The 56189-nt window shown below is 71.0% G+C and carries 54 protein-coding genes, 1 pseudogene and 1 riboswitch (2 of these 56 only partly in view); of the genes and pseudogenes, 22 read left to right on the forward strand and 33 right to left on the reverse strand.

What is annotated here, in order from left to right:
• From ABIA33_RS08125 to glnA, 3 genes are all read right to left on the reverse strand, one after another.
• Nucleotides 1–1206, reverse strand: the 5' portion of a protein-coding gene (locus ABIA33_RS08125; RefSeq protein WP_370078713.1) for an MFS transporter. 36 nt of this gene lie to the left of the window's left edge; 1206 of the gene's 1242 nt are visible here — the first part of the coding sequence; it begins with the start codon at nt 1204–1206; the stop codon falls past the left edge of the window.
• Nucleotides 1207–1350: 144 nt separating this feature from the next.
• Nucleotides 1351–1596 carry a DUF1214 domain-containing protein gene (locus tag ABIA33_RS08130; protein WP_370079056.1) on the reverse strand — a complete coding sequence of 82 codons (246 nt, stop codon included), beginning with the start codon at nt 1594–1596 and terminating at the stop codon, nt 1351–1353.
• Between the two features lie 145 nt (nt 1597–1741).
• Complete coding sequence (gene glnA, locus ABIA33_RS08135) at nt 1742–3157, reverse strand: type I glutamate--ammonia ligase (RefSeq protein WP_370078715.1); 1416 nt, start codon at nt 3155–3157, stop codon at nt 1742–1744.
• Between the two features lie 361 nt (nt 3158–3518).
• Here glnA and ABIA33_RS08140 point away from each other — a divergent pair, with 361 nt between their 5' ends.
• Nucleotides 3519–3932 carry an RDD family protein gene (locus ABIA33_RS08140; protein WP_370079058.1) on the forward strand — a complete coding sequence of 138 codons (414 nt, stop codon included), beginning with the start codon at nt 3519–3521 and terminating at the stop codon, nt 3930–3932.
• Nucleotides 3933–4061: 129 nt separating this feature from the next.
• Here the strand turns inward: ABIA33_RS08140 and ABIA33_RS08145 are convergent, their stop codons facing one another.
• From ABIA33_RS08145 to lipB, 4 genes are all read right to left on the reverse strand, one after another.
• Nucleotides 4062–4754 (reverse strand): DUF4191 domain-containing protein, encoded by a 693-nt coding sequence (locus tag ABIA33_RS08145; RefSeq protein WP_370078717.1) that lies wholly within the window; start codon nt 4752–4754, stop codon nt 4062–4064.
• An 83-nt stretch (nt 4755–4837) separates the two neighbouring features.
• Nucleotides 4838–4990 (reverse strand): hypothetical protein, encoded by a 153-nt coding sequence (locus tag ABIA33_RS08150; RefSeq protein WP_370078719.1) that lies wholly within the window; start codon nt 4988–4990, stop codon nt 4838–4840.
• A gap of 280 nt (nt 4991–5270) precedes the next feature.
• On the reverse strand, nt 5271–6221 hold the full coding sequence (lipA, locus tag ABIA33_RS08155) for a lipoyl synthase (protein WP_370078721.1): 951 nt from the start codon (nt 6219–6221) through the stop codon (nt 5271–5273).
• A gap of 117 nt (nt 6222–6338) precedes the next feature.
• Nucleotides 6339–7160: a lipoyl(octanoyl) transferase LipB gene (lipB, locus tag ABIA33_RS08160; protein WP_370078723.1), complete on the reverse strand. Its 822-nt coding sequence runs from the start codon at nt 7158–7160 to the stop codon at nt 6339–6341.
• 77 nt (nt 7161–7237) lie between these two features.
• On the opposite strand from lipB, the pseudogene ABIA33_RS08165 reads away from it, so the two are divergent.
• Nucleotides 7238–7294: pseudogene (locus ABIA33_RS08165) on the forward strand (TetR family transcriptional regulator); the annotation flags it as partial.
• Between the two features lie 51 nt (nt 7295–7345).
• The gene (locus ABIA33_RS08170) at nt 7346–7720 is read left to right on the forward strand and encodes a hypothetical protein (RefSeq protein ID WP_370078725.1); all 375 of its coding nucleotides are present in this window, start codon (nt 7346–7348) and stop codon (nt 7718–7720) included.
• A 41-nt stretch (nt 7721–7761) separates the two neighbouring features.
• On the opposite strand, the gene ABIA33_RS08175 is transcribed toward ABIA33_RS08170, so the two are convergent.
• The 3 genes from ABIA33_RS08175 to ABIA33_RS08185 all read right to left on the reverse strand — a co-directional run bounded on the left by ABIA33_RS08175 (nt 7762) and on the right by ABIA33_RS08185 (nt 12134).
• The gene (locus tag ABIA33_RS08175) at nt 7762–9684 is read right to left on the reverse strand and encodes a helix-turn-helix domain-containing protein (protein ID WP_370078727.1); all 1923 of its coding nucleotides are present in this window, start codon (nt 9682–9684) and stop codon (nt 7762–7764) included.
• A gap of 198 nt (nt 9685–9882) precedes the next feature.
• Nucleotides 9883–11286: an MFS transporter gene (locus ABIA33_RS08180; RefSeq protein WP_370078729.1), complete on the reverse strand. Its 1404-nt coding sequence runs from the start codon at nt 11284–11286 to the stop codon at nt 9883–9885.
• 74 nt (nt 11287–11360) lie between these two features.
• Nucleotides 11361–12134: a 3-hydroxybutyrate dehydrogenase gene (locus ABIA33_RS08185; RefSeq protein ID WP_370078731.1), complete on the reverse strand. Its 774-nt coding sequence runs from the start codon at nt 12132–12134 to the stop codon at nt 11361–11363.
• Between the two features lie 451 nt (nt 12135–12585).
• On the opposite strand from ABIA33_RS08185, the gene ABIA33_RS08190 reads away from it, so the two are divergent.
• On the forward strand, nt 12586–14403 hold the full coding sequence (locus ABIA33_RS08190; protein WP_370078733.1) for a regulator: 1818 nt from the start codon (nt 12586–12588) through the stop codon (nt 14401–14403).
• Nucleotides 14404–14475: 72 nt separating this feature from the next.
• Here the strand turns inward: ABIA33_RS08190 and ABIA33_RS08195 are convergent, their stop codons facing one another.
• The 10 genes from ABIA33_RS08195 to ABIA33_RS08240 form a co-directional block, all read right to left on the reverse strand.
• Entirely contained in the window at nt 14476–15816 is a 1341-nt protein-coding gene (locus ABIA33_RS08195) for an NAD(P)/FAD-dependent oxidoreductase (RefSeq protein ID WP_370078735.1), read from the reverse strand.
• A gap of 286 nt (nt 15817–16102) precedes the next feature.
• On the reverse strand, nt 16103–17020 hold the full coding sequence (locus ABIA33_RS08200) for a TIGR01777 family oxidoreductase (protein ID WP_370078737.1): 918 nt from the start codon (nt 17018–17020) through the stop codon (nt 16103–16105).
• 188 nt (nt 17021–17208) lie between these two features.
• A complete protein-coding gene (locus ABIA33_RS08205) occupies nt 17209–17727 on the reverse strand; it encodes a DUF4240 domain-containing protein (protein ID WP_370078739.1) in 519 nt (172 codons plus the stop codon).
• Between the two features lie 130 nt (nt 17728–17857).
• Nucleotides 17858–19636, reverse strand: a complete 1779-nt coding sequence (gene sucB / locus ABIA33_RS08210; RefSeq protein WP_370078741.1) for a 2-oxoglutarate dehydrogenase, E2 component, dihydrolipoamide succinyltransferase — start codon at nt 19634–19636, stop codon at nt 17858–17860.
• Between the two features lie 86 nt (nt 19637–19722).
• On the reverse strand, nt 19723–21111 hold the full coding sequence (gene lpdA, locus ABIA33_RS08215; protein ID WP_370078744.1) for a dihydrolipoyl dehydrogenase: 1389 nt from the start codon (nt 21109–21111) through the stop codon (nt 19723–19725).
• A gap of 348 nt (nt 21112–21459) precedes the next feature.
• A complete protein-coding gene (locus ABIA33_RS08220; protein ID WP_370078746.1) occupies nt 21460–22968 on the reverse strand; it encodes a leucyl aminopeptidase in 1509 nt (502 codons plus the stop codon).
• Nucleotides 22969–23140: 172 nt separating this feature from the next.
• Entirely contained in the window at nt 23141–23962 is an 822-nt protein-coding gene (locus ABIA33_RS08225; RefSeq protein WP_370078748.1) for an adenosylcobinamide-GDP ribazoletransferase, read from the reverse strand.
• Between the two features lie 3 nt (nt 23963–23965).
• Nucleotides 23966–25183, reverse strand: coding sequence for a nicotinate-nucleotide--dimethylbenzimidazole phosphoribosyltransferase (cobT, locus tag ABIA33_RS08230; RefSeq protein ID WP_370078750.1), 1218 nt, complete (start codon nt 25181–25183; stop codon nt 23966–23968).
• A gap of 10 nt (nt 25184–25193) precedes the next feature.
• Complete coding sequence (locus ABIA33_RS08235; RefSeq protein ID WP_370078752.1) at nt 25194–25916, reverse strand: response regulator; 723 nt, start codon at nt 25914–25916, stop codon at nt 25194–25196.
• On the reverse strand, nt 25913–27682 hold the full coding sequence (locus ABIA33_RS08240) for an ATP-binding protein (RefSeq protein WP_370078754.1): 1770 nt from the start codon (nt 27680–27682) through the stop codon (nt 25913–25915). The genes ABIA33_RS08235 and ABIA33_RS08240 overlap by 4 nt, the downstream gene beginning before the upstream one ends.
• A gap of 170 nt (nt 27683–27852) precedes the next feature.
• Between ABIA33_RS08240 and ABIA33_RS08245 the strand changes: the two genes are divergently transcribed.
• On the forward strand, nt 27853–29325 hold the full coding sequence (locus ABIA33_RS08245; protein ID WP_370078756.1) for a cation:dicarboxylate symporter family transporter: 1473 nt from the start codon (nt 27853–27855) through the stop codon (nt 29323–29325).
• Between the two features lie 19 nt (nt 29326–29344).
• On the opposite strand, the gene ABIA33_RS08250 is transcribed toward ABIA33_RS08245, so the two are convergent.
• Entirely contained in the window at nt 29345–29980 is a 636-nt protein-coding gene (locus ABIA33_RS08250) for a bifunctional adenosylcobinamide kinase/adenosylcobinamide-phosphate guanylyltransferase (protein WP_370078758.1), read from the reverse strand.
• Between the two features lie 105 nt (nt 29981–30085).
• Here ABIA33_RS08250 and ABIA33_RS08255 point away from each other — a divergent pair, with 105 nt between their 5' ends.
• A complete protein-coding gene (locus tag ABIA33_RS08255; RefSeq protein WP_370078760.1) occupies nt 30086–30520 on the forward strand; it encodes an Ig-like domain-containing protein in 435 nt (144 codons plus the stop codon).
• A gap of 52 nt (nt 30521–30572) precedes the next feature.
• A complete protein-coding gene (locus ABIA33_RS08260; RefSeq protein ID WP_370078762.1) occupies nt 30573–30782 on the forward strand; it encodes a hypothetical protein in 210 nt (69 codons plus the stop codon).
• A gap of 102 nt (nt 30783–30884) precedes the next feature.
• Here ABIA33_RS08260 and ABIA33_RS08265 read toward each other — a convergent pair whose 3' ends face one another.
• Nucleotides 30885–31889 carry an aldo/keto reductase family protein gene (locus tag ABIA33_RS08265; protein ID WP_370078764.1) on the reverse strand — a complete coding sequence of 335 codons (1005 nt, stop codon included), beginning with the start codon at nt 31887–31889 and terminating at the stop codon, nt 30885–30887.
• 39 nt (nt 31890–31928) lie between these two features.
• The gene (locus ABIA33_RS08270) at nt 31929–32741 is read right to left on the reverse strand and encodes a class I SAM-dependent methyltransferase (RefSeq protein ID WP_370079060.1); all 813 of its coding nucleotides are present in this window, start codon (nt 32739–32741) and stop codon (nt 31929–31931) included.
• On the opposite strand from ABIA33_RS08270, the gene ABIA33_RS08275 reads away from it, so the two are divergent.
• Nucleotides 32634–32912: a hypothetical protein gene (locus ABIA33_RS08275; protein ID WP_370078767.1), complete on the forward strand. Its 279-nt coding sequence runs from the start codon at nt 32634–32636 to the stop codon at nt 32910–32912. The two genes, ABIA33_RS08270 and ABIA33_RS08275, sit on opposite strands and share 108 nt — an antisense overlap.
• On the opposite strand, the gene ABIA33_RS08280 is transcribed toward ABIA33_RS08275, so the two are convergent.
• The gene (locus ABIA33_RS08280) at nt 32834–33430 is read right to left on the reverse strand and encodes a DUF3043 domain-containing protein (RefSeq protein WP_370078769.1); all 597 of its coding nucleotides are present in this window, start codon (nt 33428–33430) and stop codon (nt 32834–32836) included. The genes ABIA33_RS08275 and ABIA33_RS08280 overlap by 79 nt on opposite strands.
• A 277-nt stretch (nt 33431–33707) precedes the next feature.
• Here ABIA33_RS08280 and ABIA33_RS08285 point away from each other — a divergent pair, with 277 nt between their 5' ends.
• Together ABIA33_RS08285 and ABIA33_RS08290 are read left to right on the forward strand one after the other, a co-directional pair.
• The gene (locus ABIA33_RS08285) at nt 33708–34475 is read left to right on the forward strand and encodes a PspA/IM30 family protein (RefSeq protein ID WP_370079062.1); all 768 of its coding nucleotides are present in this window, start codon (nt 33708–33710) and stop codon (nt 34473–34475) included.
• Nucleotides 34476–34485: 10 nt separating this feature from the next.
• Nucleotides 34486–34764 carry a hypothetical protein gene (locus tag ABIA33_RS08290; protein ID WP_370078771.1) on the forward strand — a complete coding sequence of 93 codons (279 nt, stop codon included), beginning with the start codon at nt 34486–34488 and terminating at the stop codon, nt 34762–34764.
• 79 nt (nt 34765–34843) lie between these two features.
• Here the strand turns inward: ABIA33_RS08290 and nadA are convergent, their stop codons facing one another.
• On the reverse strand, nt 34844–36028 hold the full coding sequence (gene nadA, locus ABIA33_RS08295; protein ID WP_370078773.1) for a quinolinate synthase NadA: 1185 nt from the start codon (nt 36026–36028) through the stop codon (nt 34844–34846).
• 212 nt (nt 36029–36240) lie between these two features.
• Here nadA and ABIA33_RS08300 point away from each other — a divergent pair, with 212 nt between their 5' ends.
• The 3 genes from ABIA33_RS08300 to ABIA33_RS08310 all read left to right on the forward strand — a co-directional run bounded on the left by ABIA33_RS08300 (nt 36241) and on the right by ABIA33_RS08310 (nt 39464).
• Nucleotides 36241–37455, forward strand: a complete 1215-nt coding sequence (locus ABIA33_RS08300) for a low temperature requirement protein A (protein WP_370078775.1) — start codon at nt 36241–36243, stop codon at nt 37453–37455.
• Between the two features lie 28 nt (nt 37456–37483).
• On the forward strand, nt 37484–37957 hold the full coding sequence (locus ABIA33_RS08305) for an Lrp/AsnC family transcriptional regulator (RefSeq protein WP_370078777.1): 474 nt from the start codon (nt 37484–37486) through the stop codon (nt 37955–37957).
• Nucleotides 37958–38099: 142 nt separating this feature from the next.
• Complete coding sequence (locus ABIA33_RS08310; protein WP_370078779.1) at nt 38100–39464, forward strand: aspartate aminotransferase family protein; 1365 nt, start codon at nt 38100–38102, stop codon at nt 39462–39464.
• A 30-nt stretch (nt 39465–39494) separates the two neighbouring features.
• Here ABIA33_RS08310 and ABIA33_RS08315 read toward each other — a convergent pair whose 3' ends face one another.
• The gene (locus ABIA33_RS08315) at nt 39495–40376 is read right to left on the reverse strand and encodes a GNAT family N-acetyltransferase (RefSeq protein WP_370078781.1); all 882 of its coding nucleotides are present in this window, start codon (nt 40374–40376) and stop codon (nt 39495–39497) included.
• Between the two features lie 233 nt (nt 40377–40609).
• Between ABIA33_RS08315 and ABIA33_RS08320 the strand changes: the two genes are divergently transcribed.
• On the forward strand, nt 40610–40963 hold the full coding sequence (locus ABIA33_RS08320) for a HesB/IscA family protein (RefSeq protein ID WP_370078783.1): 354 nt from the start codon (nt 40610–40612) through the stop codon (nt 40961–40963).
• An 87-nt stretch (nt 40964–41050) separates the two neighbouring features.
• Here ABIA33_RS08320 and ABIA33_RS08325 read toward each other — a convergent pair whose 3' ends face one another.
• On the reverse strand, nt 41051–41632 hold the full coding sequence (locus ABIA33_RS08325; protein WP_370078785.1) for a hypothetical protein: 582 nt from the start codon (nt 41630–41632) through the stop codon (nt 41051–41053).
• A 93-nt stretch (nt 41633–41725) separates the two neighbouring features.
• Nucleotides 41726–41947: a hypothetical protein gene (locus ABIA33_RS08330; RefSeq protein ID WP_370078787.1), complete on the reverse strand. Its 222-nt coding sequence runs from the start codon at nt 41945–41947 to the stop codon at nt 41726–41728.
• A gap of 184 nt (nt 41948–42131) precedes the next feature.
• Between ABIA33_RS08330 and ABIA33_RS08335 the strand changes: the two genes are divergently transcribed.
• Nucleotides 42132–43106, forward strand: a complete 975-nt coding sequence (locus ABIA33_RS08335; protein WP_370078789.1) for a carbohydrate kinase family protein — start codon at nt 42132–42134, stop codon at nt 43104–43106.
• Between the two features lie 265 nt (nt 43107–43371).
• On the opposite strand, the gene ABIA33_RS08340 is transcribed toward ABIA33_RS08335, so the two are convergent.
• Nucleotides 43372–44769: an aminotransferase class V-fold PLP-dependent enzyme gene (locus ABIA33_RS08340; protein WP_370078791.1), complete on the reverse strand. Its 1398-nt coding sequence runs from the start codon at nt 44767–44769 to the stop codon at nt 43372–43374.
• A gap of 337 nt (nt 44770–45106) precedes the next feature.
• On the opposite strand from ABIA33_RS08340, the gene ABIA33_RS08345 reads away from it, so the two are divergent.
• The 4 genes from ABIA33_RS08345 to ABIA33_RS08360 all read left to right on the forward strand — a co-directional run bounded on the left by ABIA33_RS08345 (nt 45107) and on the right by ABIA33_RS08360 (nt 49522).
• Nucleotides 45107–45976 carry a cytochrome c oxidase subunit II gene (locus ABIA33_RS08345; RefSeq protein ID WP_370078793.1) on the forward strand — a complete coding sequence of 290 codons (870 nt, stop codon included), beginning with the start codon at nt 45107–45109 and terminating at the stop codon, nt 45974–45976.
• The gene (gene ctaD, locus ABIA33_RS08350) at nt 45973–47736 is read left to right on the forward strand and encodes a cytochrome c oxidase subunit I (protein WP_370078795.1); all 1764 of its coding nucleotides are present in this window, start codon (nt 45973–45975) and stop codon (nt 47734–47736) included. The genes ABIA33_RS08345 and ctaD overlap by 4 nt, the downstream gene beginning before the upstream one ends.
• The gene (locus ABIA33_RS08355; RefSeq protein ID WP_370078797.1) at nt 47733–48131 is read left to right on the forward strand and encodes a cytochrome c oxidase subunit 4; all 399 of its coding nucleotides are present in this window, start codon (nt 47733–47735) and stop codon (nt 48129–48131) included. Before ctaD ends, ABIA33_RS08355 begins: the two co-directional genes overlap by 4 nt.
• Nucleotides 48132–48301: 170 nt before the next feature.
• Nucleotides 48302–49522 (forward strand): Ig-like domain-containing protein, encoded by a 1221-nt coding sequence (locus ABIA33_RS08360; RefSeq protein WP_370078799.1) that lies wholly within the window; start codon nt 48302–48304, stop codon nt 49520–49522.
• A gap of 192 nt (nt 49523–49714) precedes the next feature.
• Here ABIA33_RS08360 and ABIA33_RS08365 read toward each other — a convergent pair whose 3' ends face one another.
• From ABIA33_RS08365 to ABIA33_RS08380, 4 genes are all read right to left on the reverse strand, one after another.
• Entirely contained in the window at nt 49715–51382 is a 1668-nt protein-coding gene (locus ABIA33_RS08365; RefSeq protein ID WP_370078801.1) for a cytochrome bc complex cytochrome b subunit, read from the reverse strand.
• Nucleotides 51382–52437 carry a Rieske 2Fe-2S domain-containing protein gene (locus tag ABIA33_RS08370; protein ID WP_370078803.1) on the reverse strand — a complete coding sequence of 352 codons (1056 nt, stop codon included), beginning with the start codon at nt 52435–52437 and terminating at the stop codon, nt 51382–51384. Before ABIA33_RS08370 ends, ABIA33_RS08365 begins: the two co-directional genes overlap by 1 nt.
• The gene (locus ABIA33_RS08375; RefSeq protein WP_370078805.1) at nt 52434–53237 is read right to left on the reverse strand and encodes a c-type cytochrome; all 804 of its coding nucleotides are present in this window, start codon (nt 53235–53237) and stop codon (nt 52434–52436) included. Before ABIA33_RS08375 ends, ABIA33_RS08370 begins: the two co-directional genes overlap by 4 nt.
• Nucleotides 53238–53342: 105 nt before the next feature.
• A complete protein-coding gene (locus ABIA33_RS08380) occupies nt 53343–53963 on the reverse strand; it encodes a heme-copper oxidase subunit III (RefSeq protein ID WP_370078807.1) in 621 nt (206 codons plus the stop codon).
• 340 nt (nt 53964–54303) lie between these two features.
• Here ABIA33_RS08380 and ABIA33_RS08385 point away from each other — a divergent pair, with 340 nt between their 5' ends.
• From ABIA33_RS08385 to ABIA33_RS08395, 3 genes are all read left to right on the forward strand, one after another.
• Complete coding sequence (locus ABIA33_RS08385) at nt 54304–54717, forward strand: hypothetical protein (protein ID WP_370078809.1); 414 nt, start codon at nt 54304–54306, stop codon at nt 54715–54717.
• Nucleotides 54718–54784: 67 nt separating this feature from the next.
• The gene (trpD, locus tag ABIA33_RS08390) at nt 54785–55876 is read left to right on the forward strand and encodes an anthranilate phosphoribosyltransferase (RefSeq protein WP_370078811.1); all 1092 of its coding nucleotides are present in this window, start codon (nt 54785–54787) and stop codon (nt 55874–55876) included.
• Nucleotides 55877–55960: 84 nt separating this feature from the next.
• Nucleotides 55961–56080, forward strand: a riboswitch (SAM riboswitch).
• 79 nt (nt 56081–56159) lie between these two features.
• Nucleotides 56160–56189, forward strand: partial view of an aminotransferase class V-fold PLP-dependent enzyme gene (locus ABIA33_RS08395; RefSeq protein WP_370078813.1) — the 5' end (the start) only. 1344 nt of this gene lie beyond the right edge of the window; 30 of the gene's 1374 nt are visible here — the first part of the coding sequence; its start codon is at nt 56160–56162; its stop codon lies beyond the right edge, outside the window.

Raw genomic sequence — 56189 nt, forward strand, 5'->3', positions numbered from 1 at the left:
GATGCCGGCGGTCGCCACCAGGCCGTACAAGGCTGGTGCGAGGAACACGTGCGGCAGTCCCAGCAGGCCCACGCCGAGGCTGCCGGTCAGCCCGCCCAGGGCACTGGCGATCGCGGTCGAGCTCATGAAGACGGCCGAGGCGGTCGCGACGGCCTCGGGCAGCAGCCGCTGGGCGACGATGATGCCCAGGCCGGCGAACACCCCCCACACCCCGCCCATCAGGATCTGCCCGGCGAACATGCCCGCCGCGCTGCCGGTCAGCGCGAAGCACAGGTTCGCGCCGACGCCGAACGCGGCGCCGAGGACCATCAGACGCATCATCCCGGTCCGGCGCGCGACGACCACCGCCACCGGCATCAGAACCAGCTCGATCAGGGGCTGGATGCCGATGACCGCGCCGCTCACCGCCGTCGGTAGGCGCAGGTCGTCGTGCATGTAGATCGTCAGGTAGCCGTACTTGATCGGCTCTCCCGCGTAGACGAACACGTACAGGCCGGTGAAGGCGAGCAGGGGCAGCATTCCCCGCACCCCCACGCGCCGCGCGGCCGGCGTCGCGGGTGTGTCCGTGGCAGGCGTTTCGGGTGCAGCCGAGCGGGCGCGCGCGAGGCCCATCGGGAGGATCTGCGCCAGGGTGCACACCCCGGTGGCCGCGAGCATCGCGCGCGGCCCGGCGGCGGTGGCGAGCAGCGAGCCCGCCACTGGGCCCACGATCCACCCGGCGGTCAGCGCCATGCGCACGACCGAGACGACCCCGTCGCCGACCGGGCTCGCGGTGGCCTGCAGGTCGTCGTGGACCGCGGCGAACAACTGCGACCCGGCGCCGCCGGCGAAGGCCAGGACCACGGCGCTGATCACGAACGGCATCCACACCCGGTCCGCCAGCGCCATGGCGCACCAGCCGAGGAACCCGGCCACGGCGCACAACCGGAACAGCCCGAGCCGTCTCCCGGTGCGGTCCGAGCGGGCGCCGATGAGGTACCCGGCGACCGGGGCGGTGACGCTCGTGAGGTAGTACAGGCCGGCCGTGGTCAGCGAGACGTGCAGGTCATCGACCAGGAACAGAGTGATCTGCGGGGCGGCGGCCGAGGCCCCGAGCCCGGACAGGAACAGCGCGACGCTCGCCCCGCGGTACAGCGGCGAACCCCAGACTGCGCGCATTGCGGAAGGGGCGGGCGCGATGTCGGCGGCGGCGAGTACAGGTGACACGACGGGACCCCCTGGAAGTCAGGCGCAAGAGGTCACACACGGTAGCCTTGAACAAAAGGAACATCAATAGTGTTCGTAAGGTTGCCTTTAGATCAGGATTGCTGTTTAGTTCGAGCAGGGTCGGCACCGATCGCTCGAGACGGATCATCGACTCCCCGGCCGAGCAGGGAGTCCTGGGGGCGAAGCCAAGCGCCGCATCGCCGCATAGGTCAGCACTCTGATCGCCGACGGCGAGTCCGTCGTGCTCGACAGCGGCACCAAGTACAGGTCGACGAAACCGTCCTGGTTATGCGGCAGCTTTGGGTCCCGCGAGCCGCGGTCGCCGCGCTGCTGCGGGTTGTCGATCAGGCACCGGGTGTCGGAGTCGTGGACGGTCACCGACCAGAACAGCTTGGCGCTCGGGCCACCAGCTCACACGACGTCGGGCTCCCGGGCTCCCGAGCCTTCCGTGAAAACCGTCGCTGCAGCTCAGAACTTGCTGAGCTGCAGCGACGGGATCGGGCATATTCGCGTTTGTGCAGGTCAAACGTGGTGTCTAGATGTCGAAGTACAGCTCGAACTCGTGCGGGTGCGGGCGCAGCGCGATCGGGGCGACCTCGTTGGTGCGCTTGTAGTCGACCCAGGTCTCGATCAGGTCGGGGGTAAAGACGCCGCCCGCGAGGAGGTAGTCGTGGTCGGCCTCGAGGGCCTCCAGGACGGCGGGGAGGGTGGCCGGGACCTGGGGGACGGAGGCGTGCTCGTCGGGGGCGAGCTCGTAGAGGTCCTTGTCGACCGGCTCCAGCGGCTCGATCTTGTTCTTGATGCCGTCGAGGCCGGCCATCAGCATGGCCGAGAAGGCGAGGTACGGGTTGGAGGACGGGTCCGGGGCGCGGAACTCGATGCGCTTGGCCTTGGCGTTCGCGCCGGTGATCGGGATGCGGATCGCCGCGGAGCGGTTGCGCTGCGAGTAGACCAGGTTGACCGGAGCCTCGAAGCCGGGGACCAGGCGGTGGTAGGAGTTCACCGTCGGGTTGGTGAAGGCCAGCAGTGACGGCGCGTGCTTGAGCAGGCCACCGATGTAGTAACGGGCCATGTCGGACAGGCCTGCGTAGCCCTGCTCGTCGTAGAACAGCGGGTTGCCGTCGGACCACAGCGACTGGTGGCAGTGCATGCCGGAGCCGTTGTCGCCGAAGATCGGCTTGGGCATGAACGTCGCGGTCTTGCCGTTCCGCCAAGCGACGTTCTTGATGACGTACTTGAACAGCATCAGGTCGTCGGCCGCGGCGAGCAGCGTGTTGAACTTGTAGTTGATCTCGGCCTGGCCTGCGGTGCCGACCTCGTGGTGCTGGCGCTCCACGGTCAGGCCGGAGGCGGCGAGCTCGAGCGACATCTCGGCCCGCAGGTCGGCGAAGTGGTCCAGCGGCGGGACCGGGAAGTAGCCGCCCTTGTAGCGGACCTTGTAGCCGCGGTTGCCGCCCTCTTCGACCCGCCCGGTGTTCCAGGCGCCGGCCACGGAGTCGATCTCGTAGAAGGACCTGTTCTGCTTGGTCTCGAAACGGACGTCGTCGAAGACGTAGAACTCCGCCTCGGGGCCGAAGTACGCGGTGTCGGCGATGCCCGAGGAGGCGAGGTACGCCTCGGCCTTCTTGGCCACGTTGCGCGGGTCGCGGCTGTACTGCTCGCCGGTGATCGGGTCGTGGATGAAGAAGTTGATGTTGAGGGTGGAGTCCTTGCGGAAGGCGTCGAGCCGCGCCGTGCCCAGGTCGGGGACCAGGGCCATGTCGGACTCGTGGATCGCCTGGAAGCCGCGGATCGACGAGCCGTCGAACATCAGGGTCTCGGCCGGATCGAAGGACGTGGCGGGCACCGTGAAGTGCTGCATGACGCCTGGAAGATCGCAGAACCGGACGTCGATGAACTTGACGTCGTTCTCCGAGATGTAGCGAGCCACCTCGTCGGCGTTGTTGAACATCCATCCTCCTCGGCCCGGCAAGCGCCAGGATTGCGGGTGCGGACCGCCGGTCCCGCCGGCGGCACCGGTGTGGCAACGATAGGAACTGGGCGTTTCTCGCCCGTGACCCATATGTTTCGTGGATGTTAACCACACCAGGTCAGCGTACCGAAAAGTGTTGCCGTTCCTGGCCTGCAGGGCCTTGGCGCGTCGGTCAAGGGTTCACTCCTAGGAGATTGGTCTATGCCAATCTGCCGAGCCGCCCGCAACCGGGGCCCCGGGCGCAAATCGGGAGACCTCGGGCGGATACTGTGGCGTCGTGGACGACAGCAGAAAAGTCATCGGATCGTGGATCGAAGGCCCGCGGGCCGGCGCCGAGCAGATGGGGGCCGACTTCGGATACCGGGGGCGGCGCCTCGGCCTGCCCGAGGAAGGCACCGGCTCGGTGGCCTCCACGGGGCGGCGCCTCGCGGCGGTGTTCATCGACTGGAGCCTGTGCTACCTCGTCTCCTACGGGCTGATCGCGCAGCGGGACGTCCTCAAGGTCGGCATCTGGCCCTCGGTGATCTTCTTCCTGCTCGGCCTGCTCACGGTCGGGACCGTCGGCCAGACGCCCGGGAAGCGGCTGCTGGGCCTGCGCGTGGTGCGCGTGGGCGGGGGCAGGGGCAGGGCGAGCCTGGGCCAGGTGGCACTGCGTACGTTCCTACTGGTGCTGTTCGTACCGGCGATCATCTGGGACCGGGACGGCCGCGGCCTGCACGACAAGGCCGTGGGCACGGTCGAGGTCCGCGCCTGAGCTTCAGCAGGAACGGCGGTGGAATGACGGCGGCCCCGGTCGCGCGCCTCGGGAGAGGCGGCGCGGCCGGGGCCGGGGAGTAGGTGGGTGGATCGTCGCTGGGTGGTGCGGGTGCGGGTGCGGGCGCGGTCAGCGCGTCTTGCCGCCCTTGGGCATCCGGGCGCCCTTCGGCAGCGGCCCCTTCGGGATCGGTGCGTTGGTCATCAGGTCGCCCATCGCCCGCAGTCGGTCGTTGATCTGGCTCACCTGGGATGCGGGAAGCGTCCGGGGCATCCGGGTCAGGTGCAGCTGAAGCTTCTTCAGCGGGATCTGGCCCTCGCCCTCCCCGACGATGATGTCGGTGACCGGGACATCGCCCACGACACGGCTCATCCTGCGCTTCTCGGACGCCATCAGCGGACGCAGCCGGTTGATGTTGCCCTCGCCGACCAGCACGATGCCGGGACGGCCGACCGCACGGTGCACCGCGTCCTGGTTGCGCGTCGCGGCGACCACGGGGGTCACCGTCCAGCCGCTCTTGAGGTTGTTCAGCACGGCCGCCGCAGCGCCCGGCTGCCCGTCCATCTGCCCGAACGCCGCCTTCTCGGCCCTGCGGCCGAAGATGACGACCGCGGCCAGCAGCCCCGCGAAGAGGCCCAGCACGCCCAGGTAGATCGGGTGTCCGATCAGAAAGCCGATCACGAGGAGCACCGCGAAGGTGCCGAGCCCGATACCGGCGATGATGAGACCGATTTTCGGGTCGACCCGCTTGGTCATGGTGTACGCCAGACGGATCTGCTTGAGCCGTCCGGGGTTTTCGTCGGTGGTTTCCTGCCTCGCCATGGGCCTCATCGTACGGTGCGACCACCCCCGATGCCCAAGCCCGGGGGTCTGCGTCCGTTGCGGATTGATCTCGACTGACGGGTTCAGCGCGCGGAGCGGACGAGTACCGTCCGGACGTCCTCGCGGTCCTGCGCCTGCTTGCGGTTTTCGCAGACGGCGTCCCAGGCGTTGCGGCGGGCGGTCTGCTGACCTCCGCCGAGCAGGACCGACTCCGCCATGCGCAGGGCGTCGCCCATCGAACGCAGCCCTCCGCTGAGAAGACCGGTGCTGAGGCGACCGCTGCTGAGACTTCCAGTGACGTGCGGCTGCCTACTGGGCTGTACTCGCGTTACGGACTGCATGGTGAACCACTCCCCTCGTGGTCGCGGTACCTACGGTGGAGCCGCCCCGGGAGCGCGATGCTCCTCGCGCGGCTCCACTCCATCATCACCACAACGTGTTACCGCTCGATGACCCCCGGGTCAAACGCTGATGAAGGCTTGAGGGTGGGCTTCGGACGGTGTCTCGGACCGTGCCTCAGACCGCCGCGCCGCGCCGTTCCAGTGCCTGCCGGTACAGCCGTCCGGCCCGGTAGGAGGAGCGGACCAGCGGCCCCGACATGACGCCGGCGAAGCCGATCTCCTCGGCCTCCTGCTGCAGCTCGACGAACTCCTGCGGCTTCACCCAGCGCTCGACGGGGTGGTGCCTGGGGGAGGGGCGCAGGTACTGGGTGATGGTGATCAGCTCGCAGCCGGCCTCGTGCAGGTCGCGCAGCGCCTCGCTGACCTCTTCGCGGGTCTCGCCCATGCCCAGGATCAGGTTCGACTTGGTGACCAGGCCCACCGCGCGGGCCTCGGTGACCACCGTGAGCGAGCGCTCGTAGCGGAAGCCGGGGCGGATCCGCTTGAAGATGCGCGGCACCGTCTCGATGTTGTGCGCCAGCACCTGCGGGCGGGAGGAGAAGACCTCGGCGAGCTGCTCGGGCACCGCGTTGAAGTCCGGGATGAGCAGCTCGACGCCGGTCTGCCCGGCCGCGCGCTCCGCCGTCACGGCGTGGATCTGGCGGACCGTCTCCGCGTAGAGCCAGGCGCCGCCGTCCTCCAGGTCGTCGCGGGCGACGCCGGTGATGGTGGCGTAGTTGAGGTCCATGGTGAGCACGGACTCGGCGACGCGGCGGGGCTCGTCGCGGTCGAAGTCGGCCGGCTTGCCGGTGTCGATCTGGCAGAAGTCACAGCGCCTGGTGCACTGGTCGCCGCCGATGAGGAAGGTCGCCTCGCGGTCCTCCCAGCACTCGAAGATGTTGGGACAGCCCGCCTCCTGGCACACGGTGTGCAGGCCCTCGCGCTTCACCAGCGACTGCAGCGCCGTGTACTCGGGGCCCATCTTCGCCCGGGTCTTGATCCACTCCGGCTTGCGCTCGATGGGGGTCTCGCTGTTGCGGACCTCCAGGCGCAGCATCTTCCGGCCGTCGGGTGCGACAGCGGACACGTGCGGCTCCCTCAATCTAGAATTTCAGGCGGTCCCCCAAGGGTACGCCTCTGCTTTAGCGGGTCGTGCCGGGCAGTTCGCCCCTTATCGAAGGGAAGATCCGCCATGGAGGGACCACTAGACGGCAACAGCGTCGACTGTCGACCCATTCCGAGTGCCCAGGGCAACGGCATCGAGTACGTCGGCGAGGTGGCGCTCGACGATCGGCAGGGCCTCGGCGACGGTGACGTCGCGGCCCAGTTCCGTGCTGAGCGAGCCCACGCCGGCGTCGCGGATCCCGCAGGGAATGATCTGGTCGAACCAGGTCATGTCGGGGTCGCAGTTGAGGGCGAAGCCGTGCATGGTCACGCCGCGCGCCACCCGGACGCCGATCGCGGTGAGCTTGCGGTCGTCGCCGCGCTGCCCGGCGTTGGACGCGGCGTACTCGGGGCCGGCCAGCCGGGGGTCGAGGCCGAGCTTGGCGCCCATCCGCAGGGTCAGCGCGCCGATGTTCATCACCCGGTCCTGGTCCACCACCGCGTCCGGGATGTCCGTGCCAAGCACCCAGACTCCGCTGCGGCCCTCGACCCGGCTGGTGCTCACGCCGAGGTCGGCGCAGGCTCGGATCAGGGCCTCCTCCAGGCGGCGCACGTAGGCGACGACGTCCATGGGCTCCGGGAGCTTGACGATCGGGTAGCCGATGAGCTGGCCGGGGCCGTGCCAGGTGATCTCGCCGCCGCGGGTGACCGCGACGACGGGGGTGCCGTCCAGGGGGTAGTCCTCGGGGCGGGTCCGGCGTCCCGCGGTGTATACGGGCGGGTGCTCCAGGAGGAGGACGGTGTCCGGGATCTCGTCGGCGACCCGCAGCGCGTGCAGCCGCTGCTGCTCGGCGAGGGCCTCCTCGTACGGGACCGCCCGCTCGCCTATGCCCAGGTGTACGAAGCGAAGGTCGCTGCTCACCCTTGCCACCCCTCTCGGTCTGCTGCCGCCAACTGTACGACCCCAGGGCTCGGTGACCGACGACAGTCCAGCGGGCACTCGGCGTCAGCCACGGCACGGTCTACCGCCACTTCCCCAGCAAGGCCGCCCTGCGGGGGGCGGTGACCCAGCGCTGGCTGGATCGTGCCCACAACGCGCTCCCGGCGGTGGCCACCGGATCACAGTCGCCGGAACTGCGCCTACGTCTGTGGCTGCGGACGCTGTTCGAGGCCAAGAGGAACAAGGCGCTGGACGACCCCGAGCTGTTCGCCACCTACTCGGTGCTCGTCGATGAGAGCAGTGCTCTCATCGACGAGCACCTGAAGGTCCTGGAAGCCCAGCTGGCCGTGATCATCGCGGAGGGCCAGGACGAGGGACTGTTCCGGCCGGAAGGCGACCCGAGGACGCTGGCCCACTCCGTCTTCCAGGCCACCGCCCACTACCACGACCCGGTCTACGCCCCCACCTGGTCCACTCCCGCCGCCGACCAGGACTTCGACGCCCTCGTCGACCTGCTGCTGCTCGGGCTGAGCGCCCGCTGAGGATCTGCTGCGGTGTTGTGAGAGCCTGCTGAGCGAGCCGGCTAGTCACCCGCCAGCAGGTGCAGGTGCAGCGCGAGTTGCAGCTCCAGGGCGCGTTCCGGGCCGTTCCAGTCCGGCCCGAGCAGCGCCTCCACCCGGTCCAGGCGCTGCACCACCGTGTTCACGTGAACGTGCAGCTCGTCCTTGGCCCGGGTCAGGCTGCCGCCGCAGGCGAAGTAGGCGTGCAGGGTGCGGACGAGCTCGGTGCCGCGGCGGGCGTCGTAGTCCAGTAGCGGCCCGAGCGCGCCTGCAACGAATCCGTTCACGTCATGACCGTCGCCCAGCAGCACGCCAAGGAACCCCAGGTCCGCCGAAGCCGCCCCGTCGCCGTCCCGGCCGAGCACTTTCAGCGCGCGCAGGCAGCGCATCGCCTCCTCGTACGCCGCCGCCAGGGCGACCGGGCCGACGGCGGGGCCGCCCGCGCCGACCGTCACGCTCAGCCCGGTGAGCTGCGCCAGCTGTGCCGCCACGGTGCGGGCTACCGCCCCCGGCGAGGACGACGGATCGTCAGGCAGCAGCAGCACCAGCGCGTTTCCGTGCTCGGCGCCCACCGGCTGTGTCGCGAGACCGCCGCGGCCGAAGAGCACCTGCGTCGCGGCGCCGGCCAGCTTGCTTCTGGAATCAACCGGGACCTGGGCGGCGAGCAGCAGGTGCGGTCGCCGCAGGTCCACGCCGAGCCTACGGCCGCGTTCGACCAGTCCGACCGGGTCGCGCCCGGGGGCGTTCAGCAGATCGGTGAGCAGCTCTCCGCGCACCCGGTTCTCGGTCTCGGCGACCGAGCGGCGCAGCAGCAGGAGCAGGGCCGTCACCACACTGGCCCGCTCGAACAGCCGCCGTTCGGCGTCGTCCAGCAGAGCACGGTCCGTCAGCACCAGGCTGCCGAGCAGCTCCTGGCCGGCCAGGACGGCGCAGATCCAGTGGCCCTCGTGCTCGACGGCCCGGCCGTGGGCGCGGGACTCCGCGACGGCGGCCGGCGCCGGTCCGGCGGCGGGTTCTCCGCTCTTGGCGGGCGGGGTGAGCGGCAGGCCCTGCGGGTCGTAGACGGCGATGCCGCCGTCCAGGAGCTGGGAGACGGCCTCGGCGACCGCGGGGACCTCGCCGCCGCGCAGGACCAGGTCGGTGAGCCGGTCGTGGGCCTCCTCGGCGCGCTGCATCGCGGCGGAGTGCTCGCGGATCACGGCGTTGGCCTCGGCGAGGTCGGCCAGCGCGGTGCGGGTGTCCTCCAGGGCGCGGGCGGTGTCGATGGCGATGGCGGCGTGCGCGGCGAGCGAGCAGAGCAGCGCGACCTCGTCGGGGGAGAACGGGCGCGGCGAGCGGTCGGCGGCGAAGAGCACGCCGATGACCTTGCCGCCCTCGCCACTCCTCCCGCCGCCGGAGCTGGAGCCCAGCAGCAGCGGTACGCCGAGGATGCCGACGAGTCCCTCGTCCACGACGCCGTCGTCGATGGTGCGGGTGTGGTGGAAGCGGGCATCGGTGCGGTAGTCCGGGGTCGCGTAGGGGCGGGCGGCCTGCGCGACCAGCCCGCCGAGGCCCTCGCCGAGTTCCAGCCGCAGTCTCTGGAACAAGGAGGAGACGGAGCCGTCGGTGACCCGCATGTAGGTGTCGCCCGCGGCCTCGTCGGGGAGGGTGAGATAGGCGGTGTCCGTGCCGAGCAGCATCCGGGCCCGGCGCACGATGGCCTGCAGCACGGCGTCCAGGTCCCGCGAGGCGGCCAGGTCGCCTGCGGTGTCGAAGAGCGCGCTGAGCTGGTTCTCGCGGCGGCGGTGCTGGCTGAGGGTGCGGTGCACCCGTAGGGCGAGCCGGCCCGACTCCTCGTCCGCGCCCGGCACCGTCGCGAGCTCGTCGGCGGACGCGCCGTCGGCGAGCAGGCGCAGCAGGCGCCGCGCGGCGGTGTCGGGCGCTTCGTCGTCACTGGGCTGTGGCATGGTGCGGGTCATCGTTCCAGGTCAGATGCTGCTTTGTCACTGGGTGCAGGGGTGCGGTGCCGCGGGGGTGCGGGGGCGCGGTGCCGCGGGGGTGCGGGGGCGCGGTGCCGCGGAGGCGCCGGGGTGTGGAGGTGCGCGGCTCGGCGTGGCCCGTGCTGCGCACCTCCACGATCGGGTGGGACGGATGAGGCCTCCGGGTCAGACCGAGGCGGCGGCCTCGCTCCGGCTCGCGGGGCTGGACGCCGACTCGGCCTCGGCGAGGTCCCTGCCCCGGGTCTCCTTGGCGAAGAGCAGGGCGACCACGGTGATCACCGACGCCAGCGTCATGTACAGCGCGATCGGCGTCGAGTTGCCGTAGTTCGCGAGCAGCGCCACCGCGATCAGCGGCGCGGGCGCGCCGGCCGCGACGGACGCGAACTGGGCGCCGATGGAGGCACCGGAGAAGCGCATCCTGGTGGCGAACAGCTCCGAGAAGAACGCCGCCTGCGGGGCGTACATGGCGCTGTGGAAGACCAGGCCGACGGTGACCGCGAGTACCAGGAGCGGGAACGACCTGGTGTCGAGCAGCCCGAAGAAGACCCAGGCCCAGGCGCCGACGCCGACTGCTCCGACGAGGTAGACGGGCTTGCGGCCGACCCGGTCGGAGAGCGCCCCGAACAGCGGGATCAGGCAGAACTGCACGGCGGAGCCGATGAGTACGGCGTTCAGGGCGGTCTGCTTGTGCAGCTTGAGGTGGTCCACGCAGTAGGTGAGGACGAACGCGGTGATCACGTAGTACGAGATGTTCTCGGCGATCCGCGCGCCCATCGCGACCAGGATGTCGCGCCAGTGGTGGCGCAGGACCGACACCAGCGGCGAGGGCTCGGCTGCTGCTCCCTCCGCGGCCTTGCGGGCCTCGGCCTTGGCGAGCGCGTCCTTGAACAGCGGCGACTCGTCGACGCTGAGCCGCACCCAGAGGCCGATGCCGACCAGTACGGCAGAGAACAGGAACGGCACGCGCCAGCCCCAGGCGACGAAGCTCGCGTCGGACTGGACGCTGGTCATCAGCGAGAGCACGCCGACGGCGATCAGGTTCCCGGCGGGGGCACCGCCCTGCGGCCACGAGGCCCAGAAGCCGCGCCGCCTGGCGTCGCCGTGCTCGGAGACCAGCAGCACGGCTCCGCCCCACTCGCCGCCCAGCGCGAAGCCCTGGATCACCCGCAGCGTGGTGAGCAGGATCGGTGCGGCGATGCCGATGGTGGTGTAGCCGGGGACGCAGCCGATCAGGGCGCTGGAGACACCCATCATCAGCAGGCTGACGACCAGGAGTTGCTTGCGGCCGACGCGGTCCCCGAAGTGCCCGAAGACCAGCGCGCCCAGGGGACGGGCGGCGAAGCCGATGGCGTAGGTGAGGAACGCCAGCAGGGTTCCGGTCAGCGGGTCGGACTTGGGGAAGAACACCTTCCCGAAGACCAGGGCGGCGGCCGAACCGTACAGGAAGTAGTCGTACCACTCGATGGTGGTGCCGACGAGGCTGGCGGCGACGACCTTGGTCAGGCCTTGGGGGCGGGCGTTCGGTCTTGCCGGGTCGGGTGCGTTCGCGACGTTGGGAGCGCTGGCCATGGCTGCCTACTTCTTCTACTGGGGGATGGGGGAGGGGTGGTTGCCGGGTCGGCGGGTCGGCAGGTGATGCCGCGTCAGTGGGCGGTCCAGCCGCCGTCCAGAGGCAGGGACGCGCCGGTGATGTAGCCGGAGGAGGCGGAGCACAGCCAGAGGGCCGCATCGGCGACCTCGTGCGGCTCGATCAGCCGCTTGATCGCGGTGCGGTCGAGCATGATCTGCTCGACCACCTCGGTCTCGGAGATGCCGTGCGCCAGCGCCTGGTCGGCGATCTGGTCCTCGACCAGGGGGGTGCGGACGTACCCGGGGTTGACGCAGTTGCTGGTCACGCCGTAGGGCGCGCCCTCCAGCGCGACCACCTTGCTCAGCCCTTCCAGGCCGTGCTTGGCGGTGACGTATGCCGACTTGAAGGCGCTGGCCCGCAGCCCGTGCACGGAGGAGATGTTGACGATCCGTCCCCACCCCTGCTCGTACATGTGCGGCAGGCTGCGCCGGATGATCCGGAACGGGGCCTCGACCATGACCTTCTGGATCAGGACGAAGCGGTCCGGCGGGAACTCGTGGATCGGGGCGACGTGCTGCAGTCCGGCGTTGTTGACCACGATGTCGGCGTCGTCGGGCAGGGTGTCCACGGCCCCGGGGTCGGCGAGGTCGACGACGAACGCGGTGCCGCCGGTCTCCTCGGCGACGGCCTTGGCGGCCTCCGCCGCCCGGTCCACCACGTAGACGTGCGCGCCTGCGGCGGCGAAGGCGACCGCGCAGGCCCGGCCGATGCCGCCGGCGGCACCGGTGACCAGGGCGGTGCGCCCGGCGAGGCCGGTGGCTGAGGGGACGGTGCGGTCGGTTTCCATGGGCTCTCTCACGATCGGACGGGTCTCGGCTACGGTGGTGACGAATGATCAGATGACGAATGATCAGGTGGCGGACCGGTGTCGGCGGGGTTGCGCGGCGGGGTGGTGCGACGGGGTGGTGCGACGGAGTCACGGAGCCACACGCTAGGGAAACCTGGACGCCTGCCGTATGTGGGCCGCAGCCATAGTCGGAGGCGGATGGGTGTCCCCTGCTGCCATGTCGTCCGGTGGGCTTCGCGGGGGGTCCCGCTCCGACCTGCTTCGCCCCGCACCCGGACGATTGACTACGCACCGTGGGCCTTTTGTCACTCATTCGGACGAACACGTCGGAAGAACCGGCCATTCGGGTCAAATGCTCGCTACATTCACGCCGTTCCCGTAGGGAGCTCGCGACGTACTCCGGGGGGCGCAACCTCCGGGGCGGCGCGGGCACCCGGAAGGTGTGTGGCATATGCCCCAGCGGCCAGTAACCGACCGACCGGCCACCGAGGCCCGCTCCGACCGTTCAGGCGCGCCTGAACGGCCGTCGCTGGCCGAGCGCGCCCGGCTGGCCGAGCACCGGATCGGTCCGTCGCGGAGCCCGGAGCCCCCGACCGGAGCCGGTCCGCCCCGGTCGGCCGCCGACCGGTCCCAGGCGGCCCGGTCCCAGGCCGCGCGGTCCCACAACGGACGGCTTGCCGGACTGATCGAGGAGGCCGGGTTCTCCCATGCCGGGCTGGCCCGCCGGGTCGACCAGCTCGGTCTCGAACACGGCCTCGACCTGCGCTACGACAAGACCTCCGTGACCCGCTGGCTGCGTGGACAGCAGCCGAGGGGCGCGACGCCGGCGCTGATCGCTGAGGTCTTCACCCGGCGCCTCGGCCGCCGGCTTTCGGCGCAGGACCTCGGGCTGGACGCCTGCGCGCCCGTGTACGCGGGACTGGAGTTCGCCGAGACCCCCGCCGAGGCCGTCGACATCGTCAGCAGCATGTGGCGCAAGGACACCGGCGCGCACTCCGAGCTGCGCCGGATCGCGTTCACCCCGGCCGGTCTCGTCGTCCCCAGCCGGGACTGGCTGATCGGGCGCAGCGACGACCGCGTGGCCCGGGAGACGCCCCAGGACCTCGGCATCGCTCCACCGTCGACCCGTCCCGCGCTGCGTCCGGGCCTGTCGGGCGGCTCCGGCATCCCCCCGCAGACCCGCCGCCCGCCGCTGCCCGGCGGCAGCGTCGGCTCCGGGCTGTCGGGCGGTCTCCCAAGTGGCCTGACGGGTGGTCTGCCAGGCGCGCTGCCAGGCGCCCTGCCGGGCGGCCTGCCCGGAGGCATCGCGACGGGCTCCGTCCTCGAGCCCGCCGTCCCGCCGCCGTCCCCGCGTGGCCTGCAGCGCGTCGGCCGGGGCGACATCGCCGCCGTCCGCGCCGTCGGTGACCTGTTCCGCTCGCTCGACAACGCCTACGGCGGCGGCCACGCCCGGCAGGCCCTGATCCGCTACCTGGAGAGCGAGGCCGAGCCGATGCTGCGCGGCCGCTACAGCGAGGTGATCGGCCGCTCGCTCTTCGGTGCGGTCGCCGATCTGACCCGCCTCGCCGGGTGGACCTCCTACGACATCGGCGCGCACGGTCTCGCCCAGCGCTACTTCGTCCAGTCGCTCCGGCTGGCCCAGGCCGCCAACGACCGCCTCTACGGCGCGTATGTGCTGGTCACGATGAGCCGCCAGGCCGTCTATCTGGGCCACGGCCGGGAGGCGGTGCAGCTCGCCCGGGTCGCGCAGCAGGGCATCGGAACCGCCGCGCCCACGCCCGTCCAGGCCCTGATGCACGCCGCCGAGGCGCGCGGGCACGGACTGATCGGCGACGCCCGCTCCTGCACCACCTCCCTGGTCCGCGCGGAGCGGGCGCTGCAGGCGGCGCGCCCCGGCGACGAGCTGCCCAGCTGGGTCCGGTTCTTCGACGAGGCGCAGCTCGCCGACGAGTTCGGGCACTGCTACCGCGACCTGCAGCAGTGGCGCCCGTGCGCCCAGCACGCGGAACGCTCGCTACGGCTGCGGGCGACCGGCTACGCCCGCAGCCGGGTCTTCTGCCGAACGGTCCTGGCCACGGCGCGGCTCGGCATGGGCGAGGTCGACGAGGCCTGCGCCGTCGCAACCGAGGCACTGCGCGGGGCCTCGGAGATGCGCTCGCTGCGCGCGGTGGAGTACGTGCGCGAGTTCACCCGCAGACTCGGCCCCTACCGGGGCACCGCCGCCGTGCGCGCCTTCGAGGAGGCGGCGCACGGCGCGGGCATCATCTGAGCCGGTCGCCTCGGCGTTCGAGGCGGCGTCCGGCAACGACCCGGTGCCGTCCGCGGGTCCGCGGGTCCGCGCCTACGCGGCCAGGTCGGCTTCGGGGGCCCTCGGCAGGCCCAGGTCGCGGAGCACCGACCAGGCCGCCCGGCGGCCGGACACCAGCGCGCCCTGGGTGCTGCTGGTGTCCCGGTGGTCGCCGCACACGTAGAGGCCGCCGAGCAGCCGGACCGGGCGCCGGAAGTGGTGCGGCGGCGTCATCGCGGGCAGCGCGTCCGCGATGTGCCGCACCGTCAGGAACTGCCAACCGCCCGGGTCGACGTCGTACAGCTGGCCCAGCCTGCGCCGGACCACGGGTTCCAGCGCGGCGGGCCCGCCCGCGTCGAAGGAGCGCCGCCCCAGCACCGTCGAGGAGATCAGCGCCCCGCCGCCGGGCGCGTACGAGCGGTCGACCTCGCTGAGCACCAGGGTGTGCGCGACCGGGCCGTCGCTCCGCCCGTCCGTGTGGTCCGCGTCCAGCAGCAGCTGGGGTTCGGCCAGCGGGGAGTCGGCCGCGACGTGGTAGTAGGTGGTGACCGGGTGGTGGGCGGGCTGGTGCAGGCCGGGCAGCAGCTCACCGGCGGAGCGCGCGTCCGTCGCCACGACCACGGCACGGGACGGCAGCCGGCCGTGCCGCTCGGTGTCGACTCCGTCCGCCGAGATGGCGCGGACCCGCACGCCCAGCCGCACCGTCCCCGGCGGCAGCCTCTCAGCGAGCTGCGCCGGAACGGCGCCGACGCCCCCCGCGGGCAGGCTCAGCCGTCCCCGGGCGTAGCCGCGCAGCACCAGGTCGGCCACGCGACTGCTGCTGGCCAGGGACGGATCGCTGAGCAGGGCGGCGAGCAGCGGCCGGAGGAAGCCGTTGACGGTCCTGGCGGGAATGCCGCGCAGGGAGAGGGCCTCGGCGGCGGTCCGTTCGGGACGGGCGAGCAGCCGGTCGGTCGGTGTGGCGGCGAGCCGGGCCAGGGCGGCACCGAGCCTGGCCTTGTCCCAGGGGCCGCCGATCGGGGCGCGGACCGTGTTGAGCGCGGTGCGGGCGGACGTGACGGCCCCCAGCCGGTAGCGGCGGCCGTGTTGGTGCACCAGCACGTCGGGGGTGAGCCGGCGCAGTTGGAGCCGCTCCAGGTCCAGGCTGCGGCCGAGTTCCGGGAAGGACGGGTTGAGTAGTTGCGAGCCGTGGTCGAGCCGGAATCCGTCCAGCTCGTACCCGGCCATCCGTCCGCCGATGCGGTCGGTCGCCTCCAGCACGGTGACGGACAGCCCGGCGTCGCTGAGGTGGCGTGCCGCCGAGAGGCCGGCGAGACCGGCTCCCACGATGACGACGTCGACCGCGCGGGCGGCGCGTACAACGGACTGGGTGCGGTGCAGGGGCGTAGCAGGCACGATGCGGCTCCCTCCGGGGTCCGGTGCGTCCCTCTGACGGGCCCGACCGGTCTCCAGGTGATGCCCCGTCAAGGTGCCCGTCAGACAGGGAGTTTCAGCCGCCTTTGGCAGAAGGCAACTGTGTGTGTACGAAATGTGGCGGGTGGGGCGCGGGTGGGCGCAGAGGGTTACCGATACGCCCGCGTGCGCCCCCGCGTGCGCCTGTACGCCTGACGCGCCCGGTCCGAGGGTGCGTGCTGGCGAGGCGTGCGTGCTGGCGGGGCGTGCGGGCCGTAGGGGCGCAGCGTCAGAGCGCGGCTTCGATCGCCTGGTCGACGGTTGGGTGGGCGAAGCGGAAGCCCGCGTCCAGTAGCCGCGCGGGAACCACCCGGTGGCTGCCGACGACCTCGACCGCCATCTCGCCCAGCGCCGCCTTCAAGGCGAGCTCCGGGACGGCGAGCAGGGTCGGCCGACGCATCACCCGCCCCATCGCCGCCGTCACCTCGGCGTTGGTCACCGGCACCGGCGCGGTCAGGTTCACCGGCCCGCTCAGGGTCTCGGTGTCGACCAGGAAGCGCAGCGCCGCGACCTCGTCCCGCAGCGAGATGAAGCTCCAGTACTGCCGCCCGTTGCCGAGTCGCCCGCCGAGACCGAGCTTGAACAGCGGGAACAGCTTTCCCCACGCGCCGCCGCCGCTGCCCACCACCAGGCCGGTACGGGCGTGCGCCACGCGGACGCCCGCAGCTGCCGCCGTGGCCGTGGCTTCCTCCCACTCCACGCACACCCGGGCCAGGAAGTCGCCCCCGGCGGGAGCGGTCTCGTCGATCAGCCGGTCTCCGGTCTGGCCGTAGATGCCCACCGCCGAACCGCTGACCAGTACGCGGGGCGGCTGGTCGAGCTCGGCCAGGGCGTCCGCGATCGTCGTGGTGCCCAGCACCCGGCTGTCGTGGATCTCCCGCTTGTACCGGGCAGTCCAGCGCCGGTCGCCGACGCCCGCACCGGCCAGGTGCACCACGGCGTCCAGGGGGGTGCCGTCCGCCCCCGCGGCGAGCCCCTTGCGGTCGATCTGCCGCAGCCGGGGATTCCAGCGGATCTCCGTACTGCCGTCGGCCCGCGGGGCGGGATCGCGTCGCACCAGGCGCACAACCTGGTGCCCGTCGTCGAGAAGAGAGTGGACGAGTGCTGAGCCGATGAGGCCGGTCGATCCGGTGACAGCGATGCGCATGACCCCATCCTCTCAGGCGCCAGTTCCCCCGAATCGCAGGCCGGCCCCATGTCTGACGCCCCGACCGCCCCCGTCACCCCGGCTGTTCGGACCGCCCGAGTCCGCGGGCGGGAAAACGGTCGAGCCGGCGCGTCAGCGAGGCTCTCGCCATGCTGTTGGGCGCACCGCCGGCCGACGATGACAGGTATTCAGCCGCCGAAGCGCTCCCAGAGGCGGGGGAAACGTTCCTCCATGGCCCGGGCGTTGTCGAAGTCGATGACGTCTCCGGCCGGTTCGGCCGACTTCGGGGTCAGCCCGAGCTCCGGCAGGGGCAGGCCGGTCAACTGCTCGTAGGCCCGGTCGGCGGCGTCGCCCAACTCCTCCGCGTCGCCGTCGATCTCCTCGTCGAACTCCGGGGCCAGCTCCGCGAGCTCGTCCGGGTCGCCGAGCGCGCCCTCGAAGACCTCCCGGCCCTGGCCGATGAGCCAGCAGCAGAAGAAGTCGAAGGCGTCGTCGCTCGCGCCGCCGAGCATCAGGTCGGCCGCGCCCCACAGGTCCCAACGCCAGGCACGCGCCAGCCGCGCCTCGAACAGCCGGGCGAAATCGATCACCTCGTCGGGGGTGCGCTCGCCGAGCCGTTCGACCAGCAGGTCGGCATGCTCCACCGGGTCGCCCTGGGCGCCCTCCCGGGTGTCGTCGATCAGCTGCCAGAAGTCCGTCTCGTCCATCACTGCTCCAGCATCCCTGTTCATAGGCGTGAGCGCATGGGAAATGCGCCGTGCGGGCAGTCCGTGCCGCGCGGACGCCGCTGCCCCCGGCCCGCCGAAGCGGACCGGGGGCAGCAGGGCGTGCGGCGAACTACAGTCCGAGGTCGCCCTCGAACGCGCCTTCCTCGAGACGGGCCTTGACGGTGCCCAGGAAGCGGGCCGCGTCGGCGCCGTCGACGATCCGGTGGTCGTACGACAGGGCCAGGTAGACCATGTCGCGGATCGCGATGGTCTCGCCCAGCTCCGGCGTGGTGACGACCACGGGGCGCTTGACGGTTGCGCCGATGCCCAGGATCGCCACCGTCGGCGGCGTGAAGATCGGCGTGTCGAACAGTGCGCCGCGCGAGCCGGTGTTGGTGATGGTGAAGGTGCCACCGGACAGCTCGTCCGGCTTGACCTTGTTGTCCCGGGTGCGGGCGGCCAGGTCGGCGGTCTTCTTCGCGATGCCGGCGATGTTGAGGTCGCCCGCGTCGTGGATGACCGGGACCATCAGGCCCCTCTCGGTGTCCACCGCGATGCCGACGTGCTCGGCGGCGTGGTAGGTGATGGTGCCCTCGGCCTCGTTGAGGCTGGAGTTGACCACCGGGTGGGCCTTGAGGGCCTCCGTCGCCGCCTTCACGAAGAAGGGCATCGGCGAGAGCTTGACGCCCTCGCGGGCCTGGAAGCCGGCCTTGGCCCGGTTGCGCAGCCGCATGATCGTTGTGACGTCCACCTCGACGACCGTGGTCAGCTGGGCGGAGGTCTGCAGTGCCTTCAGCATGTTGTCGGCGATGACCTTGCGCATGCGGGTCATCTTGACGGTCTGCCCGCGCAGCGGGGACGCCTCGGCGATGGTCGTGGGCGCCTTCGCGGCACCGGAGGCGGTCGAACCGGCAGTCGGAACTGCGGCGGCACGAGCGGCCTCGGCGGCGGCGATGACGTCCTGCTTGCGGATCCGACCGCCGACGCCGGTGCCCTGGAGCGAGTCCAGGCTCACGCCCTGCTCGGCCGCGAGCTTGCGGACCAGCGGGGTGACGTAGGCGTCGCCCCCGTCGGTGACCGGGGCCAACGGGGCGGCGACCGGGTCCGCGACGTGCGGCGCGGCGACCGGAGCAGGGGCCGCGACCGGCGCCGGAGCGGCGACCGGGGCAGCGGCGACCGGGGCCGGAGCGGGAGCGGCGACCGGCGCGGGGGCCGCGACCGGAGGAGCCGGGGCAGCCGCGACCGGGGCCGGGGCGGCGACCGGAGCGGGAGCAGCCGGGGCGGCGGGCGCGGGGGCAGCCGCGCCGGGGGCGCCGATGACGGCCAGCTCCGCGCCGACCTCCACCGTCTCGTCCTCAGCGACGGTGATCTTCAGCAGGACGCCGCCCACGGGGGCGGGGATCTCGGTGTCGACCTTGTCGGTGGAGACCTCGAGCAGCGGCTCGTCGGCCTCGACGGTGTCGCCCTCGGCCTTGAGCCAGCGGGTGACGGTGCCCTCGGTGACGCTCTCGCCCAGGGCGGGGAGCAGTACCGGGGTACCGGCGACGGCATCGGCTGCGGGGGCGGCCGGCGCTGCGGCCACGGGCGCCGGCGCGGCGGGCGCCTCGACCACGGGGGCCGGGGCGGGCGCAGCGGCAGCCGCCGGAGCGGCGACCGGCGCCGGAGCCCCGCTGCCGTCGTCGATGACGGCCAGCTCGGCGCCGACCTCGACCGTCTCGTCCTCCCCGACCTTGATCGAGGCCAGGATGCCGGACGCGGGCGCCGGGATCTCGGTGTCGACCTTGTCGGTGGAGACCTCGAGCAGCGGCTCGTCGACCTCGACGCGCTCACCCTCGGCCTTGAGCCAGCGAGTGACGGTGCCCTCGGTCACGCTCTCGCCGAGTGCGGGCAGTGTTACTGAGACCGCCATGGTTTCAGGTGCTCCTATGGTGCGTGCGGATGGATGGCCCTGGGGGTCCGGGGGCAGCCCCCGGGAAAGCGCGGTACGAGGGGAGGTCAGTCGTGATTGTGCAGAGGCTTCCCGGCCAGCGCCAGGTGCGCCTCGCCGAGGGCCTCGGACTGGGTCGGGTGCGCGTGGATCAGCTGGGCGACCTCGGAGGGCAGTGCCTCCCAGTTGTAGATCAGCTGCGCCTCGCCCACCTGCTCGCCCATGCGCTCGCCGACCATGTGGACGCCGACCACCGCGCCATCCTTGACCTGGACGAGCTTGACCTCGCCGGCCGTCTTGAGGATCTTGCTCTTGCCGTTGCCGGCCAGGTTGAACTTCGCGGTGACGACCTTGTCGGCACCGTACAGCTCGTTGGCCTTGGCCTCGGTGATGCCGACGGAGGCGACCTCCGGGTTGCAGTAGGTCACTCGCGGCACGCCGTCGTAGTCGATCGGGACGACCTTGAGGCCGGCCAGGCGCTCCGCGACGAGGATGCCCTCGGCGAAGCCGACGTGCGCCAGCTGCAGGGTCGGGACCAGGTCGCCCACGGCGGAGATGGTGGGGACGTTGGTCTGCATGTACTCGTCGACGAGGACGTAGCCGCGGTCGATCGCCACGCCCGCCTCCTCGTAGCCGAGGTTCTGCGAGACCGGTCCGCGGCCGACCGCCACGAGCAGCAGCTCGGCTTCGATCTGCTTGCCGTTCTCCAGCGAGGCGCGGACGCCGGTCTCGGTGTACTCGACCCCGGCGAAGCGGGCGCCCAGCTCGAACTTGATGCCGCGTTTGCGGAAGGCCCGCTCCAGCAGCTTGGAGGAGTTCTCGTCCTCCAGCGGGGCCAGGTGCGGCAGCGCCTCGATGATGGTGACCTCGGCCCCGAAGGACTTCCACACGGACGCGAACTCGACGCCGATGACGCCGCCGCCGAGCACGATCACGGACTGCGGAACGCGGTCCAGGGTGAGTGCGTGGTCCGAGGAGATGATCCGGTTGCCGTCGATGACCAGGCCAGGCAGGGACTTCGGCACAGAGCCGGTCGCCAGCAGGATGTGGCGGCCGGTGTAGCGCTCGCCGTTCACGTCCACCGAGGTGGGGGACGACAGGCGGCCCTCGCCGGTCACGTAGGTGATCTTGCGGCTGGCGACCAGGCCCTGCAGGCCCTTGTACAGGCCGCTGACGACGCCGTCCTTGTAGGCGTGGACGCCCTTGATGTCGATGCCCTCGAAGCTGGCCTTCACCCCGAAGCCCGCGCTTTCGCGGGTCTGGTCGGCGACCTCGCCCGCGTGCAGCAGGGCCTTGGTGGGGATGCAGCCGTTGTGGAGGCAGGTCCCGCCGAGCTTGCCCTTCTCGATGAGCGCGACCTGGAGGCCCAGCTGGGCCGCCCGCAGCGCTGCGGCGTATCCGCCGCTTCCGCCTCCGAGAATCACTACGTCGAAAACGGTGCTGGCGTCGTTCGCCACGTCACGTCCTCCATGCAAAAGGGTGCGGATCGTCCCGGTCGGTCTCCGGCCGGGGAGTGGTACTCCCTTGTGGGGAGACCAGTCGTGCCGGAAATACATCTTCGCACTTGTTCTGGGCGGCTGATGTCGGGGGCCGCCTTGTGGACACACCGGACGCGTACGGTGATCCCTTCGGGACTCGCAGAACAGTGCGGTTGCGCTCATGGCGAACGCCGAGGTGCCATCCACTCAACGGCGGACGGCACCCCGGCGTCACGATGTTCGCGTGCCCAGAGGCGTGCCTCGTTCGTGCCTCGTTCGTGCCTCGTTCGTCCCTCGTTCGTCCCTCACCCGTGCGTTGTTCGTGCCTTACAGCGTGCCGGCCGCGGCCTGCTCGGCGAGCTGCACCAGGGTGCGCACGGCGGATCCGGTGCCGCCCTTGGGGGTGTAGCCGAACGGCGAGCCCTCGTGGAAGGCCGGGCCTGCGATGTCCAGGTGCGCCCAGGCGGTGCCCTCGGCGACGAACTCCTGCAGGAACAGGCCGGCCACCAGGCCGCCACCCATCCGCTCGCCCATGTTGGCGATGTCGGCGGTCGGCGACTCCATGCCCTTGCGCAGGTCGGCGGGAAGGGGCATCGGCCAGGCCTGCTCGCCGGCGGCGGTCGCGGCGGCGAGCACCTTGTCCCGGAACTCGTCCTCGTTGGCCATGATGCCGAAGGTGCGGGTGCCCAGCGCCATCACCATCGCGCCGGTGAGGGTGGCCACGTCGACGATCGCGTCCGGCTTCTCCTCGCCGGCGCGGACGATCGCGTCGGCCAGGACCAGACGGCCCTCGGCGTCGGTGTTGAGGACCTCGACGGTCTTGCCGCCGTACATCTTCAGCACGTCGCCCGGGCGGGTCGCGGAACCCGAGGGCATGTTCTCCGCCAGCGCCAGCCAGCCGGTGACGTTGACCTGCAGGCCGAGCCGCGAGGCGGCGACCACGGCGGCGAACACGGCGGCGGCGCCGGACATGTCGCACTTCATGGTCTCGTTGTGGCCGGCCGGCTTGAGCGAGATGCCGCCCGAGTCGTAGGTGATGCCCTTGCCGACGAAGGCGAGCGTCTGCTTGGCCTTGGGGTGGGTGTAGGCCACCTTGACCAGGCGCGGCGGGCGGGCGGAGCCGACGCCGACGCCGAGGATGCCGCCGTAGCCGCCCTTGGCGAGGGCCTTCTCGTCCAGGACCTCGACCTTGAGTCCGTGCTCCTTGCCGGCCACGGTCACGATGTCGGCGAAGGACTTGGGGAACAGGTCGTTCGGCGGGGTGTTGATCAGGTCGCGGGTGCGGTTCATCTCCTCGGCGAGGACGACGGCGCGCTCGACACCGGCCTTGGCGGCCTTGTCGCGCTTGCCGCCGACGAGGGAGACCTCGGCCAGCGGGGCCTTCGCGGTGGCCATGGCGGCCTCGCCGCGGAAGGCGGTGAAGGCGTAGGCGCCGAGAAGCGCTCCCAGGGCGACGGCCTCGACCGATGCGGCGTCCGCGGTGGGCAGCGCGAAGGCGGCCTTCTTCGAACCGTGGAGGGTACGGGCGGCGACGCCGGAGGCGCGTCGCAGCGTCTCGGCACCGTACGCGCCGTCCTCGGCGGCGTCGCCCAGGCCCACGGCCAGGACCAGTCCGGCCTTGACGCCGACGGGGGCGGGAAGCTTCACGGCCTCGCCCTCGGCGCCGGTGGCGCCCAGGGTGCTGAGAACGTCGGCCAGCTTGCCGTCGAACGCCTCGTCGACCGTCTCGGCGCCCGGGGCGAGGACGAGGCCCTTCGGGCCCTTTGCCACGGCCACGACGACGGCGTCCGCGCGCAGCGCGTTGGCCGCGGAGGTGCTCAGAGACACTGCAGTCACGTAATGCGTCCTGTTCTGTATGCGGTCCTCGGCCGGGTGCTGAGGAAAGCGAGGGTTATGGGCGCTCAAAGGCCCCGTCCTGCATGGTAGTCCGCATGGTGGGATCCTGCGCCACTCCTGCGGGGGTTAGTCACCCCAGCTTGTGGTGGCACGTTTCGGGCCGTCGCCCGGCTCAGGCCGCGGCGAAGAGAGCCCACACGATGAGCGCGGCGGTCGTACCGGTCTCCACCATGGCTCCCAGTACGTCCCCGGTGATGCCGCCGAAGCGGCGGACGCAGTGCGCCAGCAGCAGCGTCGCACTCGCCAACCCGCAGGCCAGGGCGAGCAGCGCCCCCACCGCGAGGCGCAGCCCGGCTCCCCCGAAGCCGCCTACCGCCCAGGCCGTCGCGCCCAGCCCGGACAGCGTGACCAGGACCGTCGGCAGGGCGAGGGAGGGGCTTACCGTCCCGGCGACGGTCGCGCCCAGCCCCTCGGGCCGGGCGGACGGCGTGCCGTGCAGGCAGCCCCGCAGCAGGGCGAGTCTTCCGGTGGTCGCGGCCAGCACCACGCCGAACGCGCCGAGCCAGCCGCCGGCGTCGAAGGCGCGCGCGAGCGCGGCCACCTGGGTGAGCAGGGCCAGCACCAGGACCAGCACGCCGAAGGGGCCGATGTCCGAGGCCTTCATGATCTTCAGTGCCGTGGCCGGGGGCTTGTTGCTGCCCAGGCCGTCGGCGACGTCCGCGAGGCCGTCCAGGTGCAGGCCCCGGGTCAGCGCCGCGAGCGCGCCGACGCAGGCCACGGCTGCCAGCAGCGAACCGCCGCGGAGCCGGTCCAGGCCGCCGCCGAGCGCCGCCGCGAGCACCCCGAGGACGATGCCGACCAGCGGCGAGCACAGCATCGCCCGCCCGGCTGTCGGCCGGTCCCAGCGGGTCACCCGCACCGGCAGCACGGACAGGGTGCCGAAGGCGAAGCGCAGTCCCGCCACGGCGGCGGCGCCGGGTTTGCGTCGGACCACCCGTCAGTCCCTGCCGGCCGGCTCTGCCGGCTCTGCCGGTTCGGCCGGTTCGGTCGCTTCGGCGGGTGACAGCGACTCTGACGGTGCCTGCGTTTCGGCGGGTGCCTCCGGCTCGGCGGGTGCCTCCGGCTCGGCGGGTGGCACCGGCTCGGCGGGTGCCACCGGCTCGATCGGGTCGGCCGGCGCCAGCGGCAGTTCCGCGAGCAGCGTGGAGGCGGCCTGGATCAGCGGTAGCGCCAGCAGCGCGCCGGTGCCCTGCCCCAGCCCCACCCGCTGGTCGAGCAGCGGCTCGATGCTCATCCGCTCGTACGCCTTGGCCTGCGCCGGCTCGCCCGTCACCTGGCCGGCCCGCCACCACTCGGGCGCGCGGAACGCGATCCGCTGCGCCACCAGCGCACACGCCGCCGACACCACGCCGTCCAGCAGTACAGGGGTGCGGCGCAGTGCGGACTGCAGCAGGAAGCCGGTCATCGCGGCGAAGTCCGCACCGCCCGTCGCCGCCAACAGGTCGAGCTGGTCCCCGAGCACGGGGCGGGCGCGCCGCAGCGAGTCGCGGATCGCCGCGCACTTCACCATCCACACGCGGTCGTCGATGCCCGATCCGCGCCCGGTGACGGCGGCGGCGTCAGTCCCGCACAGCGCTCCCACCAGCACGGCGGCCACCGTGGTGGAGCCGACGCCGAGATCGCCGAGGACGACCAGGTCGGTGCCCGCGTCGGCCTCCTCGTCGGCGAGGGCGATCCCGGCCCGAAAGGCTGCTTCGGCCTCCTCGCGGGTCAGCGCGTTCTCGACGTCGATGCGGCCGGAGCCCCTGCGGATCCGGTGGCGGGACACCTCACCCGGGAACTCGTCCAGGTCCGCGTCCACCCCCAGGTCGACCACCCGGACCTGCGCGCCGTACTGGTCCGCGAGCAGGCTCACGGCGGCGGTACCGTCCAGCACGGCGTGCACGCGGCGGGCGGTGGTGCCCGGTGGCAGCGCGGACACGCCGAGCGCGGCGATGCCGTGGTCCGCGGCGAACACCAGCACCTTGGCTCGGCGGATCGGCCGCGGCGGGCACTGGCCCTGGACGGCGGCGAGCCAACTGCCCAGCTCCTGGAGCCTGCCCAGAGCGCCGCGCGGCTGGTCGAGCGCGTTCCAGCGCTCCTCGGCGGCCTGCCGGTACTCGTCGTCGGGGCGCGCCACCAGCGCGGAGAACTCGTCGAGGTCGAAGGTACTCACCGGCGGAACGTTACCGCCTCGGCTCAGGCCGCTCCCGCCCCTGTCCTCGGAGCTCTCGGGAGTTCTGCATCCGGTAGCAGAGCTCCGGGCGCCCGACGCTGCCGTAGCGGGGTTCGCGCAGCGCCTCTCCTCGTTCCACCAGATGTTCCAGGTAGCGGCGGGCGGTGACCCGGGAGACTCCCGACTCGGCAGCGACGAGGCTCGCGGAGACTCCTGAATCGGCAGCGCTCAGCACGTCCCGGACGGTAGCCAGGGTCTCCTCGCTCATCCCCTTCGGGAGTCCCGGCGAGCTAGGGGCGCGGAGGTTCGCCAGGGCGCGGTCCACTTCCTCCTGTCCCCGGGCGTCGCCGGACCCGGTCACCGACTCCTGGAACCGGGCGTAGCGCTCCAGCTTGTCGCGCAGGGCGGCGAAGGCGAATGGCTTCAGCAGGTACTGCACCACGCCCACCGAGACGGCCGACCGGACCATCGCCAGGTCGCGTACGGCCGTCACCGCGATCACGTCGGCCTGATGGCCCGCGGCGCGCATCCGGCGGACGATCTGCAGTCCGTGTGCGTCGGGCAGGGTGAGGTCGAGCAGCACCAGGTCCACCGGGTGCCGGTCCAGGAACCGCACCGCCTCGGCGGCCGAACGCGCGGAGCCGGCCACGGTGAACCCGGGGACCCGCTCGACGTACTGGCGGTGGGCGTCGGCGGCGATCGGGTCGTCCTCGACGATCAGCACGGCGATCACCGGGCAGCCACCGTCCGGCCGACAGCGGCAGCCTGCGGCGCAGCGGCACCGGTGGCGGACCCGACGGTGGCGGACCCGGCGTTGGCGGCGACGGCGTTGGCGGCGACCGGCAGCCGCACGGTGAACACCGCGCCGTCCTCGCGTCCCACCTCCACCGTCCCGCCGTGCCTGCGTACCACCTGTCCGACCAGGGCCAGCCCCAGCCCGCGTCCCGACGTCCCGTCAGTCGACGTCCCCTGCGACGACTTCGTGGACCACCCGCGCCGGAACACGTCGGCCACCACCGCGGGGTCGACCCCCGGGCCGGTATCCGACACCCGGAGCAGCAGGCAGCCGTTCTCCTGGCAGGCCAGCACGGTGACGGCGGGCGGCCCGACGTGCTCCGCCGCACCCTCGATCGCCGCGTCGATGGCATTGTCGACCAGGTTGCCGAGGACGGTCACCAGCTCACGCGCCGTCAGCTGCTCGGGCAGCGCACTGTCGTCGACCCTGCTGCCGGGAGCCATCCGCAGCTCCACTCCGCGTTCGGCGGCCTGCGCGGCCTTGCCCAGCAGGAGCGCCGCCAGCACGGGCTCGGTGACCGTGCCCATCACCTGGTCGGTCAGTTGCTGGGCCGCCTCCAACTCGGCCGTGGCGAAGTCGATCGCGGCCTCGCCGCGGCCCAGTTCGATCAGCGAGACCACGGCGTGCAGCCGGTTGGCGGCCTCGTGCGCCTGGGAGCGCAGGGCCTCCGCGAAGCCGCGTACCGAGTCCAACTCGCCGCTCAGCTCCTGCAGCTCGGTGTGGTCCCGGAGGGTGACCACGGTGCCGAGGCTGCGCGGACCGTGGGTCACTGGGGAGCGGCTGACCACCACCACACGCTCGGGCGCCAGGTGCAGTTGGTCCACGCACGGCCCGTCGTCGAGCAGCGCGGCGGTCAGGCGCAGCGGCAGCCCCAGCTCTGCGAGAGCCCTCCCCTCGGCATCCCCGGGCAGCCCGAGCAACGTCCTGGCGCCGTCGTTGCAGAGCAGGATCCTGCCCTGGGCGTCCAGCAGCAGCAGTCCCTCCCGCACGGCGTGCAGCGTGGCCTCGTGGAAGTCGTACATCCGGTTGAGCTCGGCCGCGCCCATCCCCCGGGTGTGCCGCCGCAGCCGGGCGTTGATCAGGTACGTCGCGGTGCCGCTGACGGCGAGCGCCGCCGCGGCCACGAGCAGCAGGGCCCACAGCGAGTGCTGCGCCAGGGCGTCTATGGTGCCGACCTCGATGCCGACGCTGACCAGCCCGGTCACGGTGTGTCCGTCGCTCCCGAAGACGGGCGCGACCGCGCGCACCGAGGGACCGAGCGTGCCCGTGTAGGTCTCCGTGAAGGTGTGCCCGGCCAGGGCCGTGGCCGTGTGGCCGAGGAAACGGCCCCCTATCTGGCTGGGGTCGGGGTGGGTGAAGCGGACCCCCTGCGGGCTCATGATCGTCACAAAGGCGACCCCGGTGTCCCGGGTCACCCGCTGCGCGAACGGTTCGAGGACGGTGCTCGGGTCCGGGGCGCCGACCTGCTGGCGCACCAGCGGAGTGTCGGCGATGGTCTCCGCCTGGGCGGTGACCTGTCGGCGGGCCTGCGCCTCCGCGTTCCCGACCGAGCCGAACCAGCTCAGCAGCGCCCCCGCCAGCACCAGCGCGACCACCAGGGCGACCTGCATCAGGAAGAGCCGCCCGGCGAGGCTGCGCGGCAGCGGAACGCCGGCCCGGAGGCTCGGGCGGCGGCGCCTGCGTTGCGCGGGGACTGGAACCATGCGGACCAGTGTCACCGGCCGGGTGGCTCCAGGGGAGCGCGCGGGAAGAGTAACGCCGATTCGGTATCGGATCGTGGCGAACTCAATGAACACAAGAGTGACCTCCGACACAGCCTGGCGGATAGTCGGCGCACCGGGCAAGGAAGCCCGCCCCCACCCCAGGAGTCCCCATGTCCAGCTTCGTTGGGAACACCAACGCGAACACCGGCGCACCCGGACCGCATGCCCCGGAACCGGCTGCGGCCGGCCGTCGGGAGCGTACCCACTTCCTCTACCTGGCCGTGCTGGTCGCCGTCGTGGCCGGTATCACCGTCGGTCTCACCGCCCCCGGATTCGCCGTCCAGCTCAAGCCGCTGGGCACCGGGTTCGTCTCGCTGATCAAGATGATGATCGCTCCGGTGATCTTCTGCACGATCGTGCTGGGCGTCGGCTCGGTCGCCAGCGCCGCCAAGGTCGGCAAGGTCGGTGGCCTCGCCCTCGGCTACTTCCTGGTCATGTCGACCTTCGCGCTCGCGATCGGCCTGGTCGTCGGCAACCTGCTGCACCCGGGCGCGGGACTGCACCTCAGTGCCGCGGTTCGGCATGCCGGCCACGCCCAGGCGGTGGCCGGCGGAGCCACCGGCGCGTGGGAGTTCGTGCTCGGCGTCATCCCGACCTCGCTGCTGAGCGCGCTGACCGCGGGCTCCGTCCTGCAGACGCTGCTGGTGGCCCTGCTCGTGGGGTTCGCCCTGCAGGCCATGGGCACGTCAGGCGAGCCGGTGCTGCGCGGCATCGGACACCTGCAGAAGCTGGTCTTCCGCATCCTCTCGATGATCATGTGGCTGGCTCCGGTGGGCGCATTCGGTGCGATGGCCGCCGTCGCCGGTGCCGGGGGAGCCGCAGCGCTCAAGAGCCTGGCCGTCCTCATGATCGGCTTCTATGTCACCTGCCTGATCTTCGTACTGGGCGTGTTGGGCGCGGTGCTCTGGTTCACGGCCCGGATCAGCATCTTCTCGCTGCTGCGCTACCTCGGCCGGGAGTTCCTGCTGATCCTGTCCACCTCTTCGTCCGAGTCGGCGCTGCCGCGGCTCGTCGCCAAGATGGAGCACCTGGGCGTGAGCCGCTCCGTCGTCGGCATCACCGTCCCCACCGGCTACTCCTTCAACCTCGACGGCACGGCCATCTACCTCACCATGGCCACGCTGTTCATCGCCCAGGCCATGGGTCAGCCGCTGGCGATCGGTTCGCAGATCTCGCTGCTGCTCTTCATGATCCTCGCCTCCAAGGGGGCGGCCGGGGTCACCGGCGCCGGGCTCGCGACGCTGGCCGGTGGCCTCCAGTCGCACCAGCCGGCCCTGGTCGACGGTGTCGGCCTGATCGTCGGCGTGGACCGCTTCATGTCGGAGGCGCGGGCGCTGACCAACTTCGCCGGCAACGCCGTCGCCACGGTGGTCATCGGCAGCTGGACCAAGGAGTTCGACCGCGAGCGGGCCACCCGGGTGTTCGCGGGCGGGCTCCCGTTCGACGAGAGCGGGCTCGCGCTCGACGGTGCGGAGACGGACGCGGACGCCGGTGCTGAGGCCGGTGCTGACGCCGGGGTCGACGACGCAGGCACGACCGGCGTCCCGGTCCCGGTCCCGGCCCAGCGTCCGGTGTCCGCCTGAGCCGCTCCCCGGCAGCGGGTCAGTTCCGCCGCAGCGGCAGGACCTGACCCGCCACCACCAGCAGCACCTCGTCCGACGCGGCGGCCACGGCGGCGTTCAACCGCCCCAACTCGTCCCGGAAACGGCGCCCCGACGCCGTCGCCGGGACGACGCCGCTGCCGACCTCGTTGCTGACGGCGACCACGCGGCGGGGTGTCTCCCGCCAGGCCGTCACCAGCGCGCCAGTACGGGCCCGCAGCCGCTGCTCGCCCCGGACGGTCCAGGCGTCGTCGTCCCAGGCGTCGCACTCGTCCATGGCCGTGGTCAGCCACAGCGCCAGGCAGTCGATCAGGATCGGGCCGCCGTCCCGCTCCGCCAGCAGCGGTTCCAGCTCGCAGGTCTCGGCCGTGCGCCAGGACGAGGGCCGCCGTTCGCGGTGCAGCGAGACCCGCCGGGCCCAGTCCTCGTCGCCGTCGCGGGTGCCGCCGGTGGCGACGTAGAGCACGCCCTGATCTCCCGTCAGCACTTCCTCCGCCATCATCCGTTCGGCGATCACGGACTTGCCGGAACGGGCGCCGCCGAGGACGAGGGTGCAGCGGGACGGCCGCGCCCTGCGTCCGAACTCGACGCCGAGGCGACGGGTGCCGGTGGGGGACAGTTCCGAGAAGATCCGCATGGGCGTCATTCTGGATCAACGCGGCATAAAAGTCTGATTTGGTGAGTTGTTATCTTCCTGAGACCTTTGGGGGAGGAGCCGCCGGGGCCAGGAATGGGGATCACGATGAATGCCGTCAGCCGTCAGCGCCGTACCAACGCCCGCAGGATCGCCGAGGCCACTGCTGCCGTGCGGACCCCCGCGGGTGTCGGCCCGAAGGCCGCCGTCGCCTCGCTGCCCGTCGGCTGGTTGCCCCTCGCCGCCCAGGACCGCGCGGACGCGGTCTCGGGCACACCCGCCACCATCGACCTGCTGGGCGCGGACCAGCCCGCCGAACACTCCCTGGTCGCGCTGACGGCGTCTCCCGCGCACGGGCGGGCCGTCCTCAACGACGACGCCACCGCCACCTACACCTCGGTCCCCGGTTTCACCGGCGGCGACTCCTTCTCCTACCGCTACACCGACGAACGCGGCCGCGCCGCACGGGTCACCGTGGCTGTCAGCGTCTCCCGGGGTGGCGGACCCACGAGCGCCTACGCCGGGCTGGCGTACGCGGCCTGAGGAACTGGGTAACCTTCGCTGGGATGGACCCGGCGGTGGAAGGAGCCCCAGCATGGTGTGGACGTGGCGTTTCGAGAAGGCGGACGGCTCCACGGTCGCCGCGCCGAACGGGACGGAGGAGTTCCCCACCCAGGGCGACGCCGAATCCTGGATCGGCGAGACCTGGAAGGACCTGGTGGGGGACGGCATCGACCAGGCCGTGCTGCTGGAGGACGGCGAGAAGATCTACGGGCCGATGAGCCTGCACCCGAGCGAGTCCTAGCGGTATCGGCAGTCGCAGCGGTACCGGCGGTAGTAGCCGCAGTTCTGGCCGCGTCACGGCGAAGCGGGCGCCCCCTGGTGAGGGAGCGCCCGCTCGGTCGTGTCAGGGGCGGGTCTTCGGCGCGTTCTCCGCTGTCTTCTCCGGGTCGAACTCGGCGACAGGGGCGAGGATCTCGTCCATCCGCTTCAGCAGTGCCCGGTCCAGCTTCACACCGGCCGCCTTGACGTTCTCGGAGACCTGCTCGGGGCGGGAGGCCCCGATGATCGCCGCCGAGACGTTGTGGTTCTGCAGCACCCAGGCCACCGCGAGTTGGGCGAGGCTCAGCCCGGCCTCTTCCGCGAGCGGCTTCAGCTGCTGCACCCGCTCCAGCACGTCGTCGCGCAGGAAGCGGCCGACGAAGTTGGCGCCGCCCTTCTCGTCCGTGGCGCGCGTGCCCGCCGGGAGCGGTGCGCCGGGCAGGTACTTGCCGGTCAGCACGCCCTGGGCGATGGGGGACCAGACGATCTGGCCGATGCCCAGTTCCTCGGAGGTCGGCACGACCTCGGCCTCGATGACCCGCCACAGCGCGGAGTACTGCGGCTGGTTGGAGATCAACGGGATCTTCAGCTCGTGCGCCAGCGCGTGTCCGTTGCGGATCTGCTCGGCGGTCCACTCGGACACGCCGATGTAGAGCGCCTTGCCGGAGCGCACCACGTCGGCGAACGCCGTCATGGTCTCCTCCAGCGGAGTGGAGGGGTCGTAGCGGTGGGCCTGGTAGAGGTCGACGTAGTCGGTCTGCAGCCGGCGCAAGGAGTTGTCGATCGACTCCATGATGTGCTTGCGGCCGAGTCCACGGTCGTTGCGGCCAGGGCCGGTCGGCCAGAAGACCTTGGTGAAGATCTCCAGGCCCTCGCGCCGCTCGCCCTTGAGCGCGCGGCCCATGACGGCCTCGGCGCGGGTCTCGGCGTAGACGTCCGCCGTGTCGAAGGTGGTGATACCGGCGTCCAGGGCGGCACGGACGCACGCGGTCGCGGCGTCCTCCTCCACCTGGGAGCCGTGGGTGAGCCAGTTGCCGTAGGCGATCTCACTGATGATCAGGCCGCTGCGGCCCAGATGACGAAACTCCATGCGGCCGACACTACGCCGAAGATCGCTGCGACCGCGAGGTCACCCCGCGTGCCCGCCGGGCCGGCCGCCGGGGCGGGTGCCCACCAGGTGCAGCAGGGCCGCCACGGCGCGGTACGGGTCGGTGCGTCCGGCCCGTTCCTCCGCGTCGAGCAGCTGCGCGAGCTGCCGCCCGTCCGCGGGCGGTGGGGCGTGGTCGGGAGCCTGGTCCGTGAACACCCGGACCCCGTACCAGCGGCGCAGCGGCACGTCGATCTCGGCGAGGGTGCGGGTCAGCGGTTCGAGCCGGTCCGCCCGGGTGGGCACGCCCAGCCGGTTCCCGTGCTCGTCGATTGGCCAAGACCGGTCCCCGGAGAACGCTTCGATCGCGCCCGCCCAGTCACCGCCGCAGCCCGGACGCATCGCCAGCGCGTCGCCGTTGCGGACGACGACGGACAGCATCCCGCCCGGGGCGAGCACCCGCGCCAGCGACGCGAGCATCGGCTCCGCCTCGGGCAGGTACATCAGCACGCCGTGGCACAGCACCACGTCGAAGGTGCCGGGGCCGAACCAGCGCCCGCAGTCACCGCCCTCGCCGGTCAGCAGGCTCACCCGCTGCCGCACCTCGGGGGTCTCGGCGTTGAGTGCGGACTGGGCCGCGCCCAGCGTCGCCGGGTCCGGGTCCAGCCCGGTCACCAGGTGGCCGGCCCGGGCCAGCCGCAACGCCTGGGTGCCCTGGCCGCAGCCGACGTCCAGCACCCGCAGGCCGTGACCGACACCGAGGCTGTCGTCGCCCAGGCCGTCGCCACCGAAGTGCTCGACGATCTGCTCGGCGAGCTGCCGGGCGACCAGTTCCTGTCGAACGATGTTGCGTATCCCGCCGAGACCGGAAAGCCAGGCACCGGCGCCCGCGCCGAACGCGGACTGCCGCTGCTCGGGCAGCTGGCCCCGGTACGCGTACGTCTCGATCAGGGCTTCTGCCCTCGCTTGACCTGGGGCTTCGGCAGGCGCAGCCGGCGCATCTGCAGGGTGCGCATCAGCGCGTAGGCCACCGCGCCCTTGGCGTTCTTGTCCGGGAAGCGCTGGGCCAGCTGCTTGCGCAGGCCGAAGGCCAGCACGAAGGAGTGGCCGACGATCAGGACGATGATCACGACCCAGAGCGTCAGCGACAGCAGTTGCAGTCCGGGGTTACGGAGCACGCTCAGCAGCAGGATGATCACGGCGAACGGCAGGAACCACTCGGCGGCGGTCATCCTGGAGTCGACGTAGTCGCGGGCGAACCGGCGCACCGGGCCCTTGTCACGTGGCGGCAGTGCCGACTCGTCGCCGCTCAGCAGAGCTGCGCGCTGGCGGTCGCGGGCGGAACGGTCCCGCGAACGGGCCTCCTTGGCGGCCTCCTTGCGGTCCTTGGGCACATAGGCGCGACCGCGGCGGTTGGCCTCGGCCTCACTGCGCTTGGGCGTGGGGCGGCCCTTCTTGGCCTCGGCGTCGGGGCGCTCGGGTGCGTCGGACTTCTCGAGCGTGACGGCGTCGGCGGGGGCATCCTGGGAGCTTCGTCGGAACACAGGTAAAGACTACGTGGTCAGCAGGTGTATTCCCTAGCCCCGGCGGGCACGCTGCGGTTTCAGGGTGCCCCGGGTACCGGCTCCGGGGTGCGGTCCCTCGTGCGGTCGAGGCGACACCGGCCCGAATCCCTCGCACGGATGACGCAGCTGTCGCCGCGCTGTAGCACTCTTGTTGCAGGCAGGTGCGCTGCGGTGAACGCCCCGCGCCCCGTAGTCTTGGGTACGAGAACCGGCAGGCCGGAGAAGGGGGCGCGCGAGGCCCATGAGCGACGGAATCATGAAGCGGATGTCAATGATCTTCCGCGCCAAGGCCAACAAGGCCTTGGATCGTGCGGAGGACCCACGCGAGACACTCGACTACTCGTACCAGAAGCAGCTTGAACTGCTGCAGAAGGTGCGTCGTGGAGTGGCGGATGTGGCGACATCCCGCAAGCGCCTGGAGCTCCAGCTCCAGCAGCTTCAGAAGCAGTCCTCGACGCTGGAGGAGCAGGGCCGCAAGGCGCTCTCCCTCGGCCGCGAGGACCTGGCCCGCGAGGCGCTCACCCGCCGTTCCGGGATCCAGCAGCAGGTCGCCGACCTGGAGACGCAGTACCAGGCCCTGCAGGGCGAGGAGGAGAAGCTCACGCTGGCCTCCCAGCGGCTGCAGTCCAAGGTGGACGCCTTCCGGACCAAGAAGGAGACCATCAAGGCGACCTACACGGCCGCGCAGGCGCAGACCCGTATCGCCGAGTCCTTCTCCGGGATCTCGGAGGAGATGGGCGACGTCGGCCTGGCGATCCAGCGGGCAGAGGACAAGACCGCGCAGATGCAGGCGCGGGCCGGTGCGATCGACGAGCTGCTCGCGTCGGGTGCGCTCGACGACCCGACCGGGATGCGCAAGGACGACATCACGGCCGAGCTGGAGCGGATGTCCAGCGGCTCGGACGTCGAGCTCGAGCTGGCCAGGATGAAGGCCGAACTGTCCGGCGGAGCAGCCCCGACCCCCGCCATCGAGCAGGGCCAGCCGGGCACCCCGCAGGACCAGCACCCCCACCTCGACAAGTAGGGAGCGCCACATGATCGTCAGGATCATGGGGGAGGGGCAGTTCGAGGTTCCGGACACGCTGGTTGACCGGCTCAACGAGCTGGACAACGCGGTGCTGGCGGCCCTCGAGTCCGGCGACGAAGCCGACTTCCGAGTCAGCCTGGCCGCCCTCCTCGCCGCAGTCCGCGCGGGCGGAACGCCGGTTTCGCACGACGTGCTGGTCCCCTCCGAGGCGACCCTGCCGTTCGAGGAGGCCACGGTCGACGAGGTCAAGGCACTGCTGCACGCGGACGGGCTCATCCCCGGATGAGCAGCGCCGGCTGAGCGCACTGGTCGCACGAGGAAGGGGGCACCCCGAACGGGGTGCCCCTTCCTCGTGCGCGCGCCGGCTACGGCAGGGCCAGCATCTGGTCCAGCGCGGCCTTGGCGTACTTCTCGGTCTGCGGGTCGACGGTGATCACGTTGGGGACGCGCCCCTCGACCAGCGACTCCAGCGTCCACACCAGGTGCGGCAGGTCGATCCGGTTCATCGTGGAGCAGAAGCAGACCGTGCGGTCCAGGAACACGACCTCCTTGTCCGGGTGCGCCTTGGCGAGGCGGCGGACCAGGTTGAGTTCCGTGCCGATGGCCCACTTGGAGCCGGGCTCGGCCGCGTCCAGGGCCTTGATGATGTACTCGGTGGAGCCCACCAGGTCGGCGGCCTCGACGACCTCGTGCTTGCACTCGGGGTGCACCAGCACGGTGACGCCGGGCACGCGCTCGCGGACCTCCTGCACGGAGTCCAGCGAGAAGCGGCCGTGGACCGAGCAGTGGCCGCGCCACAGGATCATCTTGGCGTCCCGCAGCTGCTCGACGGTCAGGCCGCCGTTGGGCTTGTGCGGGTTGTAGAGGACGCAGTCGTCGAGGCTCAGGCCCATCTCGCGGACGGCGGTGTTGCGGCCCAGGTGCTGGTCCGGCAGGAACAGCACCTTCTGCCCCTGCTCGAAGGCCCACTCGAGCGCGCGCTTGGCGTTGGACGAGGTGCAGATGGTTCCGCCGTGCTTGCCGGTGAACGCCTTGATGTCGGCGGAGGAGTTCATGTAGGCGACCGGGACGACGGTGTCGGCGATCCCGGCGTCGCTGAGGGCGTCCCAGCACTCGGCGACCTGCTCCGCGGTGGCCATGTCGGCCATCGAGCAGCCGGCGGCCAGGTCCGGCAGGATCACCTGCTGGTGCGCGGAGGTGAGGATGTCGGCGCTCTCCGCCATGAAGTGCACGCCGCAGAAGACGATGTACTCGGCCTCGGGCTTGTTGGCGGCGTCGCGGGCGAGCTTGAAGGAGTCGCCGGTGACGTCGGCGAACTCGATGACCTCGTCGCGCTGGTAGTGGTGGCCGAGGATGAACACGCGGTCGCCGAGGGCGGCCTTGGCGGCGCGGGCGCGCTCGACCAGGTCCGGGTCGGAGGCGGCGGGCAGGTCACCAGGGCAGTCGACACCGCGCTCGCTCGCCGGGTCGGCCTGGCGGCCGAGCAGCAGCAGGGCCAGCGGGGTGGGTGCGGGCTCTTCGAGGGTGACGTTCAAAGGCGTGGTGGTCACGGGCGGACTGCCCTCCTGTGGGGGTGCGGCTTCGGCGCCGCTCCCTTTTCGTCCATCTGACGTTATCTATCATAACTCGCACCCGCCCCCGTGACGACGGACAGCGTGGCAATGTGATCCACGCCGCTGTCGCCGTTCCGGCACTACCCCGCTGGCGGGTGCGGTTGTAGGGCGACAGGCTCAAGGCGGCGCGACCGGAAGGGTATGCGGAGATGAGCGACAGGTCGAACCCGGGTCCGGCGCTCGGTACGGCGGTGCGCCGGATGGTCCCGCGCAGCCGGGACGAGCAGCACCGCGCGTCCACGCCGCTGGAGCTCTTCTTCGACCTCTGCTTCGTCGTCGCGGTCGCGCAGGCCGGAGGCCAGCTGGCGCACGCGCTCGCCCAGGGTCACGTCTGGACCGGTGTCTCCAGCTACCTCTTCGTGTTCTTCGCGATCTGGTGGGCCTGGATGAACTTCACCTGGTTCGCCTCCGCCTACGACACCGACGACATTCCCTACCGCGTGGCGACCATGCTCCAGATCACCGGTGCGCTGATCCTGGCCGCCGGAGTACCGCAGCTCTTCGCGGGGCACTTCGCCGTCGGGGTCCTCGGCTACGTGGTGATGCGCTGCGTGATGATCGCCCAGTGGCTGCGGGCGGCCGAGAACTGCGGCGGAGCCGAGAGGGCCATGGCCCTCCACTACGCCGTGGGCATCGCCTGCGCCCAGGCCTGCTGGGTGCTGCTGCTCTTCCTGCCGCACTCGGTGAGGACGCCGCTGTTGCTGCTGTTCGTCGCCTTCGAGATAGCCGTCCCGGTGGTCGCCGAGCGGCGTTCGCAGACCAATTGGCACCCCGAGCACATCGCGGAACGCTACGGACTGTTCACCCTGATCGTGCTCGGCGAGACGGTGGCCGCGGCGACCGTCGCCGTGCAGTCGGCGGTGGCCGAACACAACGCACTGGGACGGCTGCTTCCGATCGCCGGTGGCGGCCTGCTGATCTGCTTCTCCGCCTGGTGGATCTACTTCGCCCGGCCGGTGCACGACTACCTGCGGTCGAACCGGCAGGGCTTCCTCTGGGGATACGGGCACTACCTGGTGTTCCTGTCGGCGGCGGCGATAGGAGCGGGTCTGGAGGTCGCTGTGGGGCAGGCGGTGGGCCAGGCGCACCTCTCGGGGCGGGCGGCGGCCGCGGTGGTGACCGTGCCGACGGCGGTCTACCTCTTCACCGTGTGGGCGCTCCACGCCAGATTCGGCAAGCGGGGCCTCGCTCAGATGCTGGTGCTGCCGGTGGCCGCGCTCGGGGTCCTCGCCGTGACGCCGCTGGGCGGACCGGCCGGGGTGCTCGCGGCCGGGCTGGTGTGCGCGGTCGCCGTCGCGGTGGGGCTCACACTGCACCTCAGGTCGGCGCGGCCGGAGCAGCGGCAGCCGAGCGAGGCGCCCTGAACCCGCCGGGTGTGCTACTCCTGTACGCGTGTCTGCACCACTGAACCCGCTCAACCCGCTCAACCCGTCCGCGCGGCTGGACGAGACCGACCGCCGGGTCCTCGAACTGCTCGGACGGGACGGGCGTGCCTCGTACGCGGAGATCGGGCTGCTGGTGAACCTCTCCGCGACGGCGGTGAAGCGGCGGGTGGACCGGCTGCGGGAACGCGGCGTGGTGCGCGGGTTCACCGTGGTCCTGGACCCCGACCTGCTGGGGTGGGGCACCGAGGCGTTCGTGGAGGTCTACTGCCGCGAGCGGACCTCGCCGGAGGAGATCCTCTCGGCCCTGCGCCAGTTCCCCGAGGTCGTCGCCGCCTGGACGGTCACCGGCGACCCGGACGCACTGGTGCACCTGCGGGCCGCCGACACCCGGCATCTGGAGGCGGTGATCGAGCGCATCCGCAAGGAGCGGGGCGTGCAGCGCAGTCGCAGCTCGGTGGTGCTGAGCCAGTTGATCGGCTGATCTGCCCGGCGGGTGGGGATTCCTGCGCGAAGCCGGCCGATCGCGCCGGAATGCTGCGCCGGTGGCACGGTTCCGACATGCCGGGGAGGGGGCCCGCTGCCTAGGGTTGACCACGTCGATTCCGCCGCGAGAGGACCCTCCTGTGACCCAGCGTATGCACCAGTACGACGCCAGGATGGTCGACCTGGTCTTCGACTACATGCGGGAGCGGCTGCAGTACGACCCGGTGCCGCTGGACCACCCCGGGGAGGGCGAGCGGCTCAGCGGCGTCCTTGACGGGCTGCTCAACGCGCGCGGAAACGATCCTGCCGATGTGCTGAAGCTGTACGACCACGAGCTGTCCCGTGCCGTGATCTCAGCTGACAGTCCCCGTTATCTGTCATTCATCCCCTGCGCGCCGACCAAGGCCGCCCTGCTGTTCGACATGGTGGTCTCCTGCGCCTCGCTGCAGGGCATCTCCTGGCTGGAGGCGGCCGGCGCCATCGCCGCCGAGAACCAGGTGCTGCGGCTGATCTCCGACCGGGCCGGACTCCCCGAGTCGGCGGGCGGCTGCTTCGTCTCCGGCGGCTCCGCAGGCAACCTGTCCGCGCTGGTCGTCGCCCGTGACACGGCCAGGCACCGGCTCGGCCTGGCCTCCGGCGCGCGGATGCGGATAGCCGTCAGCGACCAGACCCACTCCTCGGTCACCAACACCCTCAACATCATCGGCGTGGAGAAGCTGCTGGTCCCCACCAGCGACCACCGCCTCACCGGCGCCGCGCTCCGTGCCGCACTCGCGGCAGACACCGACCCGGCCCCGGTCATCGGCGTCGTCGGCACTGCAGGGACCACCAACGCCGGGATCGTCGACGACCTGGCCGGTATCGCCGAGGTCGCCCGCGAGCTGGACCTCTGGTTCCACGTCGACGGCGCCTACGGCGGCGCGGGACTGTTCGCCCCGTCCGTCCGGGCGAAGTACGACGGCATCGAGCACGCCGACTCCTTCGTGGTGGACCCGCACAAGTGGCTCTTCGCGCCCTTCGACTGCGCGGCGCTGATCTATCGCAGGCCCTGGCTGGCCAAGGGCGTGCACACCCAGGACGCCTCCTACCTCGACGTGCTGCACACCGGTGACAACGAGGAGTGGAACCCCACCGACTACGCCTACCACCTCACCCGGCGGGCCCGCGGCCTACCGCTGTGGTTCTCGCTCGCGGTGCACGGCACCGACGCCTACAGCGAGGCGATCGAGACCGGCATCGGGCTGGCCCGCGACACGGCAGCGCTGATCCGCGCCGAGTACCCGGACCTGGAGGTCGTCCGCGATCCCGAGCTCTCCAGCGTGGTCTACCGGCGCCGGGGCTGGGCGGCCCAGGACTACTACGACTGGTCGCAGCGCCTGCTGGCCGACCAGATCGGCTTCGTCACCCCGACGGGCTGGGAGGGCGAGGTCGTCGCCCGCTTCGCGTTCCTGCACCCCGGCACGACCATGGAGATGGTCCGCGAGATCCTCGACACCATGGTCTGACGCCCTGGCGGTCCTACATCGGGGACTGGTCTACAGGTATGCGCCCGACGGCAGATACGGCGTCGGCGGGCGCATGCCGCGCAGCGCGAGGTAGCCGCGGGTGGCGAGGGTGAGCCCCGCGGCCAGGCCCACGTCCACCGCCCAGTCCTGCTCGGCGGTGAGGTTGGTGACCACGGCCTCCTCGGTCGCGGGAACCCGCGCCAGCGCCTCCGCCAGCAGCCGGCCGGCGAGGCGCTTGGACGTGGCCGCCAGCAGCACCACCCGCCGGCCGTTGCGGTAGCAGTAGCCGCTGCCGGTGAGCGTGTCCATCACCAGGAGTTCCTCGCAGGTACGCAGCATCAGCTCATGGTCGGGGCCGTGCGCGCTGCCGCGGGTCCTGCGGTCGACGGAGTCCAGCAGCTGGCGGTGCGTCGCGTCCCCGAGGTGCACCGGGACGTTGCCGAGGACGTCGGGCAGCGACACCCGGTCGACCTTCCCGGTCAGCGACATCGCCGGATGCAGCCGGAATCCCGCCGCGTGGTACCGGCGGGCCGCCCGGGGGTCGGGCGAGGCCACGACGATGCCACGCAGGCAGCCGCGCCCGTAGGCGAGGGCGTGGTCGAGCAGCAGCCTCCCCACGCCCTTGCCCTGCGCGGCCGGCGTCACGCAGAACAGGGACAGTCCCCACAGCCCCTCCCGCCGCAGTGCCAGCGCCACGCCGATCGGCCTACCCTCCTCCTCGGCGAGCCAGCACCCGCCGGGGTCGGTCACGGCCAGATGCCGGGTGCGGATGTCGGCCAACGCGATCCGCTCCGGTGTCCACGGGGTCGGCGGGTCGCCGAGCTCCTGTTCGAGCCCTGCGAAGGCCGCACTCGACACCTCCCGGACCGCGGCAGCGTCTGATGCGGAGTCACGGACCGGTCGCAGGATCATGGCCCAAGTCTTACCCGCGGGCACCGGGCGGGGTGAGCGGTTTTCGGCACCTCGCCCGTCGGTACCTCGTCATTCCCCCGTCGGCACCTCGCCGAGCGGTCGCGACCGTTTGGCCGCAGTGTGCGAGCATGGAGTTCCCGCAGCCCGCGGGGGACAGCCCCGGAATACTTCGGGGGTGCCGCCGGTTTGCCGAGACTGGTAGCAGTACGTCGTCACAACCCGGGAGTATGCAGATGACCGTCCAGGACGAGACCACCGTCGAGAGCGGACTTCTTCTCAGCGATTCCGCCGCGGCCAAGGTCAAGAGCCTGCTGGAGCAGGAGGGCCGTGAGGACCTCGCGCTGCGCGTCGCCGTTCAGCCGGGTGGCTGCTCCGGCCTGCGCTACCAGCTGTTCTTCGACGAGCGCTCGCTCGACGGGGACGTCGTGAAGGACTTCGGCGGCGTGAGCGTCGTCACCGACCGGATGAGCGCGCCCTACCTGGGCGGCGCCACCATCGACTTCGTCGACACCATCGAGAAGCAGGGCTTCACGATCGACAACCCCAACGCCACCGGCTCCTGCGCCTGCGGGGACTCCTTCAGCTAGGCCCGTCGACTTCCGCGACGACTGTGCCCCTGCCCCGATACCGGGCAGGGGCATTCGTCGCGTGCCGGGCTGCGGCGCCGGCGGACCTCAGCCTGACTTGATCGGGCCGTGGGTGACCCTGGCCCCGCTCGGCAGCGGGTTCTCCAGCGGCAGCACCTTGCCCGAAACCGTGTCGACGACGGAGCGCCCGTTCAACGGCGAGCCGAGGTCGGTGCTCACGGCCTGCTGCCGGATCAGGGCCGGGCAGAGCTGGCCCGGCTTGGGCCACTGCGTCACGATCACGGTGACGCGTACTTGTCCCTGCGTCGACTGGTCGGCCTTGAGGCCGAACTTCTGGCAGACCCCGCCGAAGAAGTACACGGTCAGCGTGGTGCCGGCGGTCGAGTACCCATTGGCCTTGAGGTTGGCCGGTCCCGGCGTGCGCCCGGGCGGCGCGGCCGAGGAGGAGCCTCCGGCCGGGAACGTCGCCGACGGGTTGGTCATCACCGGCCCGCCGGGCTGAACGCTGGGGACCGGGGTCACCATCGGAGTCGTCGACACCTGACCGCTCGGCTTTCCCCCCGCGGTCGTGCTCGAAGCGCAGGCCGACGCGCTGCCGAGAGCCATGACCATGACTCCGAGGGCCGCGAGTGCGGTCGTCGTCCCCCGCGCCGTCGTCTTCTGAGTCACTGTGCCTCCTGTGCTGTCCCTAGTCCGAACGACGATGGGACGTGGAGGGCACGTTGTTGGTTCCTTCCCCCAGGGGGGCGGATCGGGCGCGGCTCAGTCGCCGTACTCCGAGAGGTCCTTCACCAGCGAGGCCGAGCGCGAGCTGACCTGGAATCCGGTGCGTCGACCGGGCGTGGTGTGCGGCTCGTCGACCGCGAGCAGCGGCCAGAACTTCCGCATCCGCCGGGACGTGTGCACCAAGCCGGCGAGCGTTTCCGCGTCGGCGTCCCCCCGGAGATAGGAGGGGACCTTGACCGGATTGCTCCTGGGCATCATGCGAGGCTCCGAGGGTGAGGGGGCGGCCCGAACGCTGCCCTCTTCCGACCCTAGATCCGGATGCTGGCGCATTCCAGTCCTACCGCAGAGTAGTCGTCCGAGCCTGAGCGGTGACCAGACGTGAGCGGCCGGTATGGTAGGGCCGTTACCTCTCAGTCCTGCCCCCTTCCGAGGAGCCCTTCCCGTGCGCATCGCTGTCACCGGATCGATCGCCACCGACCACCTCATGACCTTCCCGGGTCGCTTCGCGGAGCAGTTCATGGCGGATCAGCTGCACACCGTGTCGCTGTCCTTCCTGGTGGACACCCTGGACGTGCGTCGCGGCGGGGTGGGCCCGAACATCTGCTTCGGCATGGGCCTGCTCGGTCTCCGGCCGATCCTGGTCGGCGCGGCCGGGGCCGACTTCGCCGAGTACCGGTCCTGGCTGGACCGGCACCACGTGGACACCAGTGCGGTGCGGATCTCGGAGACCCGGCACACCGCCCGCTTCGTGTGCACCACCGACACCGACCACAACCAGATCGCGTCCTTCTACACGGGTGCGATGAGCGAGGCCCGCAACATCGAGCTGCGGCCCATCGCGGAGCGGGCGGGCGGCCTGGACCTGGTGCTGATCGGCGCGGACGACCCCGAGGCGATGGTGCGGCACACCCAGGAGTGCCGCACCCGCGGTTACGCCTTCGCCGCGGACCCCTCGCAGCAGCTGGCCCGCCTGGACGGCGAGGACATCCGGGCACTGGTCGACGGTGCGGCGTACCTGTTCTCCAACGAGTACGAGAAGGCACTGATCGAGAGCAAGACCGGCTGGTCCGAGGACGAGATCCTGGACCGGGTCGGCGTCTGGGTCACCACACTGGGCGCGAAGGGCGCGCGGATCGACCGCAAGGGCGAGCCGCCGATCGTCGTCGGCTGCCCGGCGGAGAACGTGAAGGCGGACCCGACCGGTGTCGGCGACGCGTTCCGAGCCGGCTTCCTGGCCGGCCTGACCTGGGGCCTGGGGCTGGAGCGCTGCGCCCAGATCGGCTCCATGCTCGCGACGCTGGTGATCGAGACCGTCGGCACCCAGGAGTACGAGCTGCGTCGCGGCCACTTCGTGGAGCGCTTCGCCGTGGCTTACGGCGAGGAGGCGGCGGCGGAGGTGCGTGACCACCTCGCGTGACGGGGGCGGGGTGCTGCCGGGGGTCCGGGGGTTGCTCCCCGGGCTGGCACAGTGCCGTGGCTTGTGGCGAGGAGGCGGCGGGGGAGGTGCGTGACCACCTCGCGTGACGGGGGCGTGCTGCTGCCGGGGGTCCGGGGGTTGCTCCCCGGGCTGGCACAGTGCCGTGGCTTACGGCGAGGAGGCGGCGGGGGAGGTGCGTGACCACCTCGCGTGACGGCGGTGGGGTGCTGCCGGGCGTCCGGGGGTTGCTCCCCGGGACGGGCGTTCAGCTGAGGCGGCGGACCAGGTAGGCGCGGCCGGGGCGGTCGGCGCCCGCCGAGTATTCGGCGGCGGCGGCCTCGCCCGCGTACTCCTGCTCCCGCATCTCGCACCAGGCGGGGATGTCGAGGCGGGCCGCCTCGTCGTCGGAGAGGACCACGACCAACCCGCCGACGGGGACCTCGCCGAAGTGCTTGGCCAGCTCGATGACCGGGATCGGACAGCGGCGGCCCAATGTGTCCAGCACCAGCGTGCCCTGCTTGACCGGCCCCGCGGACGGTGCGTCCAGGTGCGAGCGCACGGCGGCGACGGCCGCCGGCAGCACCTCCAGGAACCCGTCGATGTCGGCGTCCGTGCAGTCCGGCGGCAGTGACACTCGGATGTTGCCCTCGGTGAGCACGCCCATCGCCGCCAGCACATGGCTGGGCGTCAGCGTGCTGGACGTGCAGGAGGAGCCGGAGGAGACCGCGAAACCCGCCCGGTCCAGCTCGCCGAGCAGCGCCTCCCCGTCCACGTACAGGCAGGAGAAGGTCAGCAGGTGCGGCAGCCGTCGGTCCGGGTCACCGAGGACGGTCAGGTCGGGGACCAGGCCCGGCAGTTGGTCCCGGAGCCGGGCGATCCGGGCGCTCAGCACCGGGTTGAGCCGCTTCGCCTCCTGCCGGACGGCCCGCAGCGCGACCGCCGCGGCGATGGCCCCCGGTACGTTGACGTACCCGGGCACCCGCCCGCCCTCGCGGTCGTCGGCCGGCAGCGGCGAGCGGTAGCGGACGCCCTTGCGCACGGCGAGCACGCCGACCCCCGCCGGTCCGCCCCACTTGTGCGCGGAGGCCGTCAGCAGCGACCAGCCCTCCGGCAGGTCCAGCCGCCCGGCCGACTGCGCGGCGTCGACCAGCAGCGGCACCCCCGCCTCCGCGCACAGCGTGCCGACCTCGGCGACCGGCTGCAGCGTCCCCACCTCGTGGTTGGCCGACTGCAGGCAGGCCAGCGCGGTGTCGGCGCGCAGCGCGGCGGCGAAGTCCGGAGCCGAGACCCGTCCGAGGCGGTCCACAGGCACGGCGCTGACGCCGCCCCCTGACGCCTCGTGCTGTTCCGCCGCGTGCAGCACGGACGAGTGTTCTACGGCGGAGTGTGCGAGATGACGCCCTTTCCGGTGATTCCCGGCGAGCGCTCCCAGTACCGCGAGCTGGTTGGCCTGGGTGCCCGACGTGGTGAACGACACTTCGTCGGGCCGCGCGCCCAGCTCGGCGGCGACGGTCTCCCTGGCCGCGTCCAGCAGCATCCGCGCCTGCCGTGCGTCCCGGTAGAGCCGGGCCGGGTCGGCCCAGCCCTCGTCCAGCGCCGAGAGCAGCGCCTGCCGGGCGAGCGGGTGCAGCGGGGCCGTGGAGGCTACGTCGAAGTACGGCACCCCACCACGGTAGCCACCGGGAGGCTGTCGAGTCGTCAGGGGGCCGTCGACGGGGTGATCCTTTGGGTGCCTTATGGTGTGTCAGCCGGGTGGTTCCGGTGCGTCGCCGGGATGGTCCACGGGAGTGCGAAGTGCCCGTCTGACCAGGGATTCCACCCGTTCGGGGGCCATCCGGGGGCCAGTTCGGCGCGTTAGCCGGACCTGCCCGCGAAGCTCCGATACGCCTGGAGTAGGGTTTGGCCCGCATAAACATCCAAACCCTGCCCGCTGACCGGGCCACCGGGACCACAGACACCCGAGTGGCGCGTGAGCGGGCGAGACTTCGGGAAGGCGCTACGTGAGTCCCAACGGCTCCGACCGCTCGCCGCGGCGCTCGATGCGGCGGAAGCTGCTCTCTGCGCTGACGCTGGGCCTCGTCCTTGCCACCGCCACCGGCTGCTCGTCCTCGCAACTGCCCCGGCTCGGTATGCCTGTTCCTCGTGACGAGCAGGGCAAGACCGTCCTCTTCATCTGGCAGAGCTCATGGATCGCGGCGCTGGCGGTCGGCGCCCTCGTCTGGGGACTGATCCTGTGGAGCGTGTACTTCCACCGGCGCAGCCGCTCCAAGATCGAGGTGCCGCCGCAGTTCCGCTACAACATGCCGGTCGAGGCACTCTTCACGGTCGTTCCGCTGATCATGGTGTCGGTGTTCTTCTTCTACACCGCGCGTGACGAGAACTACCTGCTGAAGATCGACAAGCCGCAGCACGTGATCAATGTTGTCGGGTTCCAGTGGAGCTGGGCCTTCAACTACGAACACCAGGTCGACAAGAAGAACCAGGCGGACACCGCCGGAGACCAGAGCGGCGCCTACGACGTCGGCAGCCCCGGCCAGCCGCCCACGCTGTGGCTGCCCCAGGGCGAGACGGTCGAGTTCCAGTTGACCTCGCGCGACGTGATCCACGGCTTCTGGCCGGTCGACTTCCTGATGAAGATGGACGTCATCCCGGGTGTCGTGAACAGGTTCGAGGTGACGCCCACCGCCCTGGGCACCTTCCGTGGCAAGTGCACGGAGCTCTGCGGCGTCGACCACTCCCAGATGCTGTTCAACGTCACCGTGGTCACCCCGGCGGAGTACCAAGCCCACCTCGCCAGTCTGCGCGCGAAGGGCCAGACCGGTTTTGTGCCCGCGGGCATCACGACCACGGGAGTGAACAACTCACAATGACGATCCTCAACGAACCCCAGGGGCTGAGCGGCGGCGCTCCCGCCGTGGTCCGGAAGAGCGCCCTCGAGCGCAAGTCCGGGACCCAGGTCATCAAGTGGATGACCACCACCGACCACAAGACGATCGGCACCCTCTACCTGGTGACGTCGTTCGCGTTCTTCATCGTCGGTGGAATCCTGGCGCTGACGATGCGCGCCCAGCTCGCCCAGCCCGACGGCGGCGTGCTGACGAACGAGCAGTTCAACCAGGCGTTCACCATGCATGGCACGATCATGCTGCTGATGTTCGCCACCCCGCTCTTCGCCGGCTTCACGAACTGGATCATGCCGCTGCAGATCGGCGCGCCCGACGTGGCGTTCCCGCGGCTGAACATGTTCGCGTACTGGCTGTACCTCTTCGGCTCGCTGATCGCCGTGGGCGGCTTCCTCACCCCGCAGGGCGCGGCCGACTTCGGCTGGTTCGCCTACTCGCCGCTGTCGGACGCGATCCACTCGCCGAGCGTCGGCGCTGACATGTGGATCATGGGTCTGGCGCTGTCCGGTTTCGGCACGATCCTCGGCTCGGTCAACTTCATCACCACCATCCTCTGCATGCGTGCCCCAGGCATGACCATGTTCCGGATGCCGATCTTCTGCTGGAACGTGCTGCTCACCGCCGTCCTGGTGCTGCTCGCGTTCCCCGTGCTCGCGGCGGCCCTGCTGGCGCTGGAGGCGGACCGGAAGTTCGGGGCGCACGTCTTCGACCCGGCCAACGGCGGGCCGATCCTCTGGCAGCACCTCTTCTGGTTTTTTGGCCACCCAGAGGTGTACATCATCGCGCTGCCGTTCTTCGGCATCATCTCGGAGGTCATTCCGGTCTTCTCGCGGAAGCCGATGTTCGGCTACCAGAGCCTGATCGCGGCGACCATCGCCATCGCGGGCCTCTCGGTGACCGTGTGGGCCCACCACATGTACGTCACCGGCGCGGTCCTGCTGCCGTTCTTCTCCTTCATGACGTTCCTCATCGCCGTACCCACCGGCGTGAAGTTCTTCAACTGGATCGGCACCATGTGGCGGGGCTCGCTGAGCTTCGAGACACCCATGCTGTGGAGCGTCGGCTTCCTGGTGACCTTCCTGTTCGGCGGCCTGACGGGCGTTCTGCTCGCCTCCCCGCCGATCGACTTCCACGTCTCGGACTCCTACTTCGTGGTGGCGCACTTCCACTACGTGGTGTTCGGCACGGTCGTCTTCGCGATGTTCGCGGGCTTCCACTTCTGGTGGCCCAAGATGACCGGCAAGATGCTGGACGAGCGCCTGGGCAAGATCACCTTCTGGATGCTGTTCGTCGGCTTCCACACCACCTTCCTGGTGCAGCACTGGCTCGGCGCCGAGGGCATGCCGCGTCGCTACGCGACGTACCTGCCGACCGACGGCTTCACCACGCTGAACCTGATCTCCACCATCGGCTCGTTCATCCTGGGCGCCTCGATGATTCCCTTCTTCTACAACGTGTGGAAGACCGCGAAGTACGGCGAGAAGGTCGACGTCGACGACCCGTGGGGCTACGGCCGCTCGCTGGAGTGGGCGACCTCCTGCCCGCCGCCGCGTCACAACTTCCTGACGCTGCCGCGGATCCGCTCGGAATCCCCGGCGTTCGACCTGCACCACCCGGAGATCGCCGCGCAGGACTACCTGGAGAACCACGGCGAGGTGCCCTCGCACCTGACCGCGGCCCTGGAGGCCCGGACCACCGAGCTCAAGAAGGAGGAGGGTGACCGATGAGGGAACAGGGCAAGATCTTCGCTGGTTTCGCCGTCTTCGTCCTCGGCATCGCGATCTGGTACGGCGTCTGGTCGAAGGACCCGACCGGCACCACCGCGCTGTTCATGGCCTTTGCGCTGGGCGGGTTCATCGCCTTCTACCTGCTGTTCACCGCGAGGCGGGTGGACACCGGCGCGGGCGACAACCCGCAGGCCGAGGTCTCCGACGACGCCGGTGTGATGGGCTTCTTCAGCCCGCACAGCTGGCAGCCGCTGTCCCTGGGCATCGGTGGCGCGATGGCGTTCATGGGCGTCATCTTCGGCTGGTGGCTGCTCTACTTCTCGATCCCGATCATCCTGATCGGCCTCTTCGGTTGGGTGTTTGAGTACTACCGGGGCGAGAACCAGACGCAGTGATCTGATGCGCGGCGATCTGACGCGCAGCGAGGGCCGGACTCCGTTCTGAACGGAGTCCGGCCCTTCTGCTGTTCACTCTTCCGAGTGTTCCGGAATGTACGTTATGCCGGTTCTTTCTAGGATGTGGCGGTACGTCGGTACTCGGCGGCGTCGCCTTGGAAGGACAGCGGATGAGGGCTTGGATTCTGACGTCGGCGGCGCTGGTCGCGGGGGCGCTGGGGTTGTGCGGCTGCGGCGGGCAGACGTCCGTGGACGCGGCGTCGCTGGTCAGCGTCAGCCCCGGGGGGAAGGCGGCGGCGGATCCCGGCGCGGCGATCGTGGTCGACGCGCTGCGCGGACGGCTCACCGATGTGACGGTCGTGTCCGCCGACGGCCGTCACGTACCCGGGACCGTCGCCGCCGACGGCCGCAGCTGGCGCTCCAGCGGCCCGCTGGGGGCCGGCCGGCAGTACACCGTGCGGGTCAGCGCCGACGACGGCGAAGGAGGGCGCGGGAGCACCGTCCAGGAGTTCGCCACCCGGCCCGCGCCCAAGTCGCTGACGGCGCAGCTCACCCCGGGCGACAAGGCCGTGTACGGGGTCGGCGAGCCGATCACGGTGGCGCTCAGCCAGCCGGTCCACGACCGCGCGGCGCGGCAGATCGTGGAGCGCGGACTGACCGTCAACTCCACGCCCTCGGTGCGCGGCGGCTGGTACTGGGTGAACGACCGCATGCTGCACTTCCGCCCGCAGGGCTACTGGCCGACTCACGCCGGCGTCAGCGCCGCGTTCGACATCCAGGGCCGCCAGGTCGCCGGGGACGTGTACGGCGGTGCACCGAGCCGGATCTCCTTCCGTACCGGCGACAGGCTCCTCGCGGTCACTGACGCCGGCAGCGACTACATGACGGTCTACCGCAACGGCCAGGTCATCAACACGCTGGCGGTGACCACGGGCAAGCCCGGCTTCTCCACCCGCAACGGCATCAAGGTCGTGCTCGAGCAGCAGGCCCAGGTACTGATGGACTCGGCCACCGTCGGCATCGCCGACGGCAGCTCGGACGCCTACCGCAAGGACGTCTACTGGGACACCCGGGTCACCTGGAGCGGCGAGTACGTCCACGCCGCGCCCTGGTCCGTCGCGTCGCAGGGCGTCGCCAACGTCAGCCACGGCTGCACCGGCATGAGCACCGGCAACGCCCACTGGTTCTACGACACCTTCCACCGGGGGGACCTGGTGCAGGTGGTCAACAGCCTCGGCGGCCGGATGGAGCCCTTCGGCAACGGCTTCGGGGACTGGAACCTGTCCTGGGCCGACTGGCAGAAGGGCAGCGCGCTGGGCAAGGTCGTCGACACGGCCGGCACCGGCGCCGTGAACCCGGCGCCCGTCGGATTCCTCCGCCCGGCCGCGTGAAGCCTTTCCGTACCCGGAGTTCGCCGCCCGCTCGGAGCGGTTCCTGCACCGGACCGGCGAGCGACTGGAGTCCTTGACGACGAAGCCTGACGACGAAGCCTGACGACGAAGCCTGACGACGAAGCCTGACGACGAAGAGGGCCCCTCCCCGCGTGGCGTGGGGAGGGGCCCTCTTCGTGGAAGGAGCTGAGATCAGTGGTGGCCGTGGCCGCTGGTGATCTCGGCGTGCTCGGCGGCGGTCGGCTTGGGGATCTGCGCCGCCTCACCGAAGTAGCTCTGCGACAGCTTCGCGCGGAGCTTGGTGGTGGCCTTCACCTTGCGCTTGACGCCGTTCTCGTCCACCTCGGCGGGCAGCTCGATCGGCTGCAGCTGCTCGTGCGCGGTGAGCGTGTGCAGGGCCTCGGCCGGGAGCGGCTCGTGGACCTCGACGAACTCGCCGTGCGGCAGGCGCTTGATGGTGCCCGACTCGCGGCCGTGCAGCACCTTCTCCCGGTCGTTGCGCTGGAGGCCGATGCACCAGCGCTTGGTGATCGTGAAGGCGATCACCGGGCCGACGAAGAAGAGGATCCGGCAGACCCAGGTGATGGTGTCGATCGAGAGGTGGAAGTGCGTGGCGAACAGGTCGTTGCCACCCGCCACCAGCAGGATCATGTACTCGGTGATCCAGGCCACGCCGAACGCGGTCCGCATCGGGGCGTTGCGCGGGCGGTCCAGGATGTGGTGCTCGCGCTTGTCGCCGGTGATCCAGCCCTCCAGGAAGGGGTAGACCGCGATGACGATCATCACCAGGCCGAAGATCATCAGCGGGATGAACACGCCCAGTTCCAGGGTGTGGCCCCAGGCGCGGATCTCCCAGCCCGGCATGATCCGGATCAGACCCTCGGAGAAGCCCATGTACCAGTCCGGCTGGGCGTCGGTGGACACCTGGTCGGGGCGGTACGGGCCGTACTCCCAGATCGGGTTGACCGAGGCGATGGCGGAGACCATCGCGATGACACCGAACACCAGGAAGAAGAACCCGCCGGCCTTGGCCATGTAGACCGGCATCAGCGGCATGCCGATGACGTTCTTCTCGGTCCGGCCCGGGCCCGCGAACTGGGTGTGCTTGTGGTAGAAGACCAGGATCAGGTGGGCCACCAGCAGGCCCAGCATGATGCCCGGGATCAGCAGCACGTGGATGGTGTAGAAGCGCGGAATGATGTCGTTGCCCGGGAACTGACCCCCGTACAGGAACATCGCGATGTAGGTGCCGACCACCGGCATCGACAGGATCGCGCCCTCCATGAACCGGATGCCCGTACCGGACAGCAGGTCGTCGGGGAGCGAGTAACCCATGAAGCCGTCGAACATGCCGAGGAAGAGCAGCAGGAAGCCGAACAGCCAGTTGATCTCGCGCGGCTTGCGGAAGGCGCCGGTGAAGAAGACGCGCATCATGTGGACGAGCATGGCCGCCACGAAGACGATGGCCGCCCAGTGGTGGATCTGACGGATCAGCAGGCCGCCGCGGACGTCGAAGCTGATGTTGACGGTGGACTCGTAGGCCTCCGACATGCGGATGCCGTTCAGCGGGGTGTAGGTGCCGTGGTAGACGACCTCACCCATGCTGGGCTGGAAGAACAGCGTCAGATAGACGCCGGTCAGGATGATGATGATGAAGGTGTAGAGGCAGATCTCGCCGAGCATGAAGGACCAGTGGTCCGGGAAGATCTTCCGCAGGTTGGCCTTGGCCAGCCCGTAGATGCCCAGACGGCCGTCGACCCAGTCAGCGGCCTTCTCGCCGAGGTGGGCCTGCTCGACGCCGGCCTCGCTGTGGCCGATCTGTTCGTCGTGGCCGTCGTCGCTCACTGCGTGGGTAGTCATTAGCTGCGCTCCCAGAAGCCGGGGCCGACAGGCTGGCTGAAGTCGCCGAGTGCCTCGAGGTAGCCCTCGCCGTTGACCGAGACCTGCAACTGCGGCAGGGGGTGCCCGGCGGGGCCGAAGATGACGCGGCCGCCGTCGGAGAGGTCGAAGGTCGACTGGTGGCACGGGCAGAGGACGTGGTGCGTCTGCTGCTCGTAGAGGCTGATCGGGCAGCCGACGTGGGTGCAGATCTTCGAGTAGACGAGGACGCCCTGGTAGCCCCAGTCCGCGGACTGCTTGTCCTTGATGTCATCGGGCTGCATCCGGACCAGCATGACCGCGGCCTTGGCGATGACCTCCTGGAAGTCCGCGTCGCTCTCGTGCACGCCTTCCGGCATGGCGAAGGTCAGCGAGCCCACCGTGATGTCCGACGCCTTCATCGGCTCGTTGGTGTTCATGTTCACCAGGCGCTTGCCGGCCGCCCACGCGGTGTTGTCGAGCTTCTTCTCCGGCAGCGGGCCCAGGTCGCGGAACAGCACGACCGCGGAGAGCGGGACCATCGCCATGGCGCCGATCATCGTGTTGCGGATCAGCTTGCGGCGGCCGAACGTGCTCTCCTTGGCCCCCTGGCGGAAGTCCGCGAAGACCTGCTCGCGGACCTCGGGGGAGGCCTCGATCGGGTGCCGCTCGGCGATGTGCTCCTCGTCCGACATCAGCGTGCGGGCCCAGTGGACCGCGCCGGCGCCGATGGCGAACAGGGAGACGCCGAGGGTCATGCCGAGCGCGAAGTTCAGCGCGCTGACGTGGCCCAGCGTGAAGATGTAGACGACCTTGTCGGGCTTGATCGCCACGTAGGCGGCGATGAAACCGACGGTCGCCAGCATCGACAGCACGAACCACAGCGCGACCTGGCGCTCCGCGCGGGCCGCGGCCCGCTCGTCGATGTCGGTACGGCGGTGCTCGTGGGGCGGCAGTCCCGGGTCGGCGAAGGAGTCGCCGGTGACGGCGACCGCTCCGCCGTGGGACCCAGCGGCCTCCGGCAGGTGTTCTTCAGACATGTTGTCCTGGCTCGTCATGACTTCTTGGCCTTGGGGGTGCGGGCGGCAATCCAGATCGCGACGGCGATCAGGGCGCCCAGCGCGAAGATCCAGCCGAAGAGACCCTCAGTCACCGGACCGAGGGCGCCCAGGGTCAGACCGCCGTAGTTGGGGTTCTTCGCCGGGTTGTTCACGTGCTCGACGTAGGCGATGATGTCCTGCTTGTTCTGCTGCGACATCGTGCTGTCCGGGAAGGACGGCATGTTCTGCGGGCCGGTCAGCATGGCCTCGTAGATGTGCTTCGCGCTGACGTTGTCCAGCGAGGGCGCGTACTTGCCCTCGGACAGAGCGCCGCCTGCGCCCGCGAAGTTGTGGCACTGCGCGCAGTTGGTGCGGAACAGCTCCCCGCCCCGGGCGACGTCACCCGCGGCGTACTGGTCGGCCGTCGGCACGGCCGGGCCCGCGCCCAGCGAGGCGACGTAGTCGGCCAGCTGGTCGATCTCGGCCTGGGTGTAGATGACCTTCTTGCCGGGGACCTGCGGGCCGGGCTGCTGGGCCGGCATGCGGCCGGTGCCCACCTGGAAGTCCACAGCCGCGCCGCCGACGCCCACCAGGCTCGGGCCGAGCTTGGTGCCTTCGCCGGACAGGCCGTGACAGCTGGAGCAGCCGACGGCGTACAACTTCTTGCCCTGCTCGACCGAGAGGGTCTGGCTGCTGTCAGCCTGCGCGCTGTTCGCGGGCGCGAACGCGGCATACAGCCCCCCGGTTGTCGCCAGCGCAAAGAGTAGGACGACGAGCGCTGCCAGCGGGTGGCGCCGTCGTGCGGAGAGCTTTTTCACGGATTAACCCCGGTGTGAGGATCAGGAGCGTCTGGAGTCTGGTTGACCGTCAGGTCGGTCTGCTGGGACCGCCCGGCGGTTGCCGAGGGGACGGTCCGACCCTGCCTACTTGATCAGATAGATGGTCGCGAAGAGGCCGATCCAGACCACGTCGACGAAGTGCCAGTAGTACGAGACCACGATCGCCGCCGTGGCCTGCTCGTGCGTGAACCGCTTGGCGGCGTACGTACGGCCCAGGACCATCAGGAAGGCGATCAGACCACCTGTCACGTGCATTCCGTGGAAGCCGGTGGTCAGGTAGAACACCGAGCCGTAGGGGGACGAGGACAGGGAGAGGTGGTCGTCCTTCACCAGGCTCGTGTACTCGTAGATCTGACCGCCGATGAACATCGCACCCATGATGAAGGTGACGATGAACCAGGCCCGGAGCTTCTTCACGTCGCCGCGCTCGGCGGCGAAGACACCCATCTGGCAGGTGAAGGAGGAGAGCACCAGAACGGTGGTGTTCACCGACGAGAAGGGAACGTTGAGCGCATCGTTGTGCGCGTGCCAGTACGCCGTTCCGGTAACCGAACGGAGTGTGAAGTACATCGCGAAGAGGGCCGCGAAGAACATCAGCTCGGAAGCCAGCCAGACGATGGTTCCGACGCTGGTGAGGTTCGGCCGGTTGACCGATCCGTGTGCGTGCCCGGTTTCTACTGCAGTTGCTGTCGCCACGACCGACATTATGTCGGTCGCTTATTCCGTCTTCACCCCGGGGGGTGTCCCTCGGTGTGTCCGCGTGGTGACGTACCCTCCGCCGGGCCGGGGACGGCTGACGACCTCGCAGGTAGCCCGGATGGCAGGGGGTCCGGTTGGGTGACTCCCGTGCGCGACTGGCCGGGGGGTCGCCCGAAATGGTGAACCGGGAACCGCCGGACGGCTGCCCCGCGTCCGCCGCGGCGGTCTACCGGGTACGTCCTGGCGATCTACCGGTACGTCCTGGTGCCAGGGCCGGTGCTTCCGGAGTAGCATCCGCGGCAGACGCCGAAGTGGTCCCGATCACACCCCAGGGGGATAGCGGACGATGGCACTCAACGTTCTTGTCTACAGCGACGACCGGAACACGCGCGAGCAGGTCCGGCTGGCGCTCGGACGGCGGCCGGCCGCGGACCTGGAGGAACTCCAGTACCTGGAGTGCGCGACCGCGCCCGCGGTGATCAAGGCCCTGGATGCGCACGCGAAGGGCACCCGGCGGCTGGACCTGCTGGTGCTGGACGGCGAGGCGAACCCGGTCGGCGGGATGGGACTGTGCCGCCAGCTCAAGGACGAGATCTACGGCTGCCCGCCGGTGCTGCTGCTGATCGGCCGACCGCAGGACTCCTGGCTCGCGGCCTGGAGCCGCGCGGACGCTGCCGTCCCCGCACCGGTCGACCCGGCGGTGCTGGCGGAGACGGCGAGCACGCTGCTGCGCAGCGGGCACGCGCATCTCGTCGGCTGAGATCCTCCCTCTGGGCGCCGTCCCCGGTCGCTAGGCTGGCCTCTCCCTACTTACCCAGTGAGAGGCCATGGCCATGGCGGCTGCGCTGAACAACGGCGTGAACCCTGCGAACGGCGGCGGCGACCCCGTGCAGGCGCGGTCCTGGCCGGATGTCCTCACGGCTCTCGTCTCCGGTGCCGACCTGTCGGCGGGCGAGACCGCGTGGGCGATGGACCAGATCATGAGCGGGGAGGCGACGCTCGCCCAGGTTGCCGGGTTCATGGTGGCGCTGCGCGCCAAGGGCGAGACGGTGGAAGAGATCGTCGGCCTGGTCGACGCCATGTACGCGCACGCCACCGTCATCGAGGTGCCCGGGCGGGCCGTGGACATCGTCGGCACGGGTGGCGACCGGGCGAAGACCGTCAACATCTCCACCATGTCGGCGGTCGTCGCGGCAGGCGCCGGCGCGCTGGTTGTCAAGCACGGCAACCGCGCCGCCTCCTCCGCGAGCGGGGCCACCGACGTGCTGGAGCAGCTCGGCGTCAACCTGGAGCTGTCGCCCCGGCGGGTCGCCGAGGTCGCGGTCGAGGCCGGGATCACCTACTGCCCGGCGCCGGTGTTCCACCCGGCGATGCGCCACGCCGGACCCGCCCGCCGGGATCTCGGCATCGCGACCTTCTTCAACCTGCTCGGCCCGCTCACCAACCCGGCGCGGGTGACCGCGAACGCGGTCGGCTGCTTCGACACCCGGATGGCCGGGCTGATCGCGGGCGTGCTCGCCCGGCGCGGGTCCTCGGCCCTGGTGTTCCGGGGCGACGACGGACTCGACGAGCTCACCGTCACCGGCACCTCCACGGTGTGGCAGGTGCGCGACGGCGAGGTGCGGCGGACCAGCTTCGACCCCCGCGAGGTCGGCATCGAGTACGTCGGCATCGAGGCGCTGCGCGGCGCCGACGCCGCCTACAACGCGCAGGTCGCGCGCCGGGTCTTCACGGGGGAGCAGGGTCCGGTCAGGGACGCGGTGCTACTCAACTCGGCGTCGGCGCTGGTCGCGCTGGACCAGACGGACGCGCCGCTGGCGGAGCAGCTGGCGGTGGCGATGAAGCGCACGGCGGAGTCGATCGACTCGGGTGCGGCGCAGGCGGTTCTCGCCCGCTGGTCTGCGGCGACGCGGCGCTGACAGCACCCTCCTCGTCAGCGTCTGCGTCTCGGATGGCGGTCAGGGGTTCGCCCGAGGGGCGGACCTCTGACATACTCCTTCCCAGGTCACGAGTGACAGCGCATTGGCCCCGGCTTGCTGTCCGGCAACCCTCCTTCCGTGGCGGGGTGCTTCCGGGTGACGACCAGGCCCTACGGCAACAACGCCGCAGGGCAAGCGCGGATCCCTCCCTTTTTTGAGGCTGCCGGCCTGAGGCTGCCAGCGGCCTTGCCAGGGATCCACTGGACTCCCTGGAGGGGTAGTCATGTCCGCATACCCGAACTCTGTTTCCGTG

It is taken from the genome of Streptacidiphilus sp. MAP12-16 (genome assembly GCF_041262165.1).
Lineage (GTDB): Bacteria > Actinomycetota > Actinomycetes > Streptomycetales > Streptomycetaceae > Streptacidiphilus.

Coding starts and splice junctions, on each gene's coding strand:
- glnA (WP_370078715.1), bottom strand. CDS start 3,157: ATGTTCAACAACGCCGACGAGGTGGCTCGCTACATCTCGGAGAACGAC.
- ABIA33_RS08140 (WP_370079058.1), top strand. CDS start 3,519: ATGGGGGCCGACTTCGGATACCGGGGGCGGCGCCTCGGCCTGCCCGAG.
- ABIA33_RS08145 (WP_370078717.1), bottom strand. CDS start 4,754: ATGGCGAGGCAGGAAACCACCGACGAAAACCCCGGACGGCTCAAGCAG.
- ABIA33_RS08150 (WP_370078719.1), bottom strand. CDS start 4,990: ATGGGCGACGCCCTGCGCATGGCGGAGTCGGTCCTGCTCGGCGGAGGT.
- ABIA33_RS08175 (WP_370078727.1), bottom strand. CDS start 9,684: ATGCCACAGCCCAGTGACGACGAAGCGCCCGACACCGCCGCGCGGCGC.
- ABIA33_RS08180 (WP_370078729.1), bottom strand. CDS start 11,286: ATGGCCAGCGCTCCCAACGTCGCGAACGCACCCGACCCGGCAAGACCG.
- ABIA33_RS08185 (WP_370078731.1), bottom strand. CDS start 12,134: ATGGAAACCGACCGCACCGTCCCCTCAGCCACCGGCCTCGCCGGGCGC.
- ABIA33_RS08190 (WP_370078733.1), top strand. CDS start 12,586: ATGCCCCAGCGGCCAGTAACCGACCGACCGGCCACCGAGGCCCGCTCC.
- ABIA33_RS08200 (WP_370078737.1), bottom strand. CDS start 17,020: ATGCGCATCGCTGTCACCGGATCGACCGGCCTCATCGGCTCAGCACTC.
- ABIA33_RS08205 (WP_370078739.1), bottom strand. CDS start 17,727: ATGGACGAGACGGACTTCTGGCAGCTGATCGACGACACCCGGGAGGGC.
- sucB (WP_370078741.1), bottom strand. CDS start 19,636: ATGGCGGTCTCAGTAACACTGCCCGCACTCGGCGAGAGCGTGACCGAG.
- ABIA33_RS08240 (WP_370078754.1), bottom strand. CDS start 27,682: ATGGTTCCAGTCCCCGCGCAACGCAGGCGCCGCCGCCCGAGCCTCCGG.
- ABIA33_RS08245 (WP_370078756.1), top strand. CDS start 27,853: ATGTCCAGCTTCGTTGGGAACACCAACGCGAACACCGGCGCACCCGGA.
- ABIA33_RS08250 (WP_370078758.1), bottom strand. CDS start 29,980: ATGCGGATCTTCTCGGAACTGTCCCCCACCGGCACCCGTCGCCTCGGC.
- ABIA33_RS08255 (WP_370078760.1), top strand. CDS start 30,086: ATGAATGCCGTCAGCCGTCAGCGCCGTACCAACGCCCGCAGGATCGCC.
- ABIA33_RS08260 (WP_370078762.1), top strand. CDS start 30,573: ATGGTGTGGACGTGGCGTTTCGAGAAGGCGGACGGCTCCACGGTCGCC.
- ABIA33_RS08265 (WP_370078764.1), bottom strand. CDS start 31,889: ATGGAGTTTCGTCATCTGGGCCGCAGCGGCCTGATCATCAGTGAGATC.
- ABIA33_RS08285 (WP_370079062.1), top strand. CDS start 33,708: ATGAAGCGGATGTCAATGATCTTCCGCGCCAAGGCCAACAAGGCCTTG.
- ABIA33_RS08290 (WP_370078771.1), top strand. CDS start 34,486: ATGATCGTCAGGATCATGGGGGAGGGGCAGTTCGAGGTTCCGGACACG.
- ABIA33_RS08300 (WP_370078775.1), top strand. CDS start 36,241: ATGAGCGACAGGTCGAACCCGGGTCCGGCGCTCGGTACGGCGGTGCGC.
- ABIA33_RS08315 (WP_370078781.1), bottom strand. CDS start 40,376: ATGATCCTGCGACCGGTCCGTGACTCCGCATCAGACGCTGCCGCGGTC.
- ABIA33_RS08320 (WP_370078783.1), top strand. CDS start 40,610: ATGACCGTCCAGGACGAGACCACCGTCGAGAGCGGACTTCTTCTCAGC.
- ABIA33_RS08330 (WP_370078787.1), bottom strand. CDS start 41,947: ATGATGCCCAGGAGCAATCCGGTCAAGGTCCCCTCCTATCTCCGGGGG.
- ctaD (WP_370078795.1), top strand. CDS start 45,973: ATGACGATCCTCAACGAACCCCAGGGGCTGAGCGGCGGCGCTCCCGCC.
- ABIA33_RS08355 (WP_370078797.1), top strand. CDS start 47,733: ATGAGGGAACAGGGCAAGATCTTCGCTGGTTTCGCCGTCTTCGTCCTC.
- ABIA33_RS08360 (WP_370078799.1), top strand. CDS start 48,302: ATGAGGGCTTGGATTCTGACGTCGGCGGCGCTGGTCGCGGGGGCGCTG.
- ABIA33_RS08365 (WP_370078801.1), bottom strand. CDS start 51,382: ATGACTACCCACGCAGTGAGCGACGACGGCCACGACGAACAGATCGGC.
- ABIA33_RS08370 (WP_370078803.1), bottom strand. CDS start 52,437: ATGACGAGCCAGGACAACATGTCTGAAGAACACCTGCCGGAGGCCGCT.
- ABIA33_RS08380 (WP_370078807.1), bottom strand. CDS start 53,963: ATGTCGGTCGTGGCGACAGCAACTGCAGTAGAAACCGGGCACGCACAC.
- ABIA33_RS08385 (WP_370078809.1), top strand. CDS start 54,304: ATGGCACTCAACGTTCTTGTCTACAGCGACGACCGGAACACGCGCGAG.
- trpD (WP_370078811.1), top strand. CDS start 54,785: ATGGCCATGGCGGCTGCGCTGAACAACGGCGTGAACCCTGCGAACGGC.